Genomic DNA, 49222 nt, shown 5'->3' with positions numbered 1-49222 from the left:
GTCACTTTTATATTATTTGATAAGAAAAAAGAACTGGTTTATATCCGATAAGAATATAGACTGGTTCTTATTTTTAATATGCTATTATATACACAGGGAGTCGGGGAATGTCGAACTATAGCAAGCCGGAAAAGAAAGCATTGATATCGGTATGAAAGAGTTTTGCAAGTGCAACTAATTCAGATGCCTTAATGTTCATGCGATTTGTTTCCAGTTTGGCATAGGTACTTTTGGTGATGGAGATACCCATAAGATTTAATTTTGCAACTACTTGGTCTTGAGTCATATTGTTTTTATATCGAATTGCTTGGATATTTTTACCAATATCCATATCTGGTCTAATCTTTTGCATAATGATGAACTCCCCTTATAAAATAAAAAGTTTCGTAATACAGAAACATATATATTGATTCTAAAGAATTTAAATTTTATAATGTTTCGTAATAAGGAATTATTTTTAACAGGAAGAGGTAAAAGTATAATGGATGTGGAGATGGAAAAGAGAAAATTTTTAAATCTATGTGGCAAAAGAGATCGAGCATTATTGTCAGGTGAAAAAAGAATGACATTGGGGGATATGGAACGATTGACATATCTGACAGAATTTTTTGAACTGGAGAACTATGGAATCGCCTTATGGAAAGAATTTGGTGATGATGTAAAAGAGCCATTTGAAGCGATGATGAAAATGTTAGATGAGCCGGAGTGCATAGAAGATCGATGGCTTGATGACGAAGCAAAAGGGGAAAAGTGGTTGTTAGAATTTCAGGAACTGGCATTAACGGAAGAATACAGGGAATGGATTCGAAATTATATCGATAAAAAATATGAAGAAAGAGGATTACCATATCCGACAGGAGCAGACTTCGATTAAGAGGTCTGCTTTTTTCTGGTCTTTTGGGAGGTGATAAGAGGTGGAAGTAAGTATTTATGAACTCTTGGCGGCAGCAAGAGAATCGGCTAAATCTGATTATATAAAAGGGGACAGCATTTTGTGTGAGAAGAGATTTCATCCAGATACCCATTACATGGTAGAAATAGAACTGCTGAAAAATGATAACAAGCTGGGAAAAAAGGGCAATTATATACGGAAGTTTTTGACAGAACCGGAGTATCTTCCCATTTTACAAAAGCAGGAAAAACATCTCATAAAAATAAAAAGACAGGCAATTGTTCAAAAAGGAAACTTGCGATATATCCCTCCCCCGGACAGGCTGGACCGCCGCCGGGAGAGGGATCTTTTATAACCGGCTGGGAAGGAACAGTAGTGTTCCTCTGGCGATAGTGGTATAAAAAAGCCAGATTTTCCGCAGGTTTTGGGACGCTGGAACATAGAAAAGTGTTCACGAATGGCACTTTTGCAACGATCCGTTGCAGCAGTGACAACATTTTTGACCTTACGTTAAACAGAAAAAATGAAAGGATGTGATTGCGATAATCATAGGAATTGATCATGGCTATTATGCCATTAAAACAAGACAAGTGTCTTTCCCAAGTGGAATTATTGGGTATGATTACGAGCCGTATACCATGCAGAATGTTCTGCAATATCAAGGAAAGTATTATGTCTGCGGTACGGGAAGACAGACGCTGGTAAAAAATAAAACGTCAAATGATAATTATTATCTGCTGACGTTGGCAGCCATTGCAGAAGAAATCAAGCATCGGAAAGCGGAACGAAAGACAGAGGTAATTCTGGCTGTTGGACTTCCGCTTTCAAGTTTTGGAAGAGAGAAACAGGGATTCAGGGAGTATCTGTTGCGGAAAGAGCAGCCAGTGCGATTTTTATATGAAAGTGAGTTATATGAGATAACAATAAAAGATGTGAAACTGTTCCCACAGGGATACTCTGCGCTTGCTCTGCATCCAGAGTATCTGAAGAATGAACCGTCTGTTCTGCTTGTTGATATTGGTGGCTGGACCGTTGACCTTATGAGGCTGGACAATGCTGTTCCGAATGCAGCAACGTGCAGAAGTCTGGAACTTGGAGTAATCCGATGTATTGATGAGACAGCAGAACAAGTGCGTAGAAATACCGGACTGTCTGTGACAGAAACTCAAATTGAGCGTGTGCTTCGGGGAGAATCTTGCAGTATGGCAGAAGAGGCCAGACGGATCATACAGGAAAACGGACGGAAATATATAGAAAGAATACTGTCTGCGGTGACAGAATCCGGGTTTGATCTCCGGGCAGTACCCACCGTATTTATGGGGGGAGGCTCTGCAATTTTAAAACGCCACGTGACCACACAGGACGCGATTTGCCGCCCCGTTTTTATAGAGGACGTCCATGCCAACGCAACAGGGTATGAACGGATTGTACAGCAGATGTGGGCGAGATGACACGCCCTGTGTATTCGTTCCGCCCGAATCTGAAAAAACCAGAACACCAAAGGGCATGGGAGAAATTTCAAAGTGTTCCAGAAGGGCAGAAAAGCCAGTATCTGGTTCAGGCAATTCTGGAAAAAGAGGATCGAAAATGGCTGGAAGAAGTCATTCAAAAGACGATAAAAGAAAGTGTTCGAGAATTAGGAATATGTGGCACTACGGAACAATCGACAACGAACCCATCATCGGAAGAAATACCAGATCAGATGATGGATTTTCTATCTCAAATGGAAAATTTGTAAAGGGGGTGAGGCCTATGATTGCACGATACATACATTGTTGGATCTGCTAGGGGTAAGGCATAAAATGCATCGTTATCTTTGGTGGGTATTGTGAATAGCTTTCCATGCGGCTTTGGAGTATGTTGTGTGTAGCGAAAGAGAAAGGAGAAAGGTTATGGCAGAAATGAAAAATATCTGCGGAAAGATCCCGATGGACTTACATGAGAAAGTAAGAGAAGAGATTGAACTCACAGAAAGCAGCACACAAAAATTTTTACAACAGGTCATTGAAGAACATTTCAACAGACTGGAAGGAAAAGGAGAAATAAGCATGGGAGCAGTAAGAACAGTAGCAGTACAGGTATCAGAGGAATTATTCCAGAGATTAAAAGTAGTCATCGGAAAGAAACACATGAAACAGAAAGACTTCTTAATTCAGATTATAGAAGAAGCACTGGAAAAGGCAGAGGCCGAATGGCAAAGCAAAGATCAGCCTGAAGAATCCGAACAGACAATTGGAGAATTGGGAACAGAAGAAACACAACCGGAAGAAAGCACTGAGCCGGAAAGGGACAGCGAACCAGAAGAGGAAAGCGAACCAGATGGAGAGAGCGAACCGAAAGAGGAAAACGAACCAGAAGGGGAGAGTGAACCGAAAGAGGAAAACGAACCAGAAGGGGACAGCGAACCGGAAGAGGAAACTGAACCAGAAAGAGAAACTGATCTGGAAGAAGAAACCAAAACAGAAGAACCAACAGAATGGTAACCAATTGATACAGAATAACGAAGGGCGGTATGAGAAATCATGCCGCCTGTTTTTATCAGCAAAAAGGAGGTTGATAGCCGCAACCATTCAATTTTTTGATCTCTTTAGCGGAATCGGGGGATTCCGTGAAGGCTTAAGACGGGCAGGAAACTTTGTCTGTGTCGGACATTGCGAGGTGGATACTTATGCGGATAAGAACTACCGATTGCTGTTTGACACAGAAGGGGAGTGGTATTGTAGTGATGCAAGAACAATTGAACCAGAACGAATGCCAGATTTTGATTTACTCTGTGCAGGATTTCCTTGCCAGGCATTCTCTATCGCCGGAAAGCGAGAAGGATTTGCTGACGCAAGAGGAACTCTCTTTTTTGAAATTGCCCGGATTCTTGAAGCTAAAAGACCATCGTATTTTATCCTTGAAAATGTTCCCGGTTTGTTATCGCATGACAAAGGCCGGACGTTTTGCACCATCCTCAGTACGCTTTCTGAACTGGGGTATCATGTCGAATGGAAAGTGCTTAACAGCAAGGATTTCGGAGTCCCCCAAGCAAGAAAGCGGGTGTATATTGTCGGATATCTTGATTTCCGATGTGCCGGAAAAGTATTACCTGAACCAGAAACAAATGGAGCAGCTCTTGTTCAAATCCGGGCAGGAAGTCAGGGAAAAAGAGTCTACAGTCCAAAAGGATTAAGCTGTACCCTGACATCACAAGCCGGAGGAATGGGTGGAAAGACAGGATTATATGATGTGGGTGTTCCAATTAAAGAAAATACAAAGCTCGGCTACAAACTTGCAAGAGAGGGTGACAGCATCGATTTAGGCTATGCGAATCTCAACAGCAGGAGAGGAAGAGTCGGACATCAGATAGCACACACCCTGACTACAGGTATCCAACAGGGAACACTTCATTTTGTAGATTTGTCTCCGCCACCACTGGTAACTGAAGAATGCAGAAGCCTTAATACCCGACAATGTGGAATCCATAAATACAAAGGAGAATGTTCCGGCGTATTAAGTGAAGAAGGGGCAAGAGCAGTCCTTACACCAGCCAAAGAAAATGTCCGTCAGAACGGCAGACGCATGAAAGAACCAGAAGAACCGATGTTTACAATTACTGCAACCGATCGTCATGGCATCTTGTATCACGGAAGAATAAGAAGATTAGTTCCAAGGGAATGTCTGCGACTGCAGGGGTATTATGATTGGCAAATAAATAAAATCATAGACAGCACTTCTGATGCACAGCTTTATAAACAGGCTGGAAACGGAGTAACTGTCAATGTTATCGAGGCAATTGGCAGATTGTTACAAAAGGCAGACTCCGAACTCAACACACAGGAAGTGTCTGAGAAAGGAATCCATTAGGCATGATCGGTATAAAAGACCAATACTTTGGCACAGAAATCGAGATGACAGGAATTACCAGACAACGTGCTGCAGAAGTTGTTGCTGAAATGTTTGGAACAGAAGCATATTATGACGGCACTACTTATGGAGTCTGGTCAGTGATAGATTTGGAAGGAAAAAAGTGGAAATTTATGTCTGATGGGAGCATTTATACACAACGAAAAGTATACGGTCGAATTGTAGACGCAGGTGGAGAATATTCAACAGAAATGGTATCTCCGAAATTATCCTATGATGAAATGGGTAAGTTACAGGAAGTAGTACGATGTCTGCGACAGCATGGCGGTTTTGTAAATGAGTCCTGTGGTCAGCATGTTCATGTAGATGCATCGAATCATACACCGCAGAGTCTGAAAAATGCACTGACAATTATGTATGCAAAGGAAGATATTCTGTTCAAAGCACTGAAAGTGCAGGAGAGAAGAGCAAATAGTTATTGTCAGAGGGTGCGACCGGAGGTATTGGAGAAAATCCGAAAAATACCAAATAAATCAATCACAATGGACCGAGTAAGAAATGTCTGGTATGGAGGCAGGGATGGAAGTCATACCCATTATGATCATACCCGTTATTATGCTCTGAATCTTCATGCTGTGTTTTCAAAAGGAACTTTGGAATGGCGCTGTTTTGAAAGCACACTTCATGCAGGAAAGGTAAGAGCAAATATTACTCTGGCATTAGCCATTTCCGCACAGGCGATCAATCAGAGATCGACACAGATGAAAAAGACACTGATATCAGAAAATCCAGCATTTACATTTCGTACATTTTTATTGAGACTTGGGTTAATTGGAGACGAATATAAAAATGTCCGAAAACATTTGCTGGCAAATCTGGATGGTGATCTTGCGTGGAGATATGATAAAAGCACGTATGAGTGTTTGAAGAAAAATCAAAGGACAGAAGGAGTCAGATAGAGGTGAGAAAAAATGGAAGATAGATATTACTTCGCTTATGGCAGCAACATGAATCTGGAGCAGATGAAGTACAGGTGTCCGGCTGCGGAAGTTGTGGAAAATGTCCGGCTTGAAGATTATCGGCTGGCATTTCGAGGAAAGGCTCCGGGTAACGGAGTAGCAACGGTACTGCCGGAAAAGGGAAGCTGTGTCGAAGGAGTTTTATGGAAAATCACAGAAGCGTGTGAGAAGAGTCTGGATTTCTATGAAGGATTCCCAAGTTTTTATGGGAAAGAATCGATTCAGGTAAAAAATCAGGATGGAGTGGAGAAAGAGGTGTTTGTATATATGATGAACGCTCCGCACAAAGATGTTCCGGCAAGACCATCGAAGTTTTATCTGGATGGAATTCTGGAAGGATATAAGGATAACCAGATTCCAACAGATTCTGTCATGAAAGCGGTGAAGCGTACCAGACAGGAAGTGAAAAAAGAAAAAAATCGATATACAAGATAAAACGTACCGCAGAGGAAACATCTTCTGCGGTATTTAATTAAAAAAATCTATTTATAATTAGGAAGGAAAAGCACATGAAGGTTAGAAAATTAAAGACCAGAATAGCTGCTTTTGGACTGGCTGTCCTGATGGGCATCAGTACCTTGAGCAGTGTAAATGCGTTTGCGGTCGAACAGACAGGCTCGGAACAGCAGACGGAAGTACAGGCGGTAACAAGCCAGAAAGATACATCGGTTACAGCAGATGATATCACAAAAGCGGTTTCGGATGAAACATTTGCGGTGGAAACCTGTATGGAAGGAATCCATTATGATGCAGAAAAAGAAGATGTTACGCTTGTAAGTATCAAAGATGAGAATGGTGGAGAGTATCATTCTGACAAAGCAGGAACATATATTGCCACTTATATGGTCGTTCCAAAAGATAAGAGTGACAGCTATACCATCACCCGGAAAGTGACTCTGACGGATACAGAAGGTCAGGCACATTCTGAAGAAAATGGTGGAGAGAAACAGAAGTCAGATACAGAATCTGAAGATGATTCGGATTCGCCTGTGCAGAACTACACAGATGTAGAAATTGAAACATCCGAAGAAGATGCATCTGCACAGGCAGTCAAAGAACTGAAAGAGGACATCGAAGAGGGAAATGTGATGGTATTGTCTGCGGCTGAAAGAGCTACAAGCAGCGGTTCCACAGTTACATTGACAAAGGGGAGAACTATTTATTATCCAAGTTATATTGGAAATTATCTTACTTGCCTGTTTACAGTCAATGGGAAAATTGCATACTGCCTTCAGTCCCAGAAAGCATCCCCACCGAGTGGAAGTTATGTAGCACAGGTACTGGACAGCAATAAAAATCTACAGAAAGTCCTTTATTATGGTTATGGCGGGGCAGGAGATCTGACAGGAAGTTATCTGTCTGGAAAAACGGAAGATGAAAAGTATGTGTATACACACATTGCAGCCAGCTACGCTTATGCAGGAGAAGCCGGATTTACAGGGTGTAATTATAATGACCTTGTAAATGCAGGGGTTATCGCATATATCAATTATCTGTTTGGACAGGAAGAACCGCCAAAAGGTGAACTGAGCCTTTCAAGCACAAAGCTGAATGCAGTACGGGATGGAAACATCCAGAAAACACCAAATATCACACTGTCTGGAGATCACAGAAACTATGTGACATTGAGTGTACCGGAAAATGTGACAGCACATAATCTTTCCAAAGGAACAAGTGTTACAAATGGAAAAATCCAGATTTATGGTGGAGATACATTCTATCTGTCTGCGGATTTATTACTGACAGGCAGTTATGCTTCCGGCAACTTATATGGTTCTGTCGGAAAGACATGGAGAACACTGGTGCTGACAACCGGAAATTCCAAGCAGGATATCGGTGTATTTGAAAGTGAAACAGCAGCTCCGGTAAGTTTTAGTGTACAGTGGCTGAATATGACACGCATTGAACTTATGAAGAAAGATGTCAATACACAGAATCTACTGTCAGGAGCAGTTTATGGTATTTATACTGATAAGAAGTGTGAAAACCTGCTGATGACAATGTCAGCAACCGGAAGAGATGGAAAAGCAGTCAGCGATTATTTTGATTCTGCACTGAAAACTGTGTATGTAAAAGAGATCACTGCTCCGACAGGATATAAACTGAATACAGAAGTATATAAAGTAGATGTTGCAGCCGGAAAGACATTGAATGTAACAGCAACAGATGAGAGAGTCACCGGAAAAGTAAAAATCGCAAAGATCGATAAAGAAACACTTGCATTTAAAGCGCAGGGGGACAGTGCTCTTCGTGGTGCGGTGTATGGTCTTTATGCCAAAGAGGACATCGTGCATCAGGATGGCACAACAGGAGTTCTGTATAAACAGGACAGCCTGATTGCACAGGGAGTCATCGGAGATGACGGAACACTGGAATTTTCAGAATTATACCTTGGAGAAATGTATCTAAAAGAAATCACTCCACCGGAAGGATATACACTGGATACTACCAAATATGAGGTATCAGTAACTTATGAAGGTCAGGATGTTGCCGAAGTGACAAGAGACCTTACGGTAAAAGAGCAGGTAAAGAAACAGGCATTCCAGTTAATCAAAATCAGTGAAGATGGAGAGCAGACAGAAACGGACCTGGTTGCAGGAGCAAGATTTAAGGTATATCTGATCAGCGACCTGACACAGGTGAAAAATGGGAAACTGAAACCGTCCAATGGAGAAAGCTATACAGCAAGTGATTTCAAGAATTATGACTTCAGCAAAGAGCAGGTTGCAGTTACTTATGAGAATGGAACCGCCGTACCAGTACCGGAACTGATCACTGATACCAAAGGATATGCAGTCAGCCCGGAACTGCCGTATGGAAGTTATGTTGTAGTGGAAAGCACTACCCCGGAGAATCTGAAAACCATTGATCCATTTGTTGTAAATGTGGAAAATGACAGCAGAGAACCAATGCAGTGGAGAGTATTTGATGACCGTCCGTTTGAATTTTTGTTGAAAATCGTAAAGAAGGATGCACAGACTGGAAATACGGTTTTAAAGGCCGGAGCCTCTTATAAGATTTACGATGTGACAAATAAGAAATATGTGGAACAGGTTGTTCAGTATCCGAAGAAAGAAAAGATCAGTGTATTCAAAACAAATGAGGAAGGATATCTGATCACACCGCAGGAACTGAAGTGCGCTACCTATCGAATCGAAGAAGTAAAAGCACCGGAAGGATTTGTAAGACAGGGAAGCGAAGAGTCCCTGTATGATGGAACAACGATTATTTCACCATTAGAGCAGACTACAAAAGGAACATATAAAGAAAATCCACAGAATGGTATTGTAATTACAGTATCCTCAAACACTGCACATCAGATTGATCCGGATACAGGAGCTGCGATTGTAGAAGTAGAACAGAAAAATGACGAACAGGTAGGAAGCCTGCTCCTGACGAAAAAGGGAGAACAGCTTACCGAAGTAACCGGAGATTCTGTTCTGGCAAAAGTAAAAGCACTGGTTTCTAAAGTAAGAAATACCGTATCTGGTAAAGAAGAAACAGGTATTTATAAAGGCTTTAAATATGAAGAAACCGGAGTAGAAGGTGCTGAATTCGAAGTATATGCCAAAGATACCATCTATTCACCGGACGGAGCAAAGGACGAAGAAGGAAATCCAGTTGTTCGTTATGAGAAAGATGATCTGGTAGCCAAACTGACTACAGATGAAAATGGAACAGCAGTTATCAACAATCTGCCACTGGGAACGTATTATCTGAAAGAAGTTGTAGCAGGAGAGAATTTTGTCCTAAATACAGAACAGAAAGAATTTACCCTGACAGCAGAGGATGATACACAGGCAGTTGTTTATGAAGGCGTTACCTATAAAAATGAAAGACAGAAAGTTTTCGTATCAGTAGAAAAGAAAGATTCTGTCACAGGCGAAAAGCTGGAAGGTGTTATTTTTGGACTGTATGCTGCAGAAGATATTCTTTCTAATCAGGGAGAGGTTCTCGTAGAGAAAGATACCTTGCTGGAAAAGAAAGCAACGGATGCAAAGGGAACACTTACTTTCGACAGTGATCTTCCACATGGAAAATACTATGTCAAAGAGGAAGTCAGAAAAGCTGGATATCTTCCAAATGAGGAAGTATGGAATGTAGATGCAACTTACGAAAATCAGAATCTTGCAAAGATTGAACTGAACAAAGAAGTTGAGAATCAGCCGACAGAAACACGCATTACAAAAACAGATGCAACTACCGGAAATGAGCTGGAAGGAGCCAAACTGCAGGTCATTGATAAAGACGGAAATGTTGTGGAAGAATGGGTAAGCAGTAAGGAAGAACATGTCATTTACGGACTGCCGGAAGGAAGTTATACCTTACATGAGGAACTGGCTCCTTATGAAGATGGCTATGTGTCTGCCAGCGATGTGATGTTTGAAGTCAAAGAAGATGGCAGTGTGACAAAGGTTGAGATGAAAGATGAATATTCCAAAGTGGAAATTTCAAAAACAGACCTTACAACCGGAAAAGAACTGGAAGGGGCAAAGCTTCAGATTATCCGCAAAGACGGAACTGTTCTGGAAGAGTGGATTACAGATGGAAAACCACATTCCGTTGAAAAACTCCCAGTCAATGAAGAACTTACTCTGCGTGAGATCACAGCACCGGATGGTTACGAGATTGCGGAAGATGTCACATTTACATTGAAAGATACAATGGAAGTCCAGAAAGTAGAAATGAAAGATGCCAGAACACCGGAGAAAACAACAGAAAAAACAAATGCACCAAAAACAGGTGATAACCAGAAAATATGGGCGTTTGTTCTGCTTGCACTGGCATCTGCTGGAACAGCTACAGGAGTGACTGTATACCGCAGAAAGAAGTCAAAAATGACAGACAACAAAAAAGAAACAGAAGAAAAATAAAATAAAAATTACAGGATAAACCAATCTGACAGGGCAGGAGATGTGCATAAAGCAGCTTCTGCCCTGTCTGTATATAAGGAGAAGAATGATGAGACGTTTTTATACAGCAGAATCAGTAACAGAAGGACACCCAGACAAAGTATGCGATCAGATAGCAGATGCAATCTTAGATGAATGTCTGCGTTACGATCCATCTTCGAGAGTGGCGTGTGAAGTCCTTGCTACAAGAGGAAATGTGTTTGTAGCAGGAGAAATCACCAGCGGATATGAACCACCAGTGTTTGATGTGATCCGAAAAGTTTTAGAAGAGTGTGGGTATTGTACAGATGGGATAGAAATGGATACGTTTGTACACCAGCAGAGTCCAGATATTGCGAAAGCAGTGAGTGTGTCGAAAGAATTTCGGGATAATATTGGTGCAAAGATAAGAGACAGAAGCAGGGGAGCTGGAGATCAGGGTGTTATGGTCGGATATGCGTGCGATGAGACTCCGCAGCTTATGCCAATGCCGACTGTTCTGGCACACCGGATCACACGTGAACTTTCGGCTTGCAGAAGAAGCGGATATATCAAAGATATCTTTTCTGATGGAAAAGCACAGGTAACCGTAGAATATGAAGATGGAAAACCAGTGAGACTGGAAAGTGTTGTTGTTTCCTGCCAGCATGGTGCAGAAAAGAGCCTGAAGAAGTTAGATGCCGAGATTAGAGAGAAAGTGCTTCGCTCAGCACTCAGATTACTGCCGCCGGATGAGGATACGAAGATTCTGATTAATCCGTCAGGAAAATTTGTGTGTGGAGGGTTTGATGCAGATACCGGACTGACGGGGAGAAAGCTGATGGTGGATACTTATGGCAGTATGATTCCGCATGGCGGCGGTGCATTTTCGGGAAAGGACTGTTCGAAAGTAGACCGTTCGGCGGCTTATATGGCAAGGTATATCGCCAAAAATATAGTAGCTGCTGAGTTTGCAAGCAAGTGTCAGGTGTCTCTGGCTTATGCAATCGGAGTAGCAGAACCGGTTATGATTGAGGTAGATACCTTTGGTACAGGAAAAGTGTGTGCAGATGATTGTCTGGCGGCAGCAATCCCACTGGTGTTTGGAGTGACACCCGTTCAGATCATGGAATCCCTTCGATTGAATCGTCCGATTTTCCGGCAGACGGCAGTTTTTGGTCATTTTGGAAGAAAGGAGTTTCCTTGGGAGCGGACAGATAAGGTACTGGCTCTTCAGGATACGATTCTGTAATGCCTTGGGTAACAGAAGAAGAGATTCAGGCAGCAAAAAATATGACTGCGTATGAGTATTTGCGAACACATCAGGCACAGAGACTGCAAAAGACAAGAACCAGAAATGAATGGCAGTTGACGGACCATGACAGTTTTAAAATCAATGAATTGTCGAGTAAATGGCATTGGAAATCCAGAGATATCGGGGGAGTGTCTGCACTGCGGTTCCTGATTGAAGTGGATGGAATGAAATTTACAGATGCTGTAAAACTGCTGTGCGAAGAGAGTCCGTCTTTTATTCCGACACAGTCTGCCGAAAAGGAAAAACCACTATTTAAACTGCCGGAGAGATATTGTAATTGCAGACGAATCAGGGCTTATTTAAACCACAGAGGAATCAGCGATGAAGTGATCACATATTGTATTTCACATGAAATCCTTTATGAAAGTGTCCCGTACCATAACGCAGTTTTTGTTGGGAAAGATGAATCCAGAAAAGCAAGATATGCATTCCTGCGAGGAATCTATGAAAAAAACGGGAAGGGATTCAAGATGGAGCAGACCGGGAGTGAAAAAAAGTACAGCTTTTGCATTCCACCTGAAAGAGAAACAAAGCGAGTTGCCGTATATGAAGCGTGTATTGATGCATTGGCACACATGACACTGGAAGAAGGAAAGAGGGATAAATATCGTCTTTCCCTTGGGGGAATCGCTGCTCCGAAAGAAAACGCACTGATACAGAGTGAACGTTTTAAAAAGCCGCCGGACGCACTGGAAGAGTTTCTGAAGAACCATCCGGAAATCAAAGAAATTGAAATATGCACCGATAATGACTTTGCCGGGAGATGGGCGAAAGAACAGATGAAAAAACATTACGAGGGAACGTATCAGATTATCTGCAATCTGCCGGAAAAAGAAGGGGAAGATTATGCAGACCTTGCGAAAGAAAAAAAGCAGGCAAATAAATGCAGGGACAGACCATTGGAAAGAAGGTGATAGAGAATGGAAGAAAAAGGAACGATGCACGTACATCTGTTGACGGAGCTGACTGGAAATCTTTATTCAGAAGAATCCGAATGGGAAGAAGATTGGTCGGAGAGTGATGAATATGGAATGCCGTTAGATGGAACAGAACTTGCCGATTATGAAGAAGTCATCCGAGAAGAACTGGAACGTTATGGGGAAGATGATCTCATGCAGTATTTTGATGGAAGTGAGTCCATTCAGGGAAAGATACAAAGTGCAGTTGTTACGATAGAAAACAAAGACGGAATCCTGTACGGCTGTACCAAACTGGAATTAAATGAATTTTTAAGTCAGGAAGAGCTACAGGAATTCACCGAATACATTACAGGACAGTACAGTGACGGTTGGGGTGAAGGATTTGAGCAGAGGGATATAAAGGTGGATGGTGGAACGCTGAATGTGCATTTTTGGCATCCAGATATGGAACAGCCGAAAATGTATGAAAAGAAAACAGAGCAGATTCCGACAAAGCCTGAGAAACAACGTCCCAAGTTACAGTTCCTTGGACATGATGGGAATATTTTTTCCATTATGGGCGATGCCTCAACTCTTTTGAAAAAGAATAAACAGACAGCAGAAGCAAAAGAAATGTGTAAAAGGGTATTGGAAAGTGGGGACTATTACAAAGCACTTTTGATTATCAGCGAATATGTGGAAACTGAGTTGAGTCCACCACCAAAAGAAAATAGGAAGGCAAAGAAGAAACAGCAGCCGGAACGGTGAAAGGAGAGAACGTGAGTAAGTATAAGATTACAGAGATTGAACATCCGAAATATCCATGGCTCCATCGAATACAGGCGGTGTCAGATGTGAATGAGAAAGTACCAAAAGGAACACTGGGCGGTTTTATAGAGAATGAAAACAATCTGTCACAGGAAGGGACTTGCTGGATTTATGATGATGCAATCTGTTGTGAAAACGGTGAGGTAAAGGAAGAGGCTGCACTTTATGATGGCAGTCTGGTCAGAGGTTATGCTGTTGTTACCGGAGATACTACTTTTTATGACAGAGCAGTTGCGAAGAGAGACTGTTATATCTGTGGCGGTGAGATAAAGGAAAATGCGGTAATCAGTGGAAAAGCATTTATTGATACGGTAGGAGTAAATGCACCTGTTATCGGTGGAGAAAGCCATGTGTATGGAGAAGTAAGAGGAAATATCTATATCAAAGGGGATATTTTCCCTTGGGATATATTTAATAACCACACAAAAGATATGTTCTTATATGAAAATGGAAAGTGGAGTGCTTTTTCTGTTCCTGAGAAACTGAAACCGCCACAGTCCTACCAGAAAAGACAAACAAAGAAGAAAAATCAGCCGGAACGCTGAGAAAAGAAAGGATGATGCCTATGACAAATGGCCTGAGTTTGGAAGAACTTATGAAAGAGGGAACATACCCAGAGGAATATGCTGAAGGGGAAAACTGGAAAATATTACATGGAGATACATTAAAACTGGTCAAAGCATTCCAGCCGGGAATCTTTGATGCAGTCATTACCGATCCACCGTATGCGTCCGGTGGAACAAAGCAGAATGAAAGAAATCGTACTACAAACCAGAAATACAGCAGTATGAGTGCTGCAAATGCACTTCCGGATTTTGATGGGGACAATAAAGATCAGAGATCATGGACACACTGGATGGCTGAGTGGCTTTACGATGTGCGGAAAGCCTGCAAGAAAGGAGCTCCGATCTGTCTGTTCATTGACTGGCGTCAGTATCCATCAATTACCGATGCATTGCAGTGGGCAGGATGGATTTGGCGAGGAACAGCGGTGTGGGATAAGGGAAACTCCCGTCCACAGAAAGGCCGTTTCCGCCAGCAGGCTGAATACATTGTGTGGGGCAGTAATGGACCGATGCCAATCAACCGTCCGGTATCTTGTCTGCCGGGAGTCTTCCGATATGGAAATCCGCAGAACCGGATTCATGTGACAGAGAAGCCGTTGCAGCTTATGAAAGATGTCATCCAGATTTGCGAACCGGGAGGTCTGATCCTGGACCCGTTTGCCGGAGCAGGAACGACTGTCCTTGCAGCGGTTATGACAGGCTATCGTGCAGTAGGAATTGAGGTAACAGATGCCTACTACAAACTGGGAAGTGACAGAGTGAGAATTGCATTAGAAGCAGAGCAGAAAGAGGATGAAAAGTAGCCGGGATGTCCAATTGGACATCTTGTTTTTTATAGAGAAAATACTTGGCATCCAACTGGATGCAGGAAGGAGATGGAGCGTATGGAACAGGCGCTGGCTTATGTGTGCTGTTCAGCAGAAGAAAGTCGGGTAAAAGTGCAGAAATATTGCAGAAAAATCTATGAACTTGGGTATGTACCAATCTGTCCGAGATTTGTATTCTCACCATTTTTGGAAGAATCCGATGCAGAAGATATGCAGGGATATGGAAGAATGTCCCATATCCTTTTGCGGAGATGCCGGATGGTAGTCGTATGTGGGAAAGAAGTGACAGGAACAATGAATACCGAAATCAGTATGGCAGACAGACTCCATATCATTTGTACGACACTTGATGGACTGGTACAGATAAAAGAATCAAAATAAATCGGAATCGAGTTAATCCGGTACTACAGAAACTGGTGGTACTCGTTTTGCAAGCATAGCGTTTGGATATCCAAACGCACTTTGGGGAGAACCCCAATCCCTCGGACACAGACGGAAATGGAAAGGAAGGATCAAGTCATGTTAAGAAACGGAGTAATGATTGTAATCGCATTGATGAGCGGAGGATTTATAGGAGTGGTAGTAACCTGTTGTATGGTTACGGCGAAAAAATCCGATGAGGAACTTGGCGGTATGATGAAAGAGGAAGAGAAAAAAGAAGGGACGGTGATGCAATGCGAAAACGAAACCATGTGATCCCTGTACGGCTTAACGCAAGGGAAGTCAGGGAACTGAATGAGCAGGTCGAAAGAAGCGGTCTGAGCAGGGAAGAGTTTATGCGTTCGTTGATTTTGGGAGCGCAGGTACATGCCAAACCCTGCGAGCATCACCCCGAATTGCTCCGAAAAATTGCAGGCTTATGCAACAATGCCAATCAGCTTGCCCATGTTGCCAATGCTTCTGGAATGGCAAGTGAGCAGAGCATTCAGGAAATGCTGCGTCTTACCAAAGAAACATGGCATCTGGTAAAGGAAGAGTGGTAATGCCGGATGGCTTATACAAGTGTTATCCCCGTCCACCGCCTGGACCGTTCTATCGAATATGTAAAAGATAAAGAAAAAACCACACAGAAAGCGGACTCTCTGGAGGCTGCCATCGATTATGCAATGAATCGGACCAAGACAGAACAGGCGGTTTTTGAAGATACCATCGGATGTACCAATGAAAATGCGTATGAAGATATGGTGGCAACGAAAAGGAGATTCCATAAGATGGGCGGTGTAGAAGGATATCATCTGGTACAGAGTTTTGCAGAAGGTGAAGTGACACCGGAACTGGCACATCTCATCGGGCAGGAACTGGCAGACCGGCTCTTAAAAGGACAATTTGAAGTAGTCATAACGACACATCTTAATACCAGACACTATCATAATCATATTGTCTGGAATTCTGTAAGCATGGTGGATGGACATAAGTACCATAGTAATGCCAAGAGTTATTATACGGAGATCCGCAAGATTTCCGATGACCTGTGCAGAAAATATGGTCTGTCTATCATTGAATCCAATCAGAAAAAATCAATCCCTTATGTACAGTGGAAAGCAGAACAGGAAGGAAAGCCGACATGGAGAACGGCGATCCGTTTGGATATCAGGGAATCGGTACAGGAAAGCTACTCCTGGTCACAATTCCTAAAAGAGATGGAAAAGCGGGGATATACATGGAAACTGAACCGGAAATACATCTCTTTAAAAGCTCCGGGAATGGAACGGTATATCCGTCTGCGTTCTCTTGGAAAAAACTATTCCGAAGAGGAAATACGTGGGCAGATACTACAGCCCAAGGTGAAACGAGTCTATCAAAAGGCAGTACAGATTCATCCCAAAAAGAAACTGACCGGGATTCAGGCACTGTATTATTCCTATTTATATCAAATGGGGGTACTGCCAAAAAGACCGAAAAGGAGTCCATACGCTGTCAGAGAGGATATCCGGAAACTGGACCGCAGGATTGAACAGATTGAATTTCTAATGAAACATGACATCATAACCAGAGAGCAGCTTGCCGCATACCGAGAGCCATTGCAAAAGCAGATTGCGGAACTTATGAAAGAACGCAGAAGATTGTATCGGAATGGGGGCAGGGAGACTGGGGAAGAACGATTGTCCGAAATCAATGAGGAATTGAAGCGACTCCGTAAGGAAGTTCGTATGACCGTTCAGATTGAGAAACATTCCTTGGAAATCGAAGCGAAACTTCAGAAAGCAGAAGAACAGAGCCAGAATGAAAAACGTGTGGAAGATAAAGAAAGAATGCAGAAGAGTCAGGAGGTGAGATAAGTATGAATTATGGAGCAGAACCGGCTGATCAGGTGGTGCGGTACAGTCTGGAAGGAATGGAATACTCTTTGAAGATTACCGGAAATGTGGCAAAGCACGTGGCAATCTTTATTGCGGCCGCATTAAAGGATCAGAAAAAGACAAGAGGGAAAACAAGGCTTACCAGAATGTTAAAGGAACAGCGCCCGATGAAATTTTTTACCGTTCCGGGTGACCGTTTAAAAGAATTTGCAAAAGAAGCCAAGGCGAGAGGTATCTTATATGTAGTCATCAAAGATAAGGTGAATCCGGACCAGACAGAGGTCATGGTATTTGCAGATGATGCCGCGAAGATGAACCGGGTATTAGACCGGATGAATCTGGATTTTGTAAAAGCAGAATCAGGTTCTATGGTTACAGAAGCAGTGGAAAAAGAGACTGCACCGGAAAAGACAGAAAACCAGATGGAAAAAGAATCAAGGGAGAATGTACGGACAGAGACCGTTGTCCTGCCGGAAGGCAAGATAGAATTTGAACTGGACGATGCGGAAGAAATGTTCCAGATCGGGGATGAGGCTTTCCCGGAAGGAAATTTTACACAGGCGCAGGAGGGGGAAGAAAAGAATCCATCCGAACCTTTCTCGCGCAACAGAAATACTTCTTCCGATCGGGAAATTAGCTGGAAAGAAAAGAATGAAAAACCATCTGTGCGGAAAGAACTCGGAGATATCCGCAAGGAACAGGAAGAGAAACGTAAGAGGCCGGACAGACGGAAAAATGCCAGAGAGAGCCGGAAGAAACGTAAGAATATGAAAACGAAAGGCAGGTAATGTATATGGATTTAACAGATATGATTTCAGGGGGAACGGAAGAACAGCAGGTTCCTGAACAGAAATTGACGAAAGAAGAATATGCAGCCAAAAAACAGCAGGAAAGAGAAGAGGTATGGGCTGAAGTAGATTCACAGGCACAGGGAGTTTTTCAGGATGGAGAAAAACTGAAAGGCTTTCTGGACTTTATGGCAGAGTGTAATACCCAGAGAACACCGAATCTGCTTTTGATTTACGGACAGCATCCAGATTTTAAGGTGGTAAGGTCTTATGAACGCTGGAGAGAAGAACACCGTTCGGTCAAAGTCGGGGAACATGGCATTACTTATATGATTTCCACTGAATACGAAAAAGACGGAGAAATGCGGAGAGGGTATACGATTGGAAAAGGATTTGACATCAGTCAGATGTCTGGAAAGCCATTGGAAGAACGCCCTCAGCGAAGTCTGACAGAACTGATAGGAACTGTCTTAAAAGACCAGTCGGTACGTGTGCAGATTGAGGATGATCTGCCAGACAAAGTGCAGGCCCAGTACAATCCGAGATACCGTACCATTTATATCCGCAACGGAATGAGTGAAGTAACGACATTCCATGCACTGAACAGAGAACTGGCGTGTGCAGCACTGGACCAGCATACCGGAACCTACAGCCGACAGAAAGTCAGTGCACAGGCTTATTGTGCAGCCTATGTGATTGCGAAACGTTATGGTGTGGATGTTACCGGATTCAATCTGGAGTATATTGCACAGAGAAATGAATGTGGAAAGAAAGATCCACAGGAACTGAGAGACTTTTTAAATGATGTCCGTCAGGCTTCCTATAGTATCCGAAACCATATCGAACGGAATTTTGGTGCAAAGGAACAGGAGTATGTAACCGATGAGTTCGCAATCGGAGACCCTGTAAAAACACCGGAAACCAAGGATGAAAAAGCATCTGGAAAAGAGAAAAAAGCAAAGAACCAGCCGGAACGATAAAAGTGAAAAAGTTGGACGGTTGGAGTAGCTATTACGGAGGTCTTGTGATATGGTTGGTGTAACAAAAAAGGAGGTCAGCCAGATGACAAAATACTATTTGAAGATGGATAACATTATGAAAAATATGTTCGTGGTGGCACTGAATGATGAGCTACAGGCGCAGAGTGAGCAGGATGAATGTTTGGAAGAAACGAAAGCTCTTCTGAAAAAAGTAAGTGAATACGACCTCGCTCAGAAACGACTGCAGATTACAGCCGGGGAACAAAGGCAGATCCGTAAGGCACTGAACAGACTCAGAAGTAAATATCTTGCAGCCGGAAGATACAGTGATGGAATAGATAAAGTTATTATTCAGGTTGCAAAACCGAATACTAGCAGACACATGTTCTGGTAGAGAAAGGAGTGGTTGATTGGTCATTTATTCAAGAGAAAAAGTGGCAAGACTTAGAGAACAGTATCCGGCAGGAACAAGAATCTGTCTGAATTCGATGGATGGAGAAGCGGGTATGCCGCAGGGACTGGAAGGAACTGTGCAGTATGTGGATGATGCAGGCCAGCTTGGTGTTAAGTGGGACAACGGCAGAAGTCTCTCACTGATACCGGGAGTGGATTCCTTTCATAAGAAAGAAGGACAGGGACATCCAGAAGAAAAGCCACGCAAGAAAAGAGAATCTGACTTGCAGAGATAAGTACAAAAAAGCAGGACTGGGTTCTGTATCTTGTCTTTCTGCCATTTGTCTGGTGGGCGGCAGCGATTACCGCTTGTGCCATTACACCGGATAAGAATTTTATTCAAATCTTAGAAACGCTGAGCGAAAAACTCGAACAGCCGTTTTTTATCACGTATACACCGTATACGTTCAAATGTATTCTGATATTCACAGCAGCCTATTTCTTAGGCATTGGTATTTATGAATCCCAAAAAAGAAATTATAGAAGAGGCGTGGAACATGGTTCCGCAAAATGGGGCAACGTGTCCGAAATCTGCAGACGTTACTGCGAAAAGCAGTACACGAATAATCTGCTTCTGACACAGCATTTCCGCATGGGACTGGATGGATATAAGCATAAACGAAATTTAAATGTGCTGGTAGTCGGAGGTTCCGGGGCAGGAAAGAGCCGGACCTATGCGATTCCGAACATCATGCAGTGCAACTGCTCGATGGTGATCACAGATCCGAAAGCGGAACTTCTGCGCAAAACAGGAGGTGTTCTGGAACGGAATGGATATGAAGTCCGGGTTTTTGATTTGATCAATCCGGAGACTTCCTGGTGTTATAATCCGTTTGCGTATGTCCGGGATGACAAGGATGTGCTGAAACTAATTAACAACCTGATCCGCAACACGACACCGAAAGGTGCACAAAGCTCGGACCCGTTCTGGGAAAAGTCAGAGACTGCACTTTTACAGGCACTTATGCTGTATTTACTGCATGAAGCTCCACCGGAAGAACAGAACTTCCCGATGATCATGGAAATGCTTGGAAGCGCACAGGTCAAAGAAGATGATGAGGATTACCAGTCACCATTGGACATTTTGTTTGAAAGACTGGAAATGCGGGACCCAGAGAGTATTGCGGTCAAGCAGTATGCCATTTATAAGCAGGCGGCCGGTGATATATGCTCTAAGTGACTTCTTAATCATGATTTTGTCGTGGTTAGTGAAGCAATCACTTAGAGCATTTTTATTTCAGGAGGTACAGCCATGAGAAATGAAAAAATTACCCCACTGTACGAGCGCCTGAGCCGGGATGATGAGTTACAGGGCGAGAGCAACTCCATATCCAACCAAAAGCAAATGTTAGAGGATTTTGCCCGCCGGAATGGACTGCCAAACCCTACGCACTTTACCGATGATGGTATCTCAGGCACCCGTTTTGACCGCCCCGGATTTTTGGCGATGATGGAGGAAGTGGAGGCAGGGCGTGTAGAGGCAATCGTCATCAAGGACATGAGCCGGTTGGGGCGCGACTATCTAAAGGTCGGTCAGGTCATGGAGGTTTTGCGGCAGCGAGGCGTTCGTCTGATTGCCATCAACGACGGTGTGGACAGTCTGAAAGGCGATGACGATTTTACCCCGTTCCGCAACATCATGAATGAATTTTACGCCCGTGATACCAGCCGGAAAATTCGCTCTGTGTTTAAGTCAAAAGGCATGAGCGGCAAGCACCTGACCGGCACTGTGATTTACGGCTACTTATGGGACGAAAAACGGGAGCATTGGCTGGTAGATGAGGAAGCTGCCGAAGTGGTGCGCCGTATCTTCGCCCTCACGCTGGAGGGATATGGGCCTTATCAGATCGCCTGCAAATTATCCGCAGACCGGATTGAAATTCCTGTCGTACACCTTGCCTGCTTCAACGAGGGTGTGAACCGTTCAAAGCCGGTCAAAGACCCCTATGGATGGGGGTCATCTACCATCGTGAACATTTTGAAAAAACGAGAGTATTTGGGGCACACCATCAATTTCAAGACCCGCAAGCACTTTAAGGACAAGAAAAGCCACTATGTTTCTGAGGACGAGTGGACGATCTTTGAGAATACCCATGAAGCCATTATCGACCAGCAGACCTTTGATCTGGTGCAGAAAATCCGCAGCAATGTACGGCGTTATCCAAACGGCTGGGGCGAAGCAGCTCCCCTCACAGGCTTGCTCTATTGTGCAGATTGTGGCGGCAAGATGTATGTCCACCGCACCAACAATGGCAGGCGGATTTCTCAATATACCTGTTCCAATTATACCAAAGTTCCGTGTGGGACACTATGCCCTACACAACACCGTATCAATGAGAGTGCTGTTCTGACATTGGTTTCTGACACGCTCCGGGCTATCGCTGAATATTCCAGAAATGACCGGACGGAATTTATTCACACCGTTCAGGAAACGCAGGTTGCTCAACAGAGTGCCGATATATCGAAAAAGCGCAGGCGTCTGGCCGCTGCTCAAAAGAGAGCCGGAGAACTGGAAAAACTGATTTGCAAAATCTATGAGGACAATGCCCTCGGCAAGCTGCCGGATGCACGATATAGGGCGCTTGATGCACAGTATGCCAAAGAGCAGGACGCACTTGAGGTTGAAATTGCAGAGCTGGAAAAGGATGTTACCGGCTATGAGCAGAGCCAGAAATCAGCGGAGAAATTTATAGCCCTGATTGATAAGTACGAGAATTTTGACACGCTGACAAACACCATGCTCAACGAGTTTGTAGAGAAAATCCTTGTCCACGAACGCGTCCGAAAAGGCAGTCAGGACACCACGCAGGAAATTGAAATCTACTTCAATTTTTTAGGACGCTATATCCCACCATCCTTGCAACCGGTTCCTTTAACCCCGGAGGAACAGGAAGAACTGCGGAAAAAAGAAGAACGCAAGGACAGGCTTCATCAGAACTATTTGAAGCGGAAAGCCAGCGGCGCACAAAAACGGTATGAGGACAAAATCAAGGCGAAGAAAAAAGCGGAAATGGACGCTAAGAAAGCCTTGATCCGGGCTGAGGATATGAAAAAAGGTGTTTTTTCTACTGTCGGACAGCTACCGAAAGAAGAACCGCGCAAAGGCAGCATAGCAGCCAACGCAGCAGTCTAATCATCATGGAGCAAAGGAGAATGAATATGAGTAAGTTGACTTACATTCGTTGTGGAGATTATGATATACCCAACCTAAAACTTTCTGTGCAGCCGGAAACTTCTATCGGCAAGTACGGCAGGATGCGAAAATCCTACCTGAAGGAACATCGTCCTATTCTCTACAACCAACTGCTGATGAGCGAGAAGCTGTATCCGCACCTGATAGAGATTGACCGGACAACGCAGGAGCGTATGGACACCATGTTACCTCACATGATGGAGGCTGCGGGTGTCACTGAGGAACTAAAAGCCTGTGACCCTATGCGTTGGGTGGGGCTGATGAACACATTAACGGCACAGATTGAGGAAATTTTAATCAGGGAACTGATTTGCAGCTGAATGGGAGGTGCGGGAAATGCTGACCTTTGAAAAGGTTTTGAAAGTGTTTCAGGCATATCTGGATGATGACCCTTTGTATGAGGTGGTTCAGACCAGCCACGGTTATACATTGATGGCATGGGAACCCCACCGGAATGACTGGTACAGCGCAGAAATACAGAAAACTCCGGAGGATTTACGGAACGCTTTGTTGGGTACATACGCCAACTTTCTGGAAGATAAGATTACCGGAAATGACCGCGAGCTGACTGTGACAGAAACCGGAGAAATCCAGCAGAGGTGCCGGGAACTTTGGGAAAAGTGCCGGGAAACTTGATATAGAAATGCCAGAAGGAGGCCGCGATTATGCGTCCTCCTTCTGCTTCGCAGTCTGTTCCATTTTGAGCGCCCCGTCTATGGCACCTTCGATAATCGGCAGGTATTCTTCAGGGCAGAGTTTCAGCTTGTGGCTGACCCGTTGCCGCTGTGCGCTTTCTTCCCGCATGATCTCCGGGTTAAAATACCGTTCCACGGGAAGTCCGCAGACCTTAATCAACTGGATCATCACAGGCAGGCTCGGAATCGCACCTTGATTCTCAATGTTGGCAAGGTACCGCCATTCAATCCCAACCATTTCTGCCAATGTTTTTCGTGCCAGGCGCTTTGCCTCTCGTGCGGCTTTGACATCTGCACCGAAGGTTTCAAAACCGGGACAATCTTCAACTTTCGCCATATAACATCACCCGGTTACATTGTATAATTCATACTTTGCCCGTGGAATGTTTCTATATGCAGGTTAGTTGAAGTTTATAATTCATATTCCGTTTCTTGCATTGTTCGAAAAAGAGAACTATAATGTACTCTGTGGAGGTGCGAAATGGACTATATGACATTGAAAGAGGCCGCCGAAAAGTGGGGCGTGACACCTCGTAGGGTAAATTATTATTGCGCCGGTGGGCGTATCCCCGGCGCTGTGAAAATGGCCGGTGTTTGGCTACTCCCTAAAACTGCGGAGAAGCCGCTTGATGGCCGGACAAAACAAGGGAGGTTGCTGAAACATGAATAGCGTTTTGATTATAGACGATGACAAGGAACTTTGTGCCTTGATGAAAAAATGTGTGGAACAAGAAAATTTATCTGCGGTAGTAGCACATGGCGGCTTAGAGGGTCTGAGGCTACTGGAAAAAAACAAGGATACCTGTTCACTAATTATTCTGGATGTGATGATGCCAGATATGAACGGGTTTCAAGTATTGCAGAAAATCCGAGAGAAAAACAATGTGCCGGTGCTGATGCTGACCGCCAAAAGCGACGAAGAAGATAAGGTTTCTGGTCTGCGGCTGGGGGCGGACGATTATCTGACAAAGCCGTTTGGAATTAGCGAACTGATGGCTCGTGTCAATTCTCTAATCCGGCGCTATACCACCTTAAACCCTGTGACTGGAAACGAAGCCGCCACCATGCTTCTGAAAGATATGGTAATTGATAAAATCAACCGAACCGTAACGGTTCAGAATCTCCCGGTAGACTTGACCGGCAAGGAGTTTGACTTGCTTCTATTTCTGGCGTCCAACAAGGGACGGGTCTTTACTAAAAAGCAACTTTATATGCAGGTGTGGACAGAAGAATATGATTTTGACGACAATAACCTCATGGCATTTATCAGCAAACTGCGAAAAAAAATCGAGCCAAATCCAGAGCAACCTTTTTATATCCAGACTGTCCGCGGTGTAGGGTATCGCTTTAACAAGGAGGCATGAGCATGGAGATTAACCTTTATCTATTGTTGTCTTTATTGATTGCCTTGCTGGTAATCAGCTATCTTCTGGGAAAACTTCACCGTGTCCGTGGTCAGCTTTTTCTTATTAGGGATGCCCTAAACGATATAAAAGCCGGGAATTTGAATCGCCGTGTATTGACACGGGAAAGCGACCTGACAAAACAAATCTGTTATGATATTAACGAGATTGCCATGAGCAGCCAATCTCGGCTTATACAGCAAAAGCAATCCGAACAGGCTTATAAACGGCTTATGACAAGCCTTTCCCATGATGTAAAAACCCCTCTTGCTTCTCTGGTTGGATATTTGGAGGCTGTGGAAAGCAAGATGGTAACAGGAGCTGAGCAGGAAGAATACATTCGGGTGGCTATGGAAAAAGCCCACCACCTGAAAGATTTTGTGACCGCCCTGTTTGAATGGGTGAAGCTGGATGCCGGGGAACAGATTTTTCATTTTGAGGTCTGCGACCTGAATGAGCTTTCCCGTGACATCATGGCTGATTGGGTGCCGCTGCTGGAAAACCACGATCTTAGCTATGAAATTGAGATACCCGAAACAGAATACATGACACGGGTTGACTCTACCGCCTACACTCGTATTCTCAATAATTTACTGCAAAATATCCTGACGCACAGTGCTGCAAGCAAAGTTTTCCTGACCGTGACTGAAACGGAGCAGCAGGCAAAAATCGTTGTTGCTGATAACGGCAATGGGATTGCCGCCTCTGATCTCCCGCATATCTTTGAACGGATGTATCAATGTGATCACTCCCGTTCTGCCAAAGGGAACGGGCTGGGCCTTTCGATTGCCAAAGAGTTAGTCAGTATTCATAAAGGAACGATTACAGCCGCCAGTGTTCCCGGAAACGGAACAACCTTTATCATCATACTTCCGAAAGCTCTGTGATCCCACAGAGCTTTTTTTGAAAAAATTTTATCTCGGCAAGGTTATGGCAAGGTTTGCGTTTTATAGTTGGAACCATGAAAGGAGAAAACCGTATGACGATTATTACAACTGAAATCCAGAAATGGAAACGGAATAAAATTGTCTGGTGTATTTTGGCTCTGACACTTCTGCTTGGAGCGTTTGCAATTGAGAGGGCTTGCAGCATTTCAAGGAGCAGTCCCTTTATGGATAGTTTTGGCGACCTTTACACACTGGCCTTTAAGAATCTGTCCAGCCTGTTTCTGCCGATTGTGCTGGGAATGTTTGCAACGACACTGTTTTTCGATGAACACAAAAATGACACGATGAAACAACTGCTTATCATCCCTATTACAAAAGCACAGCTATACTTTTCAAAAGTCGCTGTGGTTATTCTGATGTCCGTAGGACTGTGCCTGATTACTTTTCTTTTGTGTGTTGTCGGTGGGCTGATTGCCGGAGGCTTTCCCGATCTGAACGCCCAAACACTGATGGACGCTGGTCTTTTGTATCTGGCAGGTGGTATTCTGATTCCCATAGCTATGCTTCCGATTGTGTTTCTTTCCGCGCTGTCAAAGGGATATATCTTGCCCATTGGCGCAACGCTGCTTTATCTGATTCCCGTAGTCATTGCCCCGGCTTATCTTACGGGAATACACCCGCTGGCAAGCGTGATGGGGATTTATCCCCATATTTCCGAAGCGGCCGCAGCTATGGTAGAAAGCCTGATGCAAGGCGTTTTATTCAATACTTCGCCGCTTGTTTGTGTCGGTTCGCTGCTCTTGATCGGTGCTACATTTGCCGCCGCATCCGTAGTGGCTCTAAAAAAGCAATCTTACTGAAAGGAAAGACCTATGAAACGATTGAGTTGTTTATTACTCGGTATTCTGCTTGTTTTTTCTCTTTGTGCCTGCCAGCAGGCCGCTCCATCTTCCGGCGAGGCTCCCGACCAACAGGCCATTACGGAAGAAGCAACCGAATACTTTAACCAAATGATGGATGGAGATTTTGAAACTTTCTTCAATGCGTTGCCGCAGGGCGTACAGGACAATATTTCTGCGGAAACGATACAGGAAACATGGGAAGAAGAAGTCGATAAGCTGGGCGGGCTGCCGAAGAACACTTCCCCGGATGTGTCCTGCTATGTGCCGGAACACTCTGACCAAATCCGTGTTGAATTTGTCATTCCTTGTGACAAAGGCAATTTCAAAGTATTCATCAACTATTTCCCGGATGGCAGCCTTTACAACTATGTTATCTGGAAGAACGAAACAAAATGAGAAAGCGAGGTATTTTTATGAGTGATCTTGTGATTGAAACCAAAAAGCTGACAAAGATTTACGGGGAACAAACTGCCGTTAATTCTGTGAATCTTCATGTGAAACCGGGTCGGATTTATGGACTTTTAGGACGCAACGGAGCCGGTAAAACCACAATTATGAAAATGATTTTGGGCCTTACACCAATCACTTCCGGCGAAGTGGATGTGTTCGGACAGAACATCAAAGGCCATGAGAAACGCATTTATCCCCGTATTGGGGCCATCATCGAAACTCCCGGTTTTTATCCGAATCTGACCGGCACAGAAAACCTTGAAATTTTTGCGAAGTTGCGAGGGACACCCCAGCCCAATGCCGTCAAGAACGCGCTGGAAGTTGTGGGATTGCCCTACAAGGACAAAAAGCTGTTCAGTAAGTATTCCCTCGGCATGAAGCAACGTCTCGGTATTGCCAACGCTATTCTGCATGACCCGGAGCTTTTGATTTTGGACGAGCCGACCAATGGACTTGACCCTATCGGTATAGCCGAAGTGAGGAACTTTATTAAGAATTTAAGTGTGGAGCGTGGCAAAACCATCCTAATTTCCAGCCATATACTTTCCGAAATTTCACTGTTGGCAGATGATATAGGCATTATCGACCACGGGGTTCTGCTGGAAGAAAGCAGCATGGATGAATTAGAAAAGAAAAATCGGAAATACATCCAGCTTCAAGTGTCGGATATTCCAAAAGCCTCTTTAATTTTGGAAAGGCAATTCCATGTGACCGATTATGCAGTGCAGGACGAACACAACCTGCGGCTTTATGACACCGCACTGGATATGGCGGCAATCAACAAGGCCCTTGTGGTGCAGGATGTAGCTGTTATCAGCTCCCAAATCTGCAATGATACCCTTGAGGATTATTTCAAACAGATCACAGGGGGAGAGGGAATTGCTTAAACTGATACAAGTTGAATTTCTAAAACTGCGCCGGAGAAAGTTTATCTGGCTCATGCTGCTGGCGGCGCTCTTTATGCCACTGGCTGCCGTATTTTACTTTTCAAGTGTCAAAGGAACCGGTGTGGACCCCATTATGTTTTACAAATGGACAGCGTTCAGCTATACCCCGTGGATCATCCTACCGGTAGTGCTGGGGATGTTGTGTACCATGCTGATGTATAACGAAAACCAGTATGATATGCTCAAACAGCTTTGGATTGTACCGGTCAATAAAATGGCATACTTTTTCAGCAAGTTTGCTGTGGTGCTGGTGTATTCCATTTGCTTTATGCTAGTCACCGCAACGGCGTCCATTCTGACCGGCGTACTATCCGGTTATATTCCCTTTGACAGTGAAAGTGTCCTTTATCTTTTGCGGAAGTGTATGGAAATTTCTCTGTTGACCGCCTTTGCGGTGTTACCAGTACTGGCGGTTGCCGCAGCGCAAAAGGGCTATATTCTCCCTGTTTGCCTGACGCTGATTTATACATTCCTCGGCTTTATCCTCTTGATGGTGAATATGTACCTACATCCGCTGTCCAGTATGACCGCTATTGTTATGTATGATATTCCGGGTGTTGTATTCGATCAGCCATTAAATATTCCAGCCGCATTTCTGTGTATTGGTGTATGGGCTGCTGCTTCGGCTGTATTGGCGAATGTGGCATTGGTTCGGAGAAAGTGAGGTGCAAAAAATGATGAAAGATTTGCTTTGGGCGGAGAGCCAGAAACTCCACCGTTCCAAAATACTCTGGATTGCTGGGTTTGCAACAGTCATGGTAGGGTTGATCGTCTTTGCACAGGGACAGTTTACATTCTATGACCGCCGATATATTGACGGGGCTGGATGGTTTATGACAGCGGCCCAATCCCTTGCTACCTTTTATGTTCTGCCTGCTGTAATTGCCCTATTGGGAAGTTATATGATTTGCCGGGAGGAACAGGAGGATACCTTAAAATCTCTGCGGCTCATTCCCGTAGATGAAGTGAAACTGACACTTGCCAAAATGATACTTGCCTTTGTGTTCAGCGTTCTGATTTACCTTTTACTTTTTGCAATTACCTTTCTTGTCGAGGCAGTTTTGCATTTAGAAGCACTTTCCGTTGGCCTTGTGTTAGAAAATCTGAAAATATATTTTCTGGATGGGGTAGGCGTATTCTTTGCAATTTCGCCTATTATCGCTCTGGTAGCGCGGATGAAAAAGGGGTATTGGCTGGCTCTGGTATTTGCAGAAATTTATTCGTTTGCTGGATTATTTGCGAGTATGTCCCAGCAGTTAAAGACGGTATATCCCATGACAACCGTTTTCAATATCTCTGGTTATTATAATGCAAATATGTTTCAGGTTTTAATCGGCGTTGTAATTCTGATGGTTTGTGTGATTTTGTCATTGTTAATTTTGAAAGGATTGAACCGCAAGACTAAATAAATGCAATATATCTAATGATCTGCCGGACGACGGCAAAAGAAAAAAAGCCGTCGTAAAGCAGACACATTTTCACGCGCCTAAGAAGCGGCGGCTTTGGTTTTCAGAGCCGCCGTTTCTTTTCGTCTACGCTGTGTGTCCAGCGAAGCTGGACCACACTAGCCGGTGTAAGTCCGGTCACGGTAATCGCCAGTGAGCCGTGTAGCTAAACTCGGTGCGTTGCAGTAATGCAGGGTACTAAGCGAGTGGATAAAGTAACCTCGGTAAGAGGGGCGAGCAATTATGCAGACCGTAACATAAAGTGAATTCTGCCGTATCGTTAGAAAGGTCTCTGAAAAGAGAGCAAAGGGAAGCTGAACCCTGGGCGTATGGGTGAAAGCCATGGAACGTGCGAAGAAACTGGAAAGCAGCACGGAGGAATCCCTCGGTATATAGGAAACGGTATGTATGAAAAGTGTGGTTCGGAACTGGAGAGACCCTACCCATCACCGAAAGGTAAAAAAGAAAGCGTATAAGCTTGGCGAAATCGTATTTCTGATGGGAGGGAGTCGGAGAGGAACATAGTACCGATAATGACTGTGCAAGAAAACGCAGTCTATGGGAAGGTTCCTTGCTTCATTCATGTTTGTAGAGAGGGTAAGAGTGAGAGAATGTCATGCAGACTAACAACTCCAAGGAAAAAGTTCGACAACTTCAAAACAAACTATATCTGACAGCCAAGAAATGTGATAGCCGAAGATTTCATGCACTTTACGATAAGGTATATCGTGATGATGTACTTTTTGAAGCATGGAAACGGGTAAAAGCTAACAAGGGTTCCAGTGGTGTAGATGGTATCGGAATCGAAGATATTGAAGAGATGGGAATTGAAAAATACCTGTCAGAAATCAAATCGGAACTGATGGATGGAAAGTATAAACCATCCCCAGTAAAGCGAGTTATGATACCAAAACCAGACGGAAGTGAAAGACCTCTTGGAATACCAACAGTCAAGGACAGAATTGTGCAGATGGCTACCAAGATAGCAATAGAGCCAGTATTCGAAGCTGACTTTAGAGATTGTTCCTATGGATTCCGACCGAAAAGAAGTGCCAGGCAAGCACTGGAAGTGGTAAGGAAAGCGTGTAACAACAAGGGCTATTATGTAGTAGACGCAGATATTGAGAAGTTTTTTGATAACGTAAACCAAGATAAACTGATGAAACTGGCAGAGCAGAGAATATCAGACCGTAGGATATTGAAGCTGATAAGACAATGGTTAGTATCAGGAGTATTATACGGAAATGTACTGACAATTTCCGAACTGGGAACAAGCCAAGGTTCAGTTATATCTCCGTTATTGGCAAACATCTACTTAAATACACTGGACAGACTGTGGGAAAAGTATGGACTTACTCACGGTATTCTTGTAAGGTACGCAGATGATACAGTCATCATTTGCAAGAATAAGAAAAATGCAAATCACGCACTGAACTTATTGCAGTACATCATGGCAAAACTGGATTTAAAGCTACACCCAGTAAAAACAAAGATTGTCAGCATGTGGGACGGAAAAGAGGGATTTGACTTCCTTGGAATGCACCACAGAAGAATGACAACGGAAACAAGCAAAGGACAATTGTATAAAGAAACTTATCAGTACCCGAGCAGGAAAGCCATGAAGAAGATGAAAGCAGAAATCAAAAAGAATGTAAACGGTCGAAGTCTGTTAGTTGCAAAGGAAGAGGATTTAATAAAGAATCTAAATCCGAAAATCATAGGTTGGAAGAATTATTATTCCACCAAAACAAATGAGACATGGATGCAGGAATTAGACTGGTATATTATCTGCACCTTTACAAGATGGTATAACAAGAAACACCAAAGGCGTAAACATATGTCAAGAGTGGGATTTGTTAGAAATAGCATTTACGAAAAAGGATTAAAGAAAATGGCTAGAGCATGACGTAATGCTGTAGAAAGAAGAATGTCGGAAAGCCGTGTGAGGGAGAACCTCATGCACGGTTTGATGAGGGGCGGATGAAATTTTCATCCGCCTACTCTACAAACCAACGACGACCTAACACCGTGTAAATCCACGGCGGCACATAGGAGGATTGCCGCCGTGTCTATTTTTGCCTTTTTTCACAGTCCCCATGACCTGCACCAGCTAAAAAAAGCCTGTTCCCAGCAGCGGAGCAATGCGGTCAGAAGTATGCACTATACCATGTAACTAAACAGCAAAATATACTCTATTACGCTCGTATGGCTTTATGCCGTCCGGGCGCTTTTTTGTCTCTATGGAGCCGGAACATCGGGTCAGCATGGCCCGAACTTTATCCCCGGTGCCGTTCTCCGCCGCCCCATTCAGATTTTCCCGAAAAAATCTGAATGGAGGAAAGGCAGATGGAAGTTACCATCAATTATAACGGACAAGCTGTGGCCGTGGAGGTCACGCTGGAAGTCTATGAATTTCTTGACCGGGCCGATCACAAAACGGAGAACCTGTTCCATGAACAGCGGCGGCATTGGGATGGCCGGGAGTTTGACGAGTACATCATTACCACCGAGGGTGTAGGAGCCTACGGCGAAACGCCGGAAGAATACCTTTGCCGCAAGGAAACACTGCATGAGCTGATGGCTGTTCTGGACACCTGTACCGAGGCCCAGCGCCGCCGGTTCCTGCTCTATGCGCTTGACGGGCTGAGCCTTGCAGAGATCGGTGTGCTGTGCGGCTGCTCCAAAGTGGCTGTGTATCAAAGTGTGGAGGCGGTCAGAAAAAAATTTATAAATTTCTTTGAGAACAGGCTTAACAAATGACCTGTTTTCTGGCTACCAAGTGAAAGGGATCATTTCCCTTATCTCAGCGAGGGGCGGACAGCGGACGAGCTGCCCGCCTCTCCAATTTTCAGGAGGTAAGCCTATGAAAACAATCAATCTGCGGTGGATGTATCCCCACTACCGGCATGACGAGTTTGTGGATGTTACGGACGAGGTATGGGCAGCGATGTATCAGGCCCAGCGGGAGATGGAGAACTATGAGCGTCGGAAAGTCTACCACCGCGCCTACTACTCTCTGGACGCATACAGCTGGCTGGAAAATTACGCACTGGAACACAGCAGATCGTCGGAAGATATTTTGCTGGAACGAGAAGAAATGACCACCCGCCTGCACCTGATTGCAGCTCTGCCTGCGGCTCTGGCTCATGCCACTCCGACACAGGCCCGCCGTGTTCACGCCTACTACATTGCCGGTATCAAGCAGCCGGAAATCGCCCGGAGAGAGGGTATCCATAGCAGTAAGGTCAGCGTTGCCATCCACCGGGGGCTGCGGAATATGCGCCGCTGCTATGATGACCTTTTTCAAACAGAGTGAGGGCGTGCCTATGCAGACCATAAATCTCAAACAATATTATCCATTTTGCAAAGAGGACATTTTTGTGGAGGTGTCCGATGAGATCGTCGAAGCGTTTCTTCTGGACAAGAGAGCCGAGGCCGCCAGAGATCGCAAGATGTTCCGGTATAAGGCGTTTTATTCCCTCGATTGTAACGATGGAATCGAAAATGCCGCCATCGGCTGGGCGCAGCCATCGCCGGAGGACTACCTGATAGAAAAAGAAGAATTAGCCGAATACGAAGAATTGATACGGCGATTGTACGAAGCCATTTCTTCCCTGCCGCCTATGCAGGCTCGCCGTGTCCATGCCCGCTATATGCTGGGTATGAAAGTGAAAGATATTGCCGCAATGGAGGGTATCACGCCATCACAGGCGGGAAAATCCATCCATGCCGCACTGCGGAGGCTGCGCCGGTACTTTGCTCGACAGAAATGGACGGTCAATCTATGAGTATTTCCAAAGAAAAGAGGTGCCTGACATGAACGAAAAAATTACAGCCCACCCCCAAAAAGAAGAACGGGAGAAAGTCCTGAAGGAGATTCGGCAGCTTGAAAACCGAAAGAAGATTTTGGAGAACAAGCAGCGGAACGAAGAACGCAGGGTTCGCACCCGCCGCCTGATTGAGCGTGGAGCCGTTTTGGAGGGGATTTTCCCGTTGGCTCCCGACCTTTCCGGCGCGGAGGTCAAAGCATTTCTGATTACCCTGTCCCATCTTCCGGGGGCTGCGGAATTGACTGCAAACCTGCCAAAATCCGGGGACACGCCATAAGTCCCTTGTTTACAAGGGCGCACTTATACACCGTTGCCGGTGCTGTGCGCCCTGCCGGGAGCGTTGCGTACTTCGTCCGCGATGGGAAGCTACGCTCCCCAAACCCCTTGTGCGCTCTGCGCAGCCAGACACCCGCTTTGCGTTTGTCCGGCTCCACAGAGCCTGTTATCCCCTCACTGAAAGGAGGTGTTCCCCATAGATTTCTGTCATATCCCCGTCAGTATCATCAAGCGCAGCGCAGGCCGTTCTGCCGTTGCCGCAGCTGCTTACCGCAGCGGAACCAAGCTGACAAATGAATGGGATGGAATGACCCACGACTACACCCGGAAAGGCGGCATTGTCCATGCGGAGATCATGCTGCCTGCCTACGCCCCGCCGGAATTTGCAGACCGTTCTATCCTCTGGAACAGCGTGGAGCAAATCGAGAAGGCAAGGGACAGCCAGCTTGCCCGCGAGATTGAGGCAGCTCTGCCCCGCGAACTGTCCATAGAACAGCAGCTTGCCCTTGTCCGGTCCTATGTGAAGGACAACTTTGTGGACAAGGGGATGTGCGCCGACTTTGCTATCCATGACAAGGGAACCGGCAACCCTCATGTCCATATCATGCTGACGCTCCGGCCTCTGAAAGAAAATGGGCAGTGGGGCGCAAAGTGCCGCAAGGCATACGATCTGGACGAGAACGGCCAACGCATCCCGGACGGGAAAGGCGGCTGGAAAAATCACAGAGAGGATACAACCGATTGGAACGATAAAGGAAATGTGGAGATTTGGCGGGTAGCGTGGGCGGCCTACACCAATCGAGCGCTGGAATCTGCCGGCAGACCGGAACGCATTGACCATCGCAGCTACAAGCGGCAGGGCATTGATAAAATTCCCTCTGTCCATCTGGGGCCAGCCGCCAGCCAAATGGAAAAGCGCGGCATCCGCACCGACAAGGGCGAAGTAAACCGGCAGATCGCCGCCGACAACAAGCTGCTGAAAGAAATCAAAGCCCGCATTACCCGTCTTTATCGCTGGTCGAAAGCCGAAACGGAAAAACCACAAACACAGCAAAGCAGCTTGACAGCTTTGTGGGAGGCCCAGCAGCAGTTGGACGCTCCCCGCACCCGCACCGGCAAAATCCGGGCTTTGCAGGAAAGCGCTGCACTATTCAGCTTTTTGCAGGCAAACGGCATCCAGTCTATGCAGCAGCTTCATGAAAAAATCGCTGATATGAACAGATGTTACTATGACCTGCGGGGAAAGATCGTCAAGGCTGAGCGCCGGATCGCCACTCTTACCGAGCGCGGGGAGATGTGGGAACAGTACAACCAGTACAAGTCCATCCACAAGCAGCTTGCCAAAGTAAAGCCGGAAAAACGGGAACAGTTTGAACAGCGCCACAGCCGGGAACTGATTCTGTATGACGCAGCAGCCCGGTATCTGAAAGAACTGAAAGACAGCGGCGAGGGGATAACCCCGAAGGCATGGCAGCGGGAAATCGACCAGCTGACCGCCGGAAAGCAGACGGACACGCTTGCCATGAAATCCATGCGGGAGGATTTGAAAGCAGTGGAACGGCTCCGCAAAACCGCCGAGCAGCTGTCCCGACAGGAACGGGACAAGCCTCACGACCGGGAGCCGGATCGGTAAAGGATACTGCATTTTGGCGTACCCCTGTCAAGTGCGTCGCATTTCACGACATACTTTTGCACACAGAAAAACCGCCGTACAGGTTTCCCCATACGGCGGCAGACTGTTTATTTGCCGAACAAGTCGCTGTGTGTGCCGGTGCGGGCCAGCGTCAGCACCAGAACATCATCTTCTATGCGGTAGACAAGCAGCCAGTCCGGGAGAATGTGACATTCTCGATGGCCTGCCCAATCGCCAGACAGGTCATGGTCACGGTTCTTATCCGGCAGCGGTTCGCCCATTGCCAGCAATGCTACGACCTGCTCCAGCAGTTCGATCTTCAAGCCACGCTTGATGGCTCGTTTGTAGTCTTTTTTGAAACTGGTCGTGTACTTGACGGTATATTTGGTTTCTTTCATCTTTTCAGGTCAGCAAACAACTCGTCAAGGTCATTGTAGCCCTTTACAGACGGGTCTTTTGCAATCCTTTCCGCTTCCAGCATGGCAGCAACCGTTTCCTTGTTCGGCTGTTCCAGCCTTACTTCAAAGGGAATGCCGCCTTCACGAAGCGACTGGCGCACAAAGATGTTAAACGCCGTAGTCAGGTTCATGCCAAGTTCTGTAAACAGTGCGTCCGCCTGCGCTTTCAAATCTGCGTCCATGCGGATACTGATGTTTGTGGTATTTCCAGCCATACGATCAACCCCTTTCTGCTGGCAATTATAGTATATGCCATTTGCACGAAGAAAACAATACTTTGCACGAATATTTAACAACAAATTCATTCAAGGAGGTTATCAACTTTATGAAAGAAATCATTTATGAAGAACAATAAGTCTGAACCTATCCCCGTCATGGATTACCGCCAGTACCGCAGAGTGCGGAGGCTGGTGCATGAGTGCTGTAACTACATCGACGGAAACTGTATCGCCCTGGACGATGGGGAGGAATGTGTCTGTGTCCAGTCTATTTCCTACTCCCTGTTGTGCAGGTGGTTTCGGACGGCGGTATTGCCGCAGGATAAGGAACTGGAAACGGCGCTGTTCCACCGGCTGAATGCGAAGAAATGCGCCGTATGCGGGGCGCTGTTTACCCCCGGTTCCAACCGGGCCAAATACTGCCCGGAATGTGCCGCACGCATGAAGCGGATCAATGCCGCAAAGCGCAAGCGGAAACAACGGGAGAAATGTCACGCTTTAGGGGCTGAAAAACCCTTGTAAATCAAGGCTTTTTTCGAGGGTGTCAAAGGCAGGCTGATAGATTTATCCTCCGACCCCTAAAACGGCCTTAAAATGCGTACAGAATCCCAAGAGAAACCCCAAGGAGGAACCCAATGTCAGACAACCGAAAATATTATTACCTGAAACTCAAAGAAAACTATTTTGACGATGATTCCATCGTGCTGCTGGAAAGTATGCAGGATGGTGTGCTGTATTCCAACATTCTGCTCAAGCTGTATCTGAAATCGCTGAAACATGGCGGGCGGCTCCAGCTTGACGAGGACATCCCCTACACGGCGCAGATGATCGCCACCATTACCCGCCAGCAGATCGGCACTGTGGAGAGAGCCTTGCAGATCTTTTTGAAGCTGGGTCTTGTGGAAGTGCTGGACAGCGGCACCTTCTACATGAGCAATATTGAACTGCTGATCGGCCAGTCCTCCACCGAGGCCGAGCGAAAGCGTGCGGCGAGGCTCCAAAACAAGGCTCTTTCCGCGCCCCGGACAAACGGCGGACATTTGTCCGACATTCGTCCACCAGAGATAGAGATAGAGTTAGAGAAAGAGATAGAGATAAAGAGAGAGATAGAGAAGGGACGCTCCGCCCGCGCCTATGGCCGTTACCAGAATGTTTTCCTGACGGACGAGGAAATGGCAGACTTGCAGGCCAGCTTTCCTGCTGTATGGGAACAGTACATCGAAAAACTGTCCGAGTACATGGCTTCTACCGGCAAGCGGTATCAGAGCCATGCCGCCACCATCCGGCGCTGGGCCGGTGAGGACGCGAAGAAAGCAGCCCCGCCCACCCGCAACCGGGATTACAGCGTAAAGGAAGATGAAACCGTATGATTGAGATTACCGCAGAAATCCGGGCGCTGATCGACAAGGCAGCCGCCGGTGTGGAACTGGCCGGGGACGAGTACATAGACCCGGCAGACGGCCTCATTCACTGTAAGAAGTGCGGCGGCCAGAGGCAGACCGTTGTGCCATGCTTTGGAAAACCAGGCTACTTCATGCCCCGCTGCATCTGCCAGTGCCAGCAGGAGGCCGAGGAACAGCGCAAGGCTGCTGAAGAACGGCAGCGCCGCATGGAGCGTATCAAACGCCGAAAGGCACAGGGCTTGCAAGACCGCTATCTCTATGACTACACCTTTGCCAACGACAACGGCCAAAACCCATTGATGGACAAGGCCCGCGCCTATGTGGAGAACTGGAAGGAGGCATATAAAAACAACACCGGCCTGCTGTTGTTCGGGGATGTGGGAACCGGCAAGTCTTTTTTCGCCGGTTGCATCGCCAACGCCCTGCTTGACCGGGATGTGCCTGTGCTGATGACGAACTTTCCCACCATCCTGAACCGCCTGACAGGGATGTTCTCTGAGGACAGGTCGGAGTTTATTGCCAGCTTTGACGAGTATGACCTGCTTATCATTGACGATCTGGGAGTAGAGCGCAGTACCGAATATGCTATGGAGCAGATGTTTTTCGTCATCGACAGCCGCTACCGCAGCCGCAGGCCCATGATTATCACAACAAACTTGAAACTGGTCGAGTTGAAAAACCCGCCTGATCTGGCCCACGCCCGTATCTATGACCGTATTTTGGAACGGTGTGCGCCGATTCTTTTTGACGGGAAGAATTTCCGGGAAGAAAATGCCGGTGCTACCCGACAGACAGCAAAAGACATTGTAAACAGTAAGCAAGACTGATTTTTTACCGGGCGGCACAGACCCGTTCGGAGAAAGGAGCGCCATGAACAGAGAACCCCGTACTATGCAGGTGGCAGACGCCGCTACTGCGTCCAGAGCGCCGAAAAACACGCCAGCGATGGTAAAGAAAATCGGCAAGACAACCTACAAGGTTCATGTCCATTTCAGCAATACCAGCACAGAAACCATGAGCGATAAAATCAAGCGTATGCTCAAAAATGAAATTCAGCAGATGTGACAGACTGATAAACGAAGCCGCCTTGTGCTAAACTGATGATGGTACGCACCAAAATTTTTGTCAAGGAGGATACGAAAATGCTTTACACAGAAAAAGAAAAACATGAAATTGAGCGAGTAAAGGAGGTCTTTGCGGAACATCTGCGGCAAAGCCCTGATTTTGAACTGCTCTGGTCGGACAAGGTAGGCTATGTCTGGCTGACGATTGGCGTCAATCCAGTCTATGTGGATACCGGTATCAGAATCGAATCAGCCGCCGATCTCTGCTGCAAGTGTTTGGATGATGTTGCTATGGATGTTTTGTATATGACGGGCAACGATCACGCGCTGGAAGCAGCCGACCCGCTGGAATTGGCCGAAATCAAGCGGCGCTGGGAGCCATATATCAACCAGCTGCCAGCCTATGCGTATCTCTGCAAAGACCTGCTGAACGGAAAAATGTAATCTATCAAACGAGGTGTCAGGAGCCATACAATGCTTCTGGCACCTTTTTTGTGGATTTTTTGTGAATTTGATTAAAAAGTCCTTGACAATTTGTCTCTGGAAAGACCGCAAAGTCTATTTTGATATCGGTTGGTGTCCGTCTGGCAGCGTTCAATCTGAAACAAATCGCCAACCTGACCTGTACGGACGAACTGGACTTATACAGTATTGGGGAGAAAAAAGTAGCACTGTTTTGCTGTATTCCGGATGCAGACACCAGCATGAATTATCTGGTCGGCATGATTTACAGTAATCTGTTTCAGACACTGTATTATGTGGCAGATCGGAAGTACGGAGGAAGGCTTCCGATTCCGGTACACTGCATTATGGATGAATGGCCAAACGTAGCCTTGCCGGATGATTTTGACAAGATTCTGGCAACCATGCGTTCCAGAGGGATTTCCTGCAGTATCATCATCCAGAACATTGCACAGATGAAAGCCTTATTTAAAGACTCGTATGAGAGTCTGATCGGCAACTGCGATGAATTTTTATATCTGGGTGGAAATGAAAAAGAAGGACATAAGTATGTCTCGGAATTATTGGGAAAAGAGACATTGGATACCAATACCTACGGACAGACAAAAGGGCGTAGCGGCAGCTATTCGGTGAATTATCAGCAGACAGGAAGGGAACTTTTAACACCGGATGAAATACGGCTTTTAGATAACCGCAAAGCGATTTTGTTTATTCGTGGGGAGCGTCCGATCATGGACGATAAATATGATTTAAAAAAGCATGTGAATTTCAGATACACAGAGGACGGTGGTGCATCGCCTTATGATTATGCGAAAACACCACTGGCTCACGACGACCTAAAGATTGACATTAACAGATTAGACGATTACGAACTGCTGTCTACCGAGGACATCCTTGGTGAATAGCAGTTTTTTGATGGATTGGAGTGATGTGTATTGAAGAAACTTCTCACAGGAGAAAAAAATAGAACAAAAAAGAATACAACTGAAAAAATGATAACCCCGATGCCGATGGGGAGAAAACAGAAAAAGTGGATGAGCCTTTATATGGCACTGGTACTGACCGTAACGGTTGGAGCAACGACCGCATTCGCAGCCGGAGATCCGTTGTCCGTTATCAATAACCTGTCTACCTTTATTTTTTCTCTGATTCGTGCGATCGGTTTGATTTTGCTTGGATTTGGTGTTGTGCAGGTTGGTCTGTCTTTAAAAAGCCATGATCCAAGCCAGAGGGCAAATGGATTTCTGACACTGGCCGGAGGGGTAATTATTACGTTCGCCAAAGAAATCCTCGATTTGATTATGGCGTAAGCCTCTTTGAAAAAATATATCAGGAAACAGCAGGAGTGCCGGAAGGTACTCCTGTATTCAAAAATATGTTTAAGGAGGTGAGAGTTTTTGAGTGATAACTGGATTGTACAGAATCTAAACTCAGCACTATCCACATGGAGTGAAAAGATGGCAGAACTGTGGACTCTGCTGACCGAAAATCCGGCAACTTTTAAGGGCGGCGGCATCTGGCGAATTATGACCAATATCAATGATGCACTGACAGCCATTGCCTATGGATTACTGGTGTTATTTTTTGCAGCCGGAATCATAAAAACGTGTGGCAGTTTTACAGATCTGAAAAAGCCGGAACATGTGCTAAAAGCATTTATCCGATTTGCACTTGCTCAGGGAGCAATTACATACGGGATGGAACTTATGCAGGCACTGTTTTCCATTGTGCAGGGAATCGTGACAACTGTAATGAGTGGCTCCAGTATGGCAGGAAGTGTGGCAGAACTGCCAACGGAGATTGTAGATAAGATTGAGAGCGTGGGAATGCTGGAATCCATTCCGTTGTGGATTGTTACACTGCTTGGCAGTCTGCTGATCACTGTATTGTCATTTGTAATGATCCTGACAGTGTATGGCAGAATGTTCAAAATCTATATGTATACGGCAATCGCCCCGATTCCGATTTCCTCATTTGCAGGAGAACCCACGCAGTCCATTGGAAAGAACTTTATCCGTTCTTATGTAGGCGTATGTCTGGAAGGGGCAATTATTGCACTGGCATGTATTATCTTTTCTGCTTATGCAGCAAGCCCTCCGGCTGTCGGAGATACGGAGTTGAGTGCAGTTACAATCGTGTGGAACTATGTCGGAGAACTGGTATTTAATTTACTGGTGCTGGTTGGAGCAATTAAGGCATCTGACCGTATTGTCAGAGAAATGATGGGACTTGGAGGTTAAAAATATGGATATAAAGAAAACATTAAGATATAACTGGGAATTTGGACGTGAGACAGTAGCAATACGAGTGAGCTCTTATCGGAACAATGGAAATTTATATGTAGGACTCTGCCATAAGGAAGGGAGAGAATGGGAAGATTTTGGAGATGTAACCATTAATCTGCCCTATCAGTTCTTAGAGCCAAATGAGGCTTTTATAACAGGAGATTTTACCAAGGATATGCTTCATTTTATCAAGGAACATAAACTAGGAAAAGTGTTGAATGAAACAGGAAGATCAGGATATGCAACCTATCAGAAGGTAGCGTTTGATCTAGCAAGACTTGCGGAATTTGATCCGGAAGGCGTTGCAGAACACTGTAGATTTGCCGGGATAGAAGTACCGAAAGAAAAACCACAGAAAACGAAGAAACAAAGCAGAGGAAAGGAGCGATAAGTTATGGAAGTCAAGATGAATAAAGAAATCCGGGACTATCAGGAATCCATGTTTATGGGACTGGACCTGAGACAATGTGTGTGTTCTGTTCTTGCGATTCTTACAGCAATCGGAATTTACTTTGGAATGCGTGAAATTACCGGACAGGAAATAACCGGATGGCTGTGTGTGCTTGGTGCTACTCCATTTGCTGCCTGTGGCTTTTTCAAATATCATGGTATGACAGCCGAACAGTTTTTATGGGCAGTGATCAAATCCGAATTGCTGTATCCGAAGAAACTGGTGTTTCAGTCGGAAGATATCCACTACTCCTGCATGCAGGAGACCATCTCGCTGGGAGAAAAGAATCAAAAGGATGGAGCGGAAATCATAAAAGAGCGGGAGCAAAGAGCAGAAGCAAAACAGAGAAAGAAACGCAAGGGAAGGAGTGATGCCTTTGATTAAAACCTTAAGTCAGGCACTTCGGATGGATAAGGAACGCTTCAAAGTTCCGAAATCAGTCCAACAGGCAATTCCCATCCAGCGAATCTGGCCGGATGGAATTTTTCAACAGGGAACGAAATTCTCAAAAACATATCGTTTTACAGATATCAACTATTATATTGCGAGTAAGGACAATAAGACAGAAATGTTTCTGGATTATTCCGAACTCTTAAATTCACTGGATTCCGGCATTTCTGCCAAAATTACCATCAATAACCGGAGAATCAATAAAGAAGAATTTGAAAAATCAATCCTGCTTCCAATGAAGGAAGATGGACTGGACCACTATCGGGAAGAATACAACGAAATGCTCCTGTCTAAGATTACAGGAACAAACAACAGCATCTATCAGGAACGGTATCTGACTGTCAGTGTACATAAAAGATCGATTGACGATGCAAGAACCTATTTTGCACGTATCGGAACAGACATCGTAACACATCTGGCAAAGTTATCGTCCACAGCAGAAGGACTGGACGCAGAGAGCCGGCTCCAGATTTTCAGGGACTTCTTCAAGGGAGATGTCCCACAGGCATTTCCGTTTGATCTGAAACAATTTGCCAAGAAGGGAACAAGTTTCAAGGACTGGATGTGTCCGGATTCTATGGAATTTGAACGTGACCATTTTAAAATCGGTGACAGGTACGGAAGAGTCCTGTATATGCAGGATTATGCAAGTTATGTTAAAGATGACATGATTTCAGAACTGTGTGACTTCAGCCGGAATCTGATATTGTCGATTGATATCCTGCCAGTCCCTACGGATGAAGCGGTAAGGGAAATCCAGAACCGACTGCTTGGTGTGGAAACCAACGTGACCAACTGGCAGAGAAGGCAGAACGCTAATAATAACTTCTCGGCAATCGTACCATACGATATGGAACTTCAGAGAAAAGAAACCAAGGAAATGCTCGATGATCTGACAACCAGAGACCAGCGTATGATGTTCGGAATTTTGACAATGGTACATCTGGCAGACAGTAAAAAACAGTTGGATTCCGATACGGAATTATTATTGTCGATAGCAAGAAAGCATCTGTGCCAGATGGCAACATTAAAGTGGCAGCAAGTGGACGGACTCAATACAGTGCTTCCTTACGGACTGCGAAAGATCAATGCCCTGCGTACATTGACAACGGAATCAACGGCTGTTTTAATCCCGTTCCATACACAGGAAATCCTGCAGCCGGGCGGTATCTATTATGGGCAGAATGCAGTCAGCAAGAACCTTCTGGTAGCCGACCGGAAGAAACTGATGAATGGAAACAGTTTCCGGTTGGGCGTCAGTGGATCAGGAAAGAGCTTTTCGGCAAAAGAAGAGATTGTGCATCTGGCATTGAGTACCGATGACGATATCCTGATTCTTGATCCGGAGTCCGAATTCACAAAATTAGTAGAGGCTCTGGGTGGACAGGTTGTAAAAGTATCTGCGACATCAGACAATCACCTGAATGCAATGGATATGGACGCAGCCTACGGCAATGAAAAGAATCCACTGATTGAAAAATCGGAGTTTATTCTGTCTGTATTTGAACAGTTGGTTGGAGCAGGAAACCTGTCAGCAAAAGAAAAGTCAATCCTGGACCGCTGTGCTGCAGATGTGTACCGGGATTATATCCGAAGTGGTTATACCGGAGAAGTTCCGACATTGAAAGATATGTACCGACAGTTGATGTTACAGCCGGAAGAAGAGGCAAGGGGACTTGCACTGTCATCCGAACTTTTTATCAATGGAAGCCTGAACACCTTTGCACAGCCGACCAATGTGAATAAGAAGAACAGGATCATGGATTATGATATCCGGGAACTGGGGGAACAGCTTATGCCACTGGGAATGCTGGTTACCTTAGACAGTATTTTCAACAGGGTAATTCAGAACTGGAAAGAAGGAAAAACGACATGGATATTTGCCGATGAGTTCTATCTGTTATTCCGCTATGAATACAGTGCAAATTTCTTCTACCGACTGTACAAGAGAATCAGAAAATACAATGGATTCGTGACAGGTTTAACCCAAAATGTTGAGGAACTTCTGAAATCGGACACTGCAAGACTGATGTTGGCAAACAGTGAGTTTTTGATTCTTTTGAATCAGGCAAGTACAGACAGGGAAGAATTGGCAGCTCTTTTGAATATTTCCGAAAACCAACTGTCCTATATTACAAATGTATCGGTTGGCAGTGGCCTAATCCGTTGCTCTGGGAATATCGTACCATTTGAGAATACGTTCCCAAAGAATACAGACCTTTATAAACTAATGACAACAAAACCGGGAGAATCATAATGAAGAAAAAAGAAGAAGTAACGATAACTTTTTATGCTGCAGAGTGCGGTGAGTTCCATGATTTAGGAGAATATACAAAATGCAGAACGCTGGAAGAGGCATATAAAAAGTACCAGAAATATTGTAGAACATCTGCCAATATGTGTCCGGCTATTGAGTTTTCTATTCATGATCCAGAATCAATTTATTCAGACATGGAATATCCATTACCGTTGTCATCAAAAGACAGGGGAGACTTGGAACTTGTGCCATATTACAACGAACATCCACTGGTAAATGAGGCAATCAGACAGGTGGAGCAGTTGCAGAAACAGCAGGAAAAAAAGAAACATCGGGATGTTGCCCGATGAGATAAGAGATACGGAAAGAGGGTGACCGGATGAAAGATATCAAGGAACGGGTAAGGGATAAGAATCCGAAGATTCGAAATCCGGCTGCCCGACTTCCGAAAGAACTGGTTCGCTCAGCGGTTCTGGAAGCAAAAGAAAAGCCAAGGGAACTACATGAAAAAAGCAGTGGGCAGTCAGAATCCCCAACACAGTATGGAACTGAAAAAATAGAATCCGTACAGTACAGAGCGGCGAGTGTGGCAGGAAAAAGTATAGGGAAAACCACATATCAAGGTGGAAAAAAACTTGCTGGAGTGACCTACAGGAAGATAAAGGAAAGAAAAAGCAGACAGGAAGAAGCGAAAGCTGCCGAAGAAGCAATGGAGCAGGGGGCAGAAAGCGGAAAGAAATTAATCAAGTTGAAACCGGAGCAGGCAGCACTTGCCAAGGAGAATGGTAAACGGCAGGTGAAAGCAGCACCGAGAGTGGTAAAAGTATCCGGTCTGTCTCAAGAAAAAATAAAGACACAGGCATCCATGCAGAAACAGCAGATGGAAAAAAGTCTTCAGGCGATGCAGAAAGCAAGAGCAGCCCAGATGGCAAGAAAGTCAGCACAGGCATCGGCAGAAAGTGGAAAAGCAGTCCTTCAGGTAACTGGAAAGGGTTCAAAGTTATCCGTACAGGGAATTACAGCAGCGATTCAAAAAGGGGTAGTAGCTCTTGAAAAAATGGGAAAATGGATTGCTGCCGGAGGTAGTGCATTTCTTCTGGTATTTATTCTGATTGTGGGAATCATTGCAGGAGCAGCTTTCAGCAGTAATTCGGAAAGCTCCGAATCCCTAAGTGAAGAAGTGCTTGCGTATACTTCTGTGATACAGCAGTATGCATCCCAATACGGCATTCCGGAATATGTGTCTGCGATACAGGCCATCATGATGCAGGAATCTGGAGGCAGGGGAACAGACCCGATGCAGTGTTCGGAAAGTCCATATAATACAAGATTCCCACACACTCCTGGTTCTATTACTGATCCGGATTATTCGATAGAGGTTGGAGTACAGACCTTTGCAGACTGTATCAGACAGGCAGGATGCAGCAGTCCACAGGATCTGGACAAGCTGAAACTTGCATGGCAGGGATATAACTATGGAAATGGCTACATAGGATGGGCATTGCAAAGAGGCGGTTATACAGAAGCCAATGCATTGCAGTTTTCACAGGAACAGGCAGCTTCGCATGGATGGAGCAGTTACGGAGATCCCCAATACGTTCCCCATGTGATGCGGTATTATTCCGGTGGCAGCCTGTTTGCTGGTTTGTTTGGTAATCAGCAGATTGTGTCGGTTGCAATGGGGCAGCTTGGAAACAGTGGCGGTCAGAAGTTCTGGAGCTGGTACGGATTTGACAGTCGGGTAGAATGGTGTGCCTGTTTTGTAAGCTGGTGTGCGGATCAGAGCGGTCTGATTGCAAGTGGGAATGTTCCTAAATTCTCATTGTGCAGTGATGGAGTGTCCTGGTTTCAGGGAAAGAATAAGTGGCAGAGTGGCGGAACAACTCCGACAGCTGGAATGATCATCTTTTTTGACTGGGATCATGATGGAACATCGGATCATGTAGGAATAGTAGAAAAGTGTGAAGGTGGAAGAGTTTACACGATTGAGGGAAATTCCAGTGATCAGGTACGGCAGAGAAATTATGCAGTAGATTACAGTTCTATAATGGGATATGGGGTGATAAATTGATGGTTTCTTTCATAATTTGTTAAGGATTTTATAAGGGAGTTAATGAATCCTTTGGAAAATAGTCACAAAATAGGCACAGTTGATTGATAAATTGTTATTGTAACTTTTAGTGATAGACATATAAAGAGTTAGAAATCTTTATAATTGACTTGAATTAGGAGGTAGTGAATATGAGTGATCAGAATGTAAAAGCAGCACAAAAATATTTAAATGCGATGTTTGGTGGACATAAGGATTGGGTAAAACTGGATGAAGATGGAAAGACCGGAACAGCCGTGATGCAGGGAATCATTCGTGCATTTCAGATTCAGAATGGAATCTCAACGATTACAGGAACGGTTGGACCACTTACTATTAATACCATGAAGAAGTTAGCCATTATTACAAAAATGGATCCGAATGATACTCCGCAGGTTAATGTATGCTTGATTCAGTGTGCTCTGTTTTGCAAAGGATATGCTGCTGGAGGAATTACTGGAATTTATTATACATCAGGAGTAAATGCAGTTAAAAAGATGCAGGAAAATGCAGGACTGGAAGTTACGGGCAAAATTGATTGGAAAGTTTGGTCTGGATTGTTATCCCTAAACTGGTTTACAAAGGTTTCTGGTGGGGATTCCAATATTGTTCTTATTCAACAGCAATTAAATAGTGACTGGTCAGATGTTATTGGTGTTGGACCTTGTGATGGAATTGCCTCAAGACAGACAATTTTGTCTTTAGTTGGTGCATTGCAGGCGGCTGAAGGAGTTACAACTGAATTAATTACAGATTTGAATTCAGTTAATTTTGGCGATGCAACAACAAATGCGTTTCCGGGTACATTACAGAACGGACAGAACTCGACGAAATATGTTCCATTTAATAAGATTGCTCAATACGGACTATATTTTAACGGATATAATCCGGGAAGATTCGATGGCGTGTTTGATTCGACTACAGAGTCAAAGGTGTCAGAATTTCAGGAGTTTTATGGTCTGACAGGAATTGGACTTGTAACAAAAGGAAAAGTAAATGTTTCTACTATGAAATCATTGCTTACGAGTAAAGGCGATACAAACAGGGCAGCAAAAGCGTGTGACTGTGCAACAGTATTAAATAAACAACAGGCATTAGATATAAAAAATGCAGGGTATACTCATGTAGGACGTTATCTGACAGGTTCTGTTGGAAAAGAACATACACCGAAATATTTGACATCAACAGAAGTGAAAAACATTGAAAATGCAGGATTATCGGTATTCCCGATATATCAGGATGGAGGATATGAATTAAACTATTTTAAGGATCCGTCCCAGGGAAGTGTTGATGCACAGACAGCAATTTTAGCAGCCGAGAGAATCGGTATACCAAGTGGAACGACTATATACTTTGCAGTGGATTTTGATTGTTATTCATATCAGATTGATACATTTATTATACCTTATTTTGAACAGATTCACATGATCTTTTTCAGTTCGACAAATGATAAAAATTATAAAGTCGGCATTTATGCACCAAGATATGTATGTACTAAAGTTTATGAAGCAGGATTGGCAAGTAAATCATTTGTGGCAGATATGTCAACTGGATTTAGCTGTAATTTGGGATATTCGATGCCGAAGAACTGGGCATTTGATCAATTTTGTGAGTTGAACTCATTTTCTTCATCACCTTCGTTCCCACTGGATAAAGATGCATATTCAGGGAGAGATACTGGATTTAAAAAGTTCGATGCCGTATCGACAAAAACAGATGAGGAAATAGCGCAAGAAAATCTTCGGGCAAAGGTAAAAATAGCACGAAATCAATATGTCTATAATGTAATGGAGCCGCTTGGTTATCTGAATAAAATTATGGATGTGGGTGTGGAGTATGATAAGGAAATTTCACTGGGAACAATGATGAGTCCTCAAGGAGCAATTGATATTTCTACTAAAATATCCACATCGCTTGAAAGTTCAACTGGTAAAATTTATAATATAAAAGTGGATATAGGAAATGATGGAGAATTGACACAAACTTGCAAAAATCAAATTATGGAGATTTCATCAAATTTATCAGATACAGGTATAGAGGGAGCAGATAACTTTGGAAATACGATAGAAAAAATTGCTTTATCGGTTAAATCTGGTAATATTGCTTTTGAAATAAATAATGTTTTTGCCAATAGTGTAGAGTTTTCCATTGTATTTAGTACATCAGATTTGCTGCCAGAAGAGAAAAAAGAGTGGACAATATCGGTTGCTTTGATTTTTACAATGACATTAAATTCTAATAGTGGTCTTGAATTTAATGTTGTAGAATTCACAAAAGAGCATAGTAATATACTGGCAGGAGCCGTAATATTAGTTCTTGCGGGTGCATTAGTTGTAAATGCAATTCCGTCAATTATTGCTTTATTTTCAGCTGGAGCAGGTACTGTTTTTGGTTTGTTGATTCAAGCGCTGTAAATTGTAAAAGAATAAAAGAGACAATGGCCAGAGGTTCGATTTTATAAAGAGGACCTCTGGCAAAAGGAGGATTAAGAAGAATGCATATTAAATCAATTGTGTCAGATGAGGATAGGGAAGAATTAGAAAGAATGCTTTCGCTTGGGTTTATAATTCCTAATCAATTATTTAAAACAAGACAGAAAAGTAGAATGATTATCTATATTTTTACACCTGTAGAATTTTTACTGTCGATTAATTGTTATCTGTCGGAAAGTTATTTGATGTTTGGAATAGGGATTGGAACTTGTGTGGCTTGTGTGGCTTGGATTATTTGGTATCAAATGATTGGTAAAAATTTTGAAAAAAATGTTCATGAATTTGTCTGGGGTAGATCAGGATATGAAACGGTGGATATCGATGAAAACGCAATTAAAATAGATG

Annotated in this window: 57 protein-coding genes and 2 pseudogenes; 55 read left to right on the top strand and 4 right to left on the bottom strand. The window is 44.6% G+C overall.

What is annotated here, in order from left to right; translation table 11 throughout:
- Positions 1–115: 115 nt before the first annotated feature.
- Positions 116–352, bottom strand: coding sequence for a helix-turn-helix domain-containing protein (locus tag NCY30_RS07410; RefSeq protein ID WP_005341369.1), 237 nt, complete (start codon positions 350–352; stop codon positions 116–118).
- A gap of 210 nt (positions 353–562) precedes the next feature.
- Between NCY30_RS07410 and NCY30_RS07405 the strand changes: the two genes are divergently transcribed.
- The 26 genes from NCY30_RS07405 to NCY30_RS07280 all read left to right on the top strand — a co-directional run bounded on the left by NCY30_RS07405 (position 563) and on the right by NCY30_RS07280 (position 23416).
- Complete coding sequence (locus NCY30_RS07405) at positions 563–874, top strand: hypothetical protein (RefSeq protein ID WP_215727210.1); 312 nt, start codon at positions 563–565, stop codon at positions 872–874.
- A 40-nt stretch (positions 875–914) separates the two neighbouring features.
- Entirely contained in the window at positions 915–1247 is a 333-nt protein-coding gene (locus NCY30_RS07400) for a DUF5720 family protein (protein WP_005341391.1), read from the top strand.
- A gap of 187 nt (positions 1248–1434) precedes the next feature.
- Positions 1435–2343, top strand: a complete 909-nt coding sequence (locus tag NCY30_RS07395) for a ParM/StbA family protein (RefSeq protein WP_158526417.1) — start codon at positions 1435–1437, stop codon at positions 2341–2343.
- Positions 2340–2630, top strand: coding sequence for a plasmid segregation centromere-binding protein ParR (locus NCY30_RS07390; protein ID WP_110102373.1), 291 nt, complete (start codon positions 2340–2342; stop codon positions 2628–2630). The genes NCY30_RS07395 and NCY30_RS07390 overlap by 4 nt, the downstream gene beginning before the upstream one ends.
- A 154-nt stretch (positions 2631–2784) precedes the next feature.
- A complete protein-coding gene (locus NCY30_RS07385) occupies positions 2785–3375 on the top strand; it encodes a hypothetical protein (protein WP_015513324.1) in 591 nt (196 codons plus the stop codon).
- A 70-nt stretch (positions 3376–3445) separates the two neighbouring features.
- The gene (gene dcm / locus NCY30_RS07380; RefSeq protein WP_110102375.1) at positions 3446–4741 is read left to right on the top strand and encodes a DNA (cytosine-5-)-methyltransferase; all 1296 of its coding nucleotides are present in this window, start codon (positions 3446–3448) and stop codon (positions 4739–4741) included.
- Between the two features lie 2 nt (positions 4742–4743).
- Positions 4744–5700 carry an amidoligase family protein gene (locus NCY30_RS07375; protein ID WP_006426990.1) on the top strand — a complete coding sequence of 319 codons (957 nt, stop codon included), beginning with the start codon at positions 4744–4746 and terminating at the stop codon, positions 5698–5700.
- A 12-nt stretch (positions 5701–5712) separates the two neighbouring features.
- A complete protein-coding gene (locus NCY30_RS07370; protein ID WP_015513326.1) occupies positions 5713–6195 on the top strand; it encodes a gamma-glutamylcyclotransferase family protein in 483 nt (160 codons plus the stop codon).
- Between the two features lie 74 nt (positions 6196–6269).
- Entirely contained in the window at positions 6270–10634 is a 4365-nt protein-coding gene (locus NCY30_RS07365) for a SpaA isopeptide-forming pilin-related protein (RefSeq protein WP_250818596.1), read from the top strand.
- A gap of 88 nt (positions 10635–10722) precedes the next feature.
- Entirely contained in the window at positions 10723–11883 is a 1161-nt protein-coding gene (gene metK / locus NCY30_RS07360) for a methionine adenosyltransferase (protein WP_164979694.1), read from the top strand.
- Positions 11883–12860 (top strand): DUF3991 and TOPRIM domain-containing protein, encoded by a 978-nt coding sequence (locus NCY30_RS07355; protein ID WP_110102380.1) that lies wholly within the window; start codon positions 11883–11885, stop codon positions 12858–12860. The genes metK and NCY30_RS07355 overlap by 1 nt, the downstream gene beginning before the upstream one ends.
- A gap of 6 nt (positions 12861–12866) precedes the next feature.
- Complete coding sequence (locus NCY30_RS07350) at positions 12867–13613, top strand: hypothetical protein (protein ID WP_110102382.1); 747 nt, start codon at positions 12867–12869, stop codon at positions 13611–13613.
- Between the two features lie 11 nt (positions 13614–13624).
- Positions 13625–14218 carry a hypothetical protein gene (locus tag NCY30_RS07345; protein ID WP_110102472.1) on the top strand — a complete coding sequence of 198 codons (594 nt, stop codon included), beginning with the start codon at positions 13625–13627 and terminating at the stop codon, positions 14216–14218.
- Positions 14219–14238: 20 nt separating this feature from the next.
- The gene (locus NCY30_RS07340) at positions 14239–15042 is read left to right on the top strand and encodes a DNA-methyltransferase (protein WP_227280485.1); all 804 of its coding nucleotides are present in this window, start codon (positions 14239–14241) and stop codon (positions 15040–15042) included.
- Between the two features lie 81 nt (positions 15043–15123).
- Positions 15124–15447: a DUF7768 domain-containing protein gene (locus tag NCY30_RS07335; protein ID WP_015513330.1), complete on the top strand. Its 324-nt coding sequence runs from the start codon at positions 15124–15126 to the stop codon at positions 15445–15447.
- A 138-nt stretch (positions 15448–15585) separates the two neighbouring features.
- On the top strand, positions 15586–15762 hold the full coding sequence (locus NCY30_RS07330; protein ID WP_117550168.1) for a DUF3789 domain-containing protein: 177 nt from the start codon (positions 15586–15588) through the stop codon (positions 15760–15762).
- Positions 15741–16049, top strand: a complete 309-nt coding sequence (locus NCY30_RS07325; protein ID WP_015513332.1) for a plasmid mobilization protein — start codon at positions 15741–15743, stop codon at positions 16047–16049. Before NCY30_RS07330 ends, NCY30_RS07325 begins: the two co-directional genes overlap by 22 nt.
- Positions 16050–16055: 6 nt before the next feature.
- On the top strand, positions 16056–17345 hold the full coding sequence (locus NCY30_RS07320; protein ID WP_055281700.1) for a relaxase/mobilization nuclease domain-containing protein: 1290 nt from the start codon (positions 16056–16058) through the stop codon (positions 17343–17345).
- A gap of 2 nt (positions 17346–17347) precedes the next feature.
- Positions 17348–18154: a PcfB family protein gene (locus NCY30_RS07315; protein ID WP_178687340.1), complete on the top strand. Its 807-nt coding sequence runs from the start codon at positions 17348–17350 to the stop codon at positions 18152–18154.
- A gap of 5 nt (positions 18155–18159) precedes the next feature.
- The gene (locus tag NCY30_RS07310) at positions 18160–19134 is read left to right on the top strand and encodes an ArdC family protein (RefSeq protein WP_044927355.1); all 975 of its coding nucleotides are present in this window, start codon (positions 18160–18162) and stop codon (positions 19132–19134) included.
- A gap of 49 nt (positions 19135–19183) precedes the next feature.
- The gene (locus tag NCY30_RS07305) at positions 19184–19528 is read left to right on the top strand and encodes a hypothetical protein (protein WP_007884627.1); all 345 of its coding nucleotides are present in this window, start codon (positions 19184–19186) and stop codon (positions 19526–19528) included.
- Positions 19529–19544: 16 nt separating this feature from the next.
- Entirely contained in the window at positions 19545–19823 is a 279-nt protein-coding gene (locus tag NCY30_RS07300; protein ID WP_024852684.1) for a DUF4314 domain-containing protein, read from the top strand.
- A gap of 254 nt (positions 19824–20077) precedes the next feature.
- Entirely contained in the window at positions 20078–20767 is a 690-nt protein-coding gene (locus NCY30_RS07295; RefSeq protein ID WP_330580466.1) for a type IV secretory system conjugative DNA transfer family protein, read from the top strand.
- A gap of 72 nt (positions 20768–20839) precedes the next feature.
- A complete protein-coding gene (locus NCY30_RS07290) occupies positions 20840–22720 on the top strand; it encodes a DUF4368 domain-containing protein (RefSeq protein ID WP_250818595.1) in 1881 nt (626 codons plus the stop codon).
- 26 nt (positions 22721–22746) lie between these two features.
- Positions 22747–23100, top strand: a complete 354-nt coding sequence (locus NCY30_RS07285; RefSeq protein WP_117522867.1) for a TnpV protein — start codon at positions 22747–22749, stop codon at positions 23098–23100.
- 16 nt (positions 23101–23116) lie between these two features.
- A complete protein-coding gene (locus tag NCY30_RS07280) occupies positions 23117–23416 on the top strand; it encodes a hypothetical protein (protein ID WP_007860257.1) in 300 nt (99 codons plus the stop codon).
- A 27-nt stretch (positions 23417–23443) separates the two neighbouring features.
- Here the strand turns inward: NCY30_RS07280 and NCY30_RS07275 are convergent, their stop codons facing one another.
- Entirely contained in the window at positions 23444–23812 is a 369-nt protein-coding gene (locus tag NCY30_RS07275) for a helix-turn-helix transcriptional regulator (RefSeq protein ID WP_055214719.1), read from the bottom strand.
- Positions 23813–23956: 144 nt separating this feature from the next.
- Between NCY30_RS07275 and NCY30_RS07270 the strand changes: the two genes are divergently transcribed.
- The 14 genes from NCY30_RS07270 (at position 23957) to mobQ (ending at position 35248) form a co-directional block, all read left to right on the top strand.
- Positions 23957–24145 carry a helix-turn-helix domain-containing protein gene (locus tag NCY30_RS07270; protein ID WP_015536536.1) on the top strand — a complete coding sequence of 63 codons (189 nt, stop codon included), beginning with the start codon at positions 23957–23959 and terminating at the stop codon, positions 24143–24145.
- Positions 24138–24839: a response regulator transcription factor gene (locus tag NCY30_RS07265; RefSeq protein WP_117522866.1), complete on the top strand. Its 702-nt coding sequence runs from the start codon at positions 24138–24140 to the stop codon at positions 24837–24839. The genes NCY30_RS07270 and NCY30_RS07265 overlap by 8 nt, the downstream gene beginning before the upstream one ends.
- 2 nt (positions 24840–24841) lie before the next feature.
- A complete protein-coding gene (locus NCY30_RS07260; RefSeq protein ID WP_117522865.1) occupies positions 24842–25765 on the top strand; it encodes a sensor histidine kinase in 924 nt (307 codons plus the stop codon).
- A 92-nt stretch (positions 25766–25857) separates the two neighbouring features.
- On the top strand, positions 25858–26625 hold the full coding sequence (locus tag NCY30_RS07255) for an ABC transporter permease (RefSeq protein WP_117962462.1): 768 nt from the start codon (positions 25858–25860) through the stop codon (positions 26623–26625).
- A 12-nt stretch (positions 26626–26637) separates the two neighbouring features.
- Positions 26638–27063 carry a DUF3887 domain-containing protein gene (locus tag NCY30_RS07250; RefSeq protein WP_117522863.1) on the top strand — a complete coding sequence of 142 codons (426 nt, stop codon included), beginning with the start codon at positions 26638–26640 and terminating at the stop codon, positions 27061–27063.
- 17 nt (positions 27064–27080) lie between these two features.
- The gene (locus tag NCY30_RS07245; protein ID WP_117527436.1) at positions 27081–28004 is read left to right on the top strand and encodes an ABC transporter ATP-binding protein; all 924 of its coding nucleotides are present in this window, start codon (positions 27081–27083) and stop codon (positions 28002–28004) included.
- Complete coding sequence (locus NCY30_RS07240) at positions 27997–28728, top strand: ABC transporter permease (RefSeq protein ID WP_055221125.1); 732 nt, start codon at positions 27997–27999, stop codon at positions 28726–28728. Before NCY30_RS07245 ends, NCY30_RS07240 begins: the two co-directional genes overlap by 8 nt.
- Before the next feature lie 10 nt (positions 28729–28738).
- On the top strand, positions 28739–29473 hold the full coding sequence (locus NCY30_RS07235; RefSeq protein WP_270741845.1) for an ABC transporter permease: 735 nt from the start codon (positions 28739–28741) through the stop codon (positions 29471–29473).
- A gap of 652 nt (positions 29474–30125) precedes the next feature.
- A complete protein-coding gene (gene ltrA / locus NCY30_RS07230) occupies positions 30126–31415 on the top strand; it encodes a group II intron reverse transcriptase/maturase (RefSeq protein WP_117762135.1) in 1290 nt (429 codons plus the stop codon).
- A gap of 440 nt (positions 31416–31855) precedes the next feature.
- Positions 31856–32269, top strand: coding sequence for an RNA polymerase sigma factor (locus tag NCY30_RS07225; protein ID WP_118729525.1), 414 nt, complete (start codon positions 31856–31858; stop codon positions 32267–32269).
- Positions 32270–32372: 103 nt separating this feature from the next.
- The gene (locus tag NCY30_RS07220; RefSeq protein ID WP_117567340.1) at positions 32373–32825 is read left to right on the top strand and encodes an RNA polymerase subunit sigma-24; all 453 of its coding nucleotides are present in this window, start codon (positions 32373–32375) and stop codon (positions 32823–32825) included.
- A gap of 10 nt (positions 32826–32835) precedes the next feature.
- A complete protein-coding gene (locus tag NCY30_RS07215) occupies positions 32836–33297 on the top strand; it encodes an RNA polymerase sigma factor (RefSeq protein WP_009296689.1) in 462 nt (153 codons plus the stop codon).
- 28 nt (positions 33298–33325) lie between these two features.
- Positions 33326–33616, top strand: coding sequence for a DUF3847 domain-containing protein (locus tag NCY30_RS07210; RefSeq protein ID WP_062808218.1), 291 nt, complete (start codon positions 33326–33328; stop codon positions 33614–33616).
- A gap of 186 nt (positions 33617–33802) precedes the next feature.
- Positions 33803–35248, top strand: a complete 1446-nt coding sequence (gene mobQ, locus NCY30_RS07205; RefSeq protein WP_195280378.1) for a MobQ family relaxase — start codon at positions 33803–33805, stop codon at positions 35246–35248.
- A 107-nt stretch (positions 35249–35355) separates the two neighbouring features.
- On the opposite strand, the gene NCY30_RS07200 is transcribed toward mobQ, so the two are convergent.
- Entirely contained in the window at positions 35356–35646 is a 291-nt protein-coding gene (locus NCY30_RS07200; protein ID WP_002596328.1) for a type II toxin-antitoxin system YafQ family toxin, read from the bottom strand.
- Positions 35643–35921, bottom strand: coding sequence for a type II toxin-antitoxin system RelB/DinJ family antitoxin (locus NCY30_RS07195; RefSeq protein WP_005924829.1), 279 nt, complete (start codon positions 35919–35921; stop codon positions 35643–35645). Before NCY30_RS07195 ends, NCY30_RS07200 begins: the two co-directional genes overlap by 4 nt.
- A gap of 126 nt (positions 35922–36047) precedes the next feature.
- Here NCY30_RS07195 and NCY30_RS07190 point away from each other — a divergent pair, with 126 nt between their 5' ends.
- The 15 genes and pseudogenes from NCY30_RS07190 to NCY30_RS07120 form a co-directional block, all read left to right on the top strand.
- Positions 36048–36446, top strand: coding sequence for a cysteine-rich VLP domain-containing protein (locus NCY30_RS07190; RefSeq protein ID WP_081026452.1), 399 nt, complete (start codon positions 36048–36050; stop codon positions 36444–36446).
- Between the two features lie 113 nt (positions 36447–36559).
- Complete coding sequence (locus NCY30_RS07185) at positions 36560–37294, top strand: phage replisome organizer N-terminal domain-containing protein (protein WP_118734881.1); 735 nt, start codon at positions 36560–36562, stop codon at positions 37292–37294.
- Positions 37291–38154 (top strand): ATP-binding protein, encoded by an 864-nt coding sequence (locus NCY30_RS07180; protein ID WP_055058047.1) that lies wholly within the window; start codon positions 37291–37293, stop codon positions 38152–38154. Before NCY30_RS07185 ends, NCY30_RS07180 begins: the two co-directional genes overlap by 4 nt.
- A gap of 64 nt (positions 38155–38218) precedes the next feature.
- The gene (locus tag NCY30_RS07175) at positions 38219–38392 is read left to right on the top strand and encodes a transposon-encoded TnpW family protein (protein WP_425459037.1); all 174 of its coding nucleotides are present in this window, start codon (positions 38219–38221) and stop codon (positions 38390–38392) included.
- A 35-nt stretch (positions 38393–38427) separates the two neighbouring features.
- Positions 38428–38835, top strand: coding sequence for a hypothetical protein (locus tag NCY30_RS07170; protein WP_442873334.1), 408 nt, complete (start codon positions 38428–38430; stop codon positions 38833–38835).
- Between the two features lie 95 nt (positions 38836–38930).
- Positions 38931–39758 (top strand): annotated as a pseudogene (locus NCY30_RS07165) (VirD4-like conjugal transfer protein, CD1115 family); the annotation flags it as partial.
- Positions 39759–39845: 87 nt separating this feature from the next.
- Entirely contained in the window at positions 39846–40163 is a 318-nt protein-coding gene (locus NCY30_RS07160) for a glutamyl-tRNA amidotransferase (protein ID WP_044927371.1), read from the top strand.
- 87 nt (positions 40164–40250) lie between these two features.
- On the top strand, positions 40251–41093 hold the full coding sequence (locus tag NCY30_RS07155) for a hypothetical protein (protein WP_331476493.1): 843 nt from the start codon (positions 40251–40253) through the stop codon (positions 41091–41093).
- A gap of 4 nt (positions 41094–41097) precedes the next feature.
- Positions 41098–41529 carry a DUF4313 domain-containing protein gene (locus tag NCY30_RS07150; protein WP_007884639.1) on the top strand — a complete coding sequence of 144 codons (432 nt, stop codon included), beginning with the start codon at positions 41098–41100 and terminating at the stop codon, positions 41527–41529.
- Between the two features lie 3 nt (positions 41530–41532).
- Positions 41533–41973 (top strand): PrgI family protein, encoded by a 441-nt coding sequence (locus NCY30_RS07145; protein WP_007884640.1) that lies wholly within the window; start codon positions 41533–41535, stop codon positions 41971–41973.
- Entirely contained in the window at positions 41966–44296 is a 2331-nt protein-coding gene (locus tag NCY30_RS07140) for a VirB4-like conjugal transfer ATPase, CD1110 family (protein ID WP_199596345.1), read from the top strand. The genes NCY30_RS07145 and NCY30_RS07140 overlap by 8 nt, the downstream gene beginning before the upstream one ends.
- Positions 44296–44646, top strand: coding sequence for a hypothetical protein (locus NCY30_RS07135; RefSeq protein WP_006426970.1), 351 nt, complete (start codon positions 44296–44298; stop codon positions 44644–44646). The genes NCY30_RS07140 and NCY30_RS07135 overlap by 1 nt, the downstream gene beginning before the upstream one ends.
- A gap of 29 nt (positions 44647–44675) precedes the next feature.
- Positions 44676–46367, top strand: a complete 1692-nt coding sequence (locus tag NCY30_RS07130) for a lysozyme family protein (RefSeq protein WP_006426969.1) — start codon at positions 44676–44678, stop codon at positions 46365–46367.
- 170 nt (positions 46368–46537) lie between these two features.
- The gene (locus tag NCY30_RS07125) at positions 46538–48799 is read left to right on the top strand and encodes a glycoside hydrolase domain-containing protein (protein ID WP_250818594.1); all 2262 of its coding nucleotides are present in this window, start codon (positions 46538–46540) and stop codon (positions 48797–48799) included.
- Between the two features lie 80 nt (positions 48800–48879).
- A pseudogene (locus NCY30_RS07120) lies at positions 48880–49222 on the top strand (hypothetical protein); the annotation flags it as partial.

This window comes from Dorea sp. MB18-49 (assembly GCF_023669465.1).
Classification (GTDB): Bacteria; Bacillota; Clostridia; order Lachnospirales; family Lachnospiraceae; genus Dorea_A; species Dorea_A longicatena.
The sequence above is the reverse complement of the archived record's forward strand: the minus strand, read 5'-3'. Positions and strand labels throughout refer to the sequence as shown.

What these genes read in the sequence shown, in the direction of transcription:
- NCY30_RS07410 (WP_005341369.1), bottom strand. Translation starts at nt 352, where the DNA reads ATGCAAAAGATTAGACCAGATATGGATATTGGTAAAAATATCCAAGCA.
- NCY30_RS07405 (WP_215727210.1), top strand. Translation starts at nt 563, where the DNA reads ATGACATTGGGGGATATGGAACGATTGACATATCTGACAGAATTTTTT.
- NCY30_RS07390 (WP_110102373.1), top strand. Translation starts at nt 2,340, where the DNA reads ATGACACGCCCTGTGTATTCGTTCCGCCCGAATCTGAAAAAACCAGAA.
- NCY30_RS07385 (WP_015513324.1), top strand. Translation starts at nt 2,785, where the DNA reads ATGGCAGAAATGAAAAATATCTGCGGAAAGATCCCGATGGACTTACAT.
- NCY30_RS07375 (WP_006426990.1), top strand. Translation starts at nt 4,744, where the DNA reads ATGATCGGTATAAAAGACCAATACTTTGGCACAGAAATCGAGATGACA.
- NCY30_RS07370 (WP_015513326.1), top strand. Translation starts at nt 5,713, where the DNA reads ATGGAAGATAGATATTACTTCGCTTATGGCAGCAACATGAATCTGGAG.
- NCY30_RS07365 (WP_250818596.1), top strand. Translation starts at nt 6,270, where the DNA reads ATGAAGGTTAGAAAATTAAAGACCAGAATAGCTGCTTTTGGACTGGCT.
- metK (WP_164979694.1), top strand. Translation starts at nt 10,723, where the DNA reads ATGAGACGTTTTTATACAGCAGAATCAGTAACAGAAGGACACCCAGAC.
- NCY30_RS07355 (WP_110102380.1), top strand. Translation starts at nt 11,883, where the DNA reads ATGCCTTGGGTAACAGAAGAAGAGATTCAGGCAGCAAAAAATATGACT.
- NCY30_RS07350 (WP_110102382.1), top strand. Translation starts at nt 12,867, where the DNA reads ATGGAAGAAAAAGGAACGATGCACGTACATCTGTTGACGGAGCTGACT.
- NCY30_RS07340 (WP_227280485.1), top strand. Translation starts at nt 14,239, where the DNA reads ATGACAAATGGCCTGAGTTTGGAAGAACTTATGAAAGAGGGAACATAC.
- NCY30_RS07335 (WP_015513330.1), top strand. Translation starts at nt 15,124, where the DNA reads ATGGAACAGGCGCTGGCTTATGTGTGCTGTTCAGCAGAAGAAAGTCGG.
- NCY30_RS07330 (WP_117550168.1), top strand. Translation starts at nt 15,586, where the DNA reads ATGTTAAGAAACGGAGTAATGATTGTAATCGCATTGATGAGCGGAGGA.
- NCY30_RS07325 (WP_015513332.1), top strand. Translation starts at nt 15,741, where the DNA reads ATGCGAAAACGAAACCATGTGATCCCTGTACGGCTTAACGCAAGGGAA.
- NCY30_RS07320 (WP_055281700.1), top strand. Translation starts at nt 16,056, where the DNA reads ATGGCTTATACAAGTGTTATCCCCGTCCACCGCCTGGACCGTTCTATC.
- NCY30_RS07315 (WP_178687340.1), top strand. Translation starts at nt 17,348, where the DNA reads ATGAATTATGGAGCAGAACCGGCTGATCAGGTGGTGCGGTACAGTCTG.
- NCY30_RS07310 (WP_044927355.1), top strand. Translation starts at nt 18,160, where the DNA reads ATGGATTTAACAGATATGATTTCAGGGGGAACGGAAGAACAGCAGGTT.
- NCY30_RS07305 (WP_007884627.1), top strand. Translation starts at nt 19,184, where the DNA reads ATGGTTGGTGTAACAAAAAAGGAGGTCAGCCAGATGACAAAATACTAT.
- NCY30_RS07290 (WP_250818595.1), top strand. Translation starts at nt 20,840, where the DNA reads ATGAGAAATGAAAAAATTACCCCACTGTACGAGCGCCTGAGCCGGGAT.
- NCY30_RS07285 (WP_117522867.1), top strand. Translation starts at nt 22,747, where the DNA reads ATGAGTAAGTTGACTTACATTCGTTGTGGAGATTATGATATACCCAAC.
- NCY30_RS07280 (WP_007860257.1), top strand. Translation starts at nt 23,117, where the DNA reads ATGCTGACCTTTGAAAAGGTTTTGAAAGTGTTTCAGGCATATCTGGAT.
- NCY30_RS07275 (WP_055214719.1), bottom strand. Translation starts at nt 23,812, where the DNA reads ATGGCGAAAGTTGAAGATTGTCCCGGTTTTGAAACCTTCGGTGCAGAT.
- NCY30_RS07270 (WP_015536536.1), top strand. Translation starts at nt 23,957, where the DNA reads ATGGACTATATGACATTGAAAGAGGCCGCCGAAAAGTGGGGCGTGACA.
- NCY30_RS07265 (WP_117522866.1), top strand. Translation starts at nt 24,138, where the DNA reads ATGAATAGCGTTTTGATTATAGACGATGACAAGGAACTTTGTGCCTTG.
- NCY30_RS07260 (WP_117522865.1), top strand. Translation starts at nt 24,842, where the DNA reads ATGGAGATTAACCTTTATCTATTGTTGTCTTTATTGATTGCCTTGCTG.
- NCY30_RS07255 (WP_117962462.1), top strand. Translation starts at nt 25,858, where the DNA reads ATGACGATTATTACAACTGAAATCCAGAAATGGAAACGGAATAAAATT.
- NCY30_RS07250 (WP_117522863.1), top strand. Translation starts at nt 26,638, where the DNA reads ATGAAACGATTGAGTTGTTTATTACTCGGTATTCTGCTTGTTTTTTCT.
- NCY30_RS07245 (WP_117527436.1), top strand. Translation starts at nt 27,081, where the DNA reads ATGAGTGATCTTGTGATTGAAACCAAAAAGCTGACAAAGATTTACGGG.
- NCY30_RS07235 (WP_270741845.1), top strand. Translation starts at nt 28,739, where the DNA reads ATGATGAAAGATTTGCTTTGGGCGGAGAGCCAGAAACTCCACCGTTCC.
- ltrA (WP_117762135.1), top strand. Translation starts at nt 30,126, where the DNA reads ATGCAGACTAACAACTCCAAGGAAAAAGTTCGACAACTTCAAAACAAA.
- NCY30_RS07225 (WP_118729525.1), top strand. Translation starts at nt 31,856, where the DNA reads ATGGAAGTTACCATCAATTATAACGGACAAGCTGTGGCCGTGGAGGTC.
- NCY30_RS07220 (WP_117567340.1), top strand. Translation starts at nt 32,373, where the DNA reads ATGAAAACAATCAATCTGCGGTGGATGTATCCCCACTACCGGCATGAC.
- NCY30_RS07215 (WP_009296689.1), top strand. Translation starts at nt 32,836, where the DNA reads ATGCAGACCATAAATCTCAAACAATATTATCCATTTTGCAAAGAGGAC.
- NCY30_RS07210 (WP_062808218.1), top strand. Translation starts at nt 33,326, where the DNA reads ATGAACGAAAAAATTACAGCCCACCCCCAAAAAGAAGAACGGGAGAAA.
- NCY30_RS07200 (WP_002596328.1), bottom strand. Translation starts at nt 35,646, where the DNA reads ATGAAAGAAACCAAATATACCGTCAAGTACACGACCAGTTTCAAAAAA.
- NCY30_RS07195 (WP_005924829.1), bottom strand. Translation starts at nt 35,921, where the DNA reads ATGGCTGGAAATACCACAAACATCAGTATCCGCATGGACGCAGATTTG.
- NCY30_RS07190 (WP_081026452.1), top strand. Translation starts at nt 36,048, where the DNA reads ATGAAGAACAATAAGTCTGAACCTATCCCCGTCATGGATTACCGCCAG.
- NCY30_RS07185 (WP_118734881.1), top strand. Translation starts at nt 36,560, where the DNA reads ATGTCAGACAACCGAAAATATTATTACCTGAAACTCAAAGAAAACTAT.
- NCY30_RS07180 (WP_055058047.1), top strand. Translation starts at nt 37,291, where the DNA reads ATGATTGAGATTACCGCAGAAATCCGGGCGCTGATCGACAAGGCAGCC.
- NCY30_RS07175 (WP_425459037.1), top strand. Translation starts at nt 38,219, where the DNA reads ATGCAGGTGGCAGACGCCGCTACTGCGTCCAGAGCGCCGAAAAACACG.
- NCY30_RS07170 (WP_442873334.1), top strand. Translation starts at nt 38,428, where the DNA reads ATGATGGTACGCACCAAAATTTTTGTCAAGGAGGATACGAAAATGCTT.
- NCY30_RS07160 (WP_044927371.1), top strand. Translation starts at nt 39,846, where the DNA reads ATGATAACCCCGATGCCGATGGGGAGAAAACAGAAAAAGTGGATGAGC.
- NCY30_RS07150 (WP_007884639.1), top strand. Translation starts at nt 41,098, where the DNA reads ATGGATATAAAGAAAACATTAAGATATAACTGGGAATTTGGACGTGAG.
- NCY30_RS07145 (WP_007884640.1), top strand. Translation starts at nt 41,533, where the DNA reads ATGGAAGTCAAGATGAATAAAGAAATCCGGGACTATCAGGAATCCATG.
- NCY30_RS07135 (WP_006426970.1), top strand. Translation starts at nt 44,296, where the DNA reads ATGAAGAAAAAAGAAGAAGTAACGATAACTTTTTATGCTGCAGAGTGC.
- NCY30_RS07130 (WP_006426969.1), top strand. Translation starts at nt 44,676, where the DNA reads ATGAAAGATATCAAGGAACGGGTAAGGGATAAGAATCCGAAGATTCGA.
- NCY30_RS07125 (WP_250818594.1), top strand. Translation starts at nt 46,538, where the DNA reads ATGAGTGATCAGAATGTAAAAGCAGCACAAAAATATTTAAATGCGATG.